Source organism: Psychrobacter muriicola 2pS (assembly GCF_904846535.1).
In the GTDB taxonomy this organism is placed as follows: domain Bacteria; phylum Pseudomonadota; class Gammaproteobacteria; order Pseudomonadales; family Moraxellaceae; genus Psychrobacter; species Psychrobacter aquimaris.
In genome coordinates, this window is the sequence record NZ_CAJHBC010000001.1 from 173,015 (window position 1) to 230,685 (window position 57,671).

The window sequence follows — 57,671 nt, forward strand, 5'->3', positions numbered from 1 at the left end:
TTATGAAAAACATCGTTATCAGTTTAGAATCTGCGGTAGAGCGCAGAAAACATATCACTAATGAATTTCAAAAAAACAACGTCGACTTTGAATTCTTCAATGCCTTAACACCAGACTTGGCTCATACTTATGCTCAAACTTTGCCCATTGATTTAGAAAACATCGATTTGACTGGTGGCGAATTGGCATGTTTTATGAGCCATGCTTCTGTTTGGCAACAAATGATTGATCAAAACATACCTTATTTAGCCATTTTTGAAGACGATGTATACTTAGGTGAAGATGCAGAAGCGCTATTAACCACCACGAGTTGGATACAACCTGAATGGCATATTATTAAAACAGAAGCCTTTTCTGAAAAAGTATTTTTGTCTTCCAATTCCTCTGAGATTGTCTTAAATAGGCGGCGCATTGCCCAATTAAAAGGGAAGAATTTAGGTACCGCAGGTTATATTTTGTCGTTGCGCGGTGCGCAAGTATATTTGGACTATATCTCAAAAAACAAACTGCGACCGCTTGATGAGTTAATGTTTGACGATTTTATCAAACATGGCGCTGAACCCGTCTATCAAATGACCCCTGCCCTATGTATTCAAGAAATGCTTTTAAATAAAGGCAATCCCTCGCTCCCAAGTGCGCTAATCAAAGATCGTCAAGGCCGTATGAAGTCAGAGAAAAAACCTGCTATGTTTAAAGCGAATCGCGAAATTAACAGGATTGGGATGAAGATTAAGAAATCCATATTTGCAGCAGAAGTGGTTTTTAAATAGAATATTTTATCGTCAAATAATTTATTATGATAATAATTTTGGAATGGGAAAGTAATGACGGAAGATAACAAACCATCTGTAGCCATATTATATATTGCCACTGGTCGATATACCGTTTTTTGGGAGTACTTCTATCGCTCTGCTGAAAAACACTTACTTCCCAATAGTAACAAACACTATGTTTTATTTACTGATAACCTAGCATTGATCAGTAAGCAGACTGACTATCCTAATGTCACGATGATAAAGCAGGAAGCTTTAGGATGGCCTTATAGTACATTGATGCGCTTTAAATTCTTTTTAGGGGCAAGGTCTATTATTGAAAAGTATGACTTCATATTCTACTTTAATGCCAATACAGAGTTTCTTTCTGATATCACTGAAGATGAGTTGTTACCTCTCGATCACCATGAGGAGCTGAGTCTCGGCGTTCAGCCTCATATGTTTCATCTTAATAAACGTGCCTACACTTATGATCGTAACCCTCAATCACAAGCATATATTCCCTATCATAAAGGAAAGTATTATTTCACAGGTGCGTTGAATGGTGGTAAATCTCATGCATATTTACAGATGTGCGAAACTCTCAACCAAAACACAGAATTAGATTTAAAAAACAACGTTATTGCACTATGGCATGATGAAAGTCAATTAAACAAATTTGCATTAGACCGTACAGATATTAAGGTTCTACCACCTTATTTCACACGTGGAGAGCACGAATACTGGAAAAAAAGCTCACAAATAATGTTTTCTGATAAGACGCATTACCGATTTGGCGGACATGCTTATCTAAGAGCCGAAACAAATGACAAAATCACAAAATCTGACTGGGAACAGAAGAATGGCAAACGTCGAAGAAAGCTCAATACTCGATTCAAGCAATATATCGCCTCACTTTTTTTCTGACAGTCCTACTTATACTAAGCTAAAAAAGCTAAAAACCAAGCCTAAACGCTTTTTTTATTATTTAAGTACGCCAAGAGATAGACGTAAGAAATTCGAAAAAGAAGCTGATACAGACCAACAATGCCAAGTAGCAAAATGCTGGGAGCAATTTACTCAATTATATTTCGATAATCAATTGACTTCATATTCTTTTAAACCTAAAAAATCATTTAGCGATGAAAAAATAATTTGGCAATATTGGGGGCAAGGTGTAAACAGCTTAGACCTACCTGATATAGTAAGACTTTGCTTTAAATCAGTAGATAATAACAGTGGCGAATACACTGTTATTAGATTAGATGATAGTAATATTCAAGATTATCTAGATCTGCCAGAGTTTGTTTGGGAAAAAAGAGCAAATCCGCAATTTAAGCATGCGTTCTTTGCAGATCTTTTACGTTTGGCATTACTTGATGTCTATGGCGGTGTTTGGCTGGACGCAACCATATATCTGAGCAGCCCTCTTTCTGATTTAAAAAGTCAATCAGATTTTTTTATGTATCAAAGAGACGCCGCCAAAACTGAACGTGAAGCATGGATTTCATTTAATAGATACTACTTTTCTTGGGAAAATGCTCATAAAATAAATGTACTAAATAGTATTATTTATGCCAAAAAACACAGTTATGTTATTCATACTTGTTTAAATCTATTACTCAATTTTTGGCGCACGCAAGAGCACATTCCACATTACTTTTTCTTTCAAATCATGTTTGACAGTTTAATAAATAATCAACTTTCAGACTATCAGTGTGAAATCATCGACGACACTCAGACGCATCTACTGCTTAAAGTCTTGGACGAACGTTTCGACGAAAATTACTTTAAAGAAATAGTTGCTCAAATTAATACCCATAAGCTATCTTATAATAAGCAGCCGAAAGAGCACTCTTTTTATCAGCATTTATTGAACATCACATAACTTAATATTATTAAATACATATGATACCTAAGGATATTATGATATTGGTAAGAAACTTGGAACTATTGGGTCAAGGTACACAGAAACTGGTCTACAAACACCCATCTGATACTCATAAGATTATCAAAATAATGAAGCCTGAGCATGCGACATCTAATGGTGGTAGAAAGAGACAGCATCACTTGCGCGCTCATCATTCTCAGGGAATATACAAACAGTTTCGCAGAGAAATATTGCAGTATTTACAGCTTTGTAAAAACAACTATAGTCTGCAACGATTTACGTTTCCCATGGAGACCGTTTATGGTTTTATCACAACAGATAAAGGGTTGGGACTAGTGACTGAAAAGGTCTTAGACCCTAACGGTTCAACCATGACGCTTTATGAGCTTTCTAATACCAACCTTTTCAACGATACACACGCAAAGGCGTTAGATAAGTTTTTTGATGAGTGTTGTGAATTACATGTGGTATTGGGCGAAGTTAATATTGCTGGCATCATGTACACCGAGCACAGACAAGGTATCCCTGAGTTTGTATTGGTCGATGGCATTGGTGAAAAGCTACTCATTCCTTTTAGAGCAATGAGCAAGACCATTAATAGCCGTAATGTTCGAAAGATTGAAGCAAAAATAAAGTCCAAAATCGGTTATTACTCTACTAAGCATTAGAATTATAACCATGATAGTTATCAATGTGACCTTTATTTATTCGCTACCAGTTTATAAATACAGCAAAAGACCCAAGACAACTTAGTCGTCTTGGGTCTTTTATTAGAACCTATCACTTCATGAATCAGTCTTAATCAATAAAGCTTAACCAATCCATATACTGCTCATTGCGACCATGAACCACATCAAAGTATAGGGTCTGTAGCTGCTCAGTCAAAGGTCCACGTCCACCATTGCCGATAGTACGATCATCATATTCACGAATAGGTGTCACTTCGGCCGCCGTACCTGTCATAAAGATTTCATCTGCCAAGTAAAACTCATCACGAGTGATACGGCGCTCAACGACCTTGATTCCTAGATCATCGGCAAATTGAATGATGGTACGACGCGTGATGCCGTCAAGTGCACCGCCCGCTAAATCTGGCGTATGCAGCACACCGTCTTTGACTAAGAATAAGTTTTCACCTGCGCCTTGGCACACATAACCCTGTGGATCCATCAGAATGGCTTCGTCATAGCCATTACGAGTGACTTCTTGGTTCGCCATGATGGACACAGGATAGTTGCTTGAGGCTTTTGCCTTACACATGGTCACATTGGTCATATGATGAGTAAATGAAGATGTTTTTACACGGATACCGTTTTTGATACCCTCTTCACCAAGATAAGCGCCCCAATGCCAAGCAGCAACCATGGCATTGATACTATTGTCACGTGAAGACAAGCCTAGTTTTTCTGCACCGACCCAAATGAGCGGACGGATATAGGCTTCTGCCAAGTTGTTTTGCTTGACCACATCTTTGTGCGCTTGCTCAAGAGTCGCTGCATCAAATGGCACATTCATTTGGAAGATTTTTGCAGATCCTAGTAAGCGCTCGGTGTGTTCTTTTAGACGAAAAATTGCAGTACGGTTGTCGGCGGTTTGGTAAGCACGCACACCTTCAAACACAGCCATGCCATAATGCAAGCTATGCGTCAGCACATGAACTTTGGCATCTGGCTGTTCAATCATTGTGCCATTCATCCAAAGCTTACCATCTTGTGTTGCCATATTCATTTTATAATCCTTATGTTAGCGCTAACGGCTAATTTTTTTAGATATAGTCGACGCACTTATAAATGCTTCGACTAGAGGTGGTATTTAATCGTATTTATCAACATCATATGATAACACCACAGCGTCAAATTTTATTGCTAAAATACAGTGTCATTCTTACTAAGAAATAACCAACAACTGATAGCTTTATCGTGATGTGTTGCCGATTATATCACTGGCGGTGCTAGCAAATGAAATCTTTTAGTTTGAGTATCACAGGCTATTATTTATAATCAAAAACCTTTTTAAGAGTTATGCGAATCGCCATCTGTTAGATTGACACCCATCAAATGTTGCCATTGCGCTTGCACTAATGCTCGTGTTTCTTTCCACAGTGACTCATCAACTAGTAACGATTGCTCTGATAACGCCAATTGATGAGTAGCAGCACGAATTCTGAGGTAGGCATCTGTCAAATCTTGGCAGACTTGCTCCTCCCAAATACCCAGTAATGCCACCTCTTCGAAAATACGGACGTTATCGCTCCATTTGGTCAGGCTTGGATGCTCATGCGAATAGGCTAATACCGCAAATTGTGCTAAGAACTCAATGTCGATGATCCCGCCGGCATCTTGTTTAAGATGAAACTTACCTGCCTGTTGTTGCCATTGACTGGTACCCAGATGTTTTTGCATCTTAATACGCATACTGGTGACTTCTGTACGTACCTGCTCTATCGTGCGTGGTAAGGACAATACGTCTCGGCGAATATCACAAAAACGTGCCGTCACTCGTTTGTCACCGCAAATCGCTCGTGCCCGTACCAAGGCTTGATGCTCCCACGACCATGCCTTTTCTAGCTGATAGGTTTCAAAAGCATGACAAGACACCACCATCATACCGGCATTACCTGAGGGGCGCAGACGCATATCAATCTCATAAGCGCGGCCATCTCGAGTTTGGGTATTGAGATAGTTCATCAGCTTTTGTACCAAACGGGCAGCAAACTTCATACCGCTGACCGATTTTTCACCCGTGGTCATGCCCTGCTCTTTTATCTTATGCAAAAATACCAGATCCAAATCTGAAGAATACGACAACTCTAGCCCGCCAAGCTTGCCATAACCAATAATGGCAAAGCCGCAGTCCGCCTCGGTCACCGGGTCACCATCTTGACCAATAGGATAGCCGTAGCGTTTGACAATTTCTGCAAAAGCCCGTTCTAATGCGGCTTCTAATACCACCGCTGCGATATAAGTGAGAGAATCTGACACCTTCATAATCGGACGCTCAGCCAATACATCACTGGCGGCGACAGCCAACACTTGATTCTTTTTAAATAGTCTTAATACGCTAAGCAGCTCTTCTTCGTCATTAGGCTCTACGCGCAATAACTGTTGACGCAAAATATCACGCAACTCTGGCTTATCAGGCAAGTGACGATAACGCTGCTGTAAAAAAGTATCTAAGAGCACAGGATAATGTGCCAACTCTTTGGCAATCCAAGGACTGGCCGACAGCATGGGTATCAACTCAATCGTCGCATTGGGGTTTTCTGCAATCATCACCAAATAGATAGAGCGACGACAAATCGCTTCGAGCAATGTAATGAGCCGTGGCAAAGCAGTATTGGCCAGTTGCTGCTGCTCTTGATGAGCGAGTAACGCATGGATAATCACAGGATAAGCGTCATCCAACCGCTCGCGAGCTTCATCGCTCAAGTTAGCGACCATCTTTGACTGCCAAAAATCTTGTAACAGTGCCCGATTTTCTGCCGTTAGTACTTCGTTCAATCGTGCAATCTGTTCATCAAGATGTTCGGGCTCAAGATCTGTATTTTCATGATCAGGTATCTGACGTTCGGTGACCATACGCTCAAAGGGAACATTGACATTGTCTCGGTGGTGATTGAGCGTGTTTAACAGTGCATTCCAATCATCAAACCCAAGGGTAACTGCTAAGTTATGCTGCCATTGCGGATCGTGTGGCAGACGCTGAGTCTGTTGATCATTGATCGCTTGAATGGCGTGTTCAAGGCGACGTAAAAAACGATACGCGGCTTGGAGCTCTTGATAAGTAATGCTCTCTAGATACTCAAGCTTGTGCAATACCTGCATCGCTTGTAAACAAGATTTCACCTGTAGTTGAGGATGCCTGCCACCATAAATCAACTGAAAGGCTTGCACAATAAACTCAATGTCTCTAATACCGCCAGCACCCAGCTTGATATTATCCAAATCCTCCCGCTGTGCCACTTGATTTTGAATAAGGGACTTCATCTCCCTGAGTGCTGAAAAAGCACTGTAATCCACGTAATAACGGAAAACAAAGGGCTTGATGAGCGCTTGTATCTCATCATAAAACGGCTGCTCTATCTGCCCGACTACTCGCGCTTTTAGCCACGCAAAACGCTCCCATGCGCGTCCATGCTGAGAGAAATACTTTTGCAATGCGGACAGATGAATAGCCAAATCACTACCATCACCCCACGGTCGCAGACGCATATCCACTCGAAAGACAAAACCATCAGCCGTCTTCTGATCCAGTAATTTAATAATACCTTGACCGAGCCTTGTCATAAACCGCTTATTGTCTATGCTGCGCGCGCCTTTTGATTTATCGCCATTGGTTGCGCCGCGTGCCTGATGGACAAAGATAAGGTCTATATCGCTCGATAGGTTCAGCTCATGCGCGCCAAGCTTGCCCATTGCCATAATCGCCATGTCATCAATTTGCACGTTACCTTTGGTATTAATAAAAGTCGGTTCGCCGTACTGCTTGATCAAATGCTGATAGGTATAATCTTTGGCAAATGAGATACATCCATCCGCAAACTCCGACAGCTCATCGGTCAATTGCTCAAGCACTATCAGTTGTAAGGCATCTTGCCAAATCCAGCGCATCATCAGCAGCGTACGTAGATGACGCAAGCCTCTCATCACCTTCATTTCGTCAGCAAGTTGGTAGTTTTCATCTAACGTATAATCTTGAATCAAATCATCGATTTGCTGCCGAGTTAAGGTCTGATCTAATGGGTAGCTACGTAAAAATGTTTGGCATGAAACCGTCCGACTCTCCCAAATCTGGTAAGCGAACTCGCTTGCCGTCTGCAATACTTGCAGCTGTTCGGCTGTAGGCTGACAATCTGTACCATGGGTCGCACGTGAAGGCATAGCAGGTGACATAGGGAACTAAACTCCTTACATAGAGTGATAAGACTACGTGAACTTAGCGCATAAGTTTATCGTTTTTTCTTACGAAGCAGTCACAGCATCAACTAACGATACGCAATATGTCAGTATTTAATATAAAACTACGTTTAATGACAGTGACCCTATTTGCTTTTGAGCGCTTTATGGTAGCATAAACAACTTTAGCGCAGATGATTGAAAAGAGCTCTTATGACAACCACGACCCCATTGCTTCTAATTACCGCTGATCCTAGCCACCCGCTTGCCTATTTAGCGCTACGTTATGCACGCGCTTATCTGCAAAACGCCGCCAATAAAAAAGATACCAATGATAATACCACCTTAAACGTATTTTTTTATGGCGATGCGGCTAATACTGCCAATGATCTACGCTGGCAGTCGGCAGACCAAATTAATTTGACCAAAGAGTGGCAAACACTCGCTGAGCAGTTCCAGTTAGCGCTGCCCGTCTGTGTCAGTACCGCGCTCAGTCGCGGCATTAGCGACACAGGTAACAGCAAGCGCCATCAACTTAATGGTGACAACCTTGCTACTGGATTTTCACTGGTCGGACTGAGTGAGCTTGCGATGATGATGCAAGGCGACTGTCGTTTGATGCAGTTTTGATCACTTGCCGTGCAGACAGACTACATTTTATGATAATAACTATCAGCGACCAATTAGAGTAGGAATTAACCATGAGACTATTAATTCAGCTGCACACGCCGACTGAGATGGCGAGTTATGAAGGCTGTGCGCTTGCATTAACGCTAGCGACCTTTGGTCATGAAGTACAGCTGTATTTAGATGCGCCTGTTTTTGGTTTATTGATGCAGCCTGCGTCGCGTTTGCACGGCATGATTCAGTCGCTTGAGCTATATGACATGCCAGCCGCTTGGCTACCTGACGATGTCTTTAGCGGGTGGGTCACTGGTATGCTGCCTATTGATTTGGCTTCACAATTGACATTGATACCTGAAGTGGTAAATTCATCAGATTTTGAGCAAATACTAAGATTTTAGCATCGCAATTTTATTTGTAATACTTTAAATACTAGGGTATGTCCTCATTTTCAAAATAAGATAAGTTTTAGCTCATTTAGATATTAATTGATTGAATTGAGTACATGCCCTATCCTACATCTAGCAAAAAATCGGACACTGTTATGGCAACTTTATATCAAATACACAGCACAATGGATACACTCAGGCGCAGTGTCGATGAGATGTCGCGCACATGGCGCACTGGTGATAGCATACTCTTACTTGGTACCACCGTGGCTTTTATCAGTTGGCTTGATGCGTATTTGAGTGATAGTGAAATACAAGGCATCGCAGATATTTATGCCTTAGCCGATGATGTGGCACAGCTGAGCACCAACACTAGCGCGAAGCTCAATCTAGAGACTAAGTTGAGTGGGCTGTTAACGGATGCAGAATGGGTCAATCTGACTCAGAATACCAATGCTAGTAATACCAACGCTAATAATGCGGAGTTTGATAAAGTAGTGACCATCGCCCTATGAATAACGATAATACGACCAATCACAATATAACGGCAATCAACGTTGAATTAGATCAAGATGGTCATTTATGTGACCATAACATTTGGACCCCTGATGTTGCTCAGCAATTGGCCAACACTCTAGAGGTACAACTAGAGACTGAGCACTTACAAATATTACAACAAGTACGGGCATTTTTTATTCAGTTTAATCACGCACCAGCCACGCGCCCACTGATTAAATGGTTGCAGAAAACCTTACCCGAGCATGATATTAGCAATCAGAAACTACAGCAGTTATTCAAAACTGGCTTGGTCGCGCGTCATGTGAATCGCTTGGCGGGCTTACCCAAGCCACCCAATTGTTTATAAGGCCTATGGCTGATGAATTGTTATGAATGGCGATGAGCACCTGAATTTTGTGTGATCGCCTTTAGGGTCTGTTGAACATACCAATATGGTACTGCCAGCGGCTATTTTGGATCATATACCGTTAAGGTTTCATAGCCGATACTACGACCTTCATCGCCAGTAAAGCCTTGCTGACGCCATACCTCATACAGACATATCGCCACACTATTCGATAGGTTCAAACTGCGTGAATCAGCCAGCATTGGCAACCTTAGCCAATTATCAACGCCAATATCTTCACGAATATCATCTGCCAGACCTGCTGTTTCAGAGCCAAATACTAAGGCGACATTAGGTATCTGATCAGGCAGCAGAGCACTATCTGTTTCTTCAGTCATCGGCTGTCTACCAAAGTCATAGTCATAAAAAGGCTTGCTCAGCTTGGTGGTCAATGCTGTGACAGTATGACAATCGGCTGCCTGTAGCGCCAGTTTTGCTGCCGCCCAATCATCATGTACTTGTAGGCTCGCGTATTCATGATAATCCAAACCTGCACGACGTAGCTTTTTATCATCAAGCTCAAATCCTAACGGCCTAACCAAATGTAGCTGCGCGCCCGTGTTGGCACATAAGCGAATAATATTGCCCGTGTTGCTAGGCATTTTGGGCGCTACCAACACAATATGGGTGGTCATATCGACTCCTTAAGTCATTAAATCTGCGAGTTATCGTTAATCGAAGATAACGTGGACAGACTCTATTAAAATGATGATTAATTGAATTTATGAACAAAGAGTAAGTAAAAGTTACAGTTTACTGCCAATAATTACATTTTGATACTGTGCACGGTTTTTAACTTTCACTATGATGTCTCTAACGGATATCGAGATAGTATTTATCAATTGTTATCTTATCCAAAACCCCTCAGTGAGGCTCAAGCATAGCGCTTAGCATCACTGTTATTATTTATAACGACCTATTTTGAGGATTCTATTATGAAAAAAGTAATCATCGCATCTTTAACTGCTATGTTTGTTCTAACTGGTTGCAACACTTTTAAAGGTTTGGGTCAAGACGTATCAAGCGCTGGCCAAGCTGTTACTGGCGGCGCACAAGACGTACAAAATAAAATCTAAGTATTGATTTTTTTAGCGTATTTAAAAGGCTTATCATCTATGTGATAAGCCTTTTTTTATGACGGTATTTTTTTGATATTAAAGACACGCTGAACATCTCCACTTATAAGAAGGCTCGCAATATCTGATTGAGATAACGTTGACCTAACAATGTTGGCTGTAGGCGCTCCGTATTGTCTACTAGCAGTCCCTGAGCAATCAATTGCGCCACTTGTACAGCAATATCATCATAACTCAGCCCTGTCCTTGCAGTAAACATCGACCAAGCGACGCCGTCATGTAGACGTAGCGCATTAAGCATAAACTCACTGACCAATTCATCACTGTCAATTTCCTGCCAACCCACCATTTTTGGTGCTTTTTGTCTAATAGAAGAGTCAGTGATATGTTGATAATCCACATAATCTTTAGGCAATCGTGATTTACTAAAACGATAAATACCAGAATCTACTAGCAAGTCATGCTTTAACCCATTCTCTGTTAAGGCTGATGCTTCATCAGCAATCGTTACTTTGCCATGTGCACCTGCACCAATCGCTAGGTAATCACCAAATTGCCAGTAATTAACATTATGACGGCATGCTTTATCTGAAGCGCCTGCCCACGCGGACACTTCGTAATTGCGGTAGCCCAATTGCTGTAATAACGCTTGACCTGCCTGCTCAATATCTGCCAAGTTATCTTCATCTGGTAAAATCGGCTGGCTGCGGTAAAACACCGTATTGGGCTCAATCGTTAATTGATACCAAGAGATATGCGTCGCCCCAGCATCATGCGCCATCTGGATATCGTCCAGCGCCTCATTCATCGTTTGCTGCGGCAGCCCATGCATCAAATCGACATTGACTCGCTCAAACCCAGCTGTGCGAGCCGCATGAATCGCCGACAATGCTTGTGCAGGGTCATGTATGCGGCCAAGGGTTTTGAGCTTATCAGCAGCAAAGCTTTGTACACCAATCGACAGACGATTGATACCCACCTCTAAATATTGGGCAAAAGGCGCATGCTCAAGCGTGCCTGGATTGGCCTCCATAGTCACTTCAATGCCATCAGCAAACTTAAAAATGTTACGTAAGCCAGTAAACAATCGCTGGTATTGCGCAATCGGTAGCAGTGAAGGTGTACCACCACCGATAAAAATCGAACTAATTTCTCGCGCTTGGGTTAACGGCTGCTGTATGGCGGCATCTGACAACAGCGCATCCACATATTCGTCATACATAGATAGCTGAGTATCCATCGGCAGCTCATGCGAATTAAAATCACAATAAGGGCATTTTTTGACACACCACGGTATATGAATATAAAGTGCCAGTGGAATGGCGCTTACCTGTATCCCACTCGCAGTATTATTAAAAGCGCTGAGATTATCAGAAAAATGAGCAGGTTTAATATTTGACATAAACGAAGGTATCTATAAAAAGAGTTACATAAAGAGATAACTGCTGTCACTAGCAGAAAGTAGCGCTAGGATAACGGCTAATGTGATTAAAAAAAAGGCTATCTTAAAGAAAAGCAGATCAATAACAAAACCAATCACAAATATTCATGTTAACCGTGTCCTTTTATAGGCAAAATAGTGAAGAATGATGGCATAAAATGACATTGCAAATAATGAATGGCTAATAATGATAAATAGGATAGAGATATGGCTTATTGGTTAATGAAATCCAACCCCAAGTTTTTTGGTATTGATGATTTGCACCGTTTAGAAACAGACAGTTGGGATGGCGTACGCAATTACCGCGCTCGTAACTTTATGCGTGATGAGATGCAGGTCGGCGACAAGGTATTCTTTTATCACTCTAGCGCCAAACCATCTGGCGTCGCTGGTATCATGACGGTAAGCAAAGCAGGCTACCCTGACCCTTGCCAGTTCCATCCTGAGCATCGTCATTACGATCCTATTGCCACCGAAGATGAGCCACGCTGGTATATGGTAGATGTCACTTTTGAGCAAGCCTTTATTGATATTCTACCACTATCAGCACTTAAATTTTTACCCGCACTTGAAGATTCATTATTAATGAGAAAAGGCTGTGAACAACTTACCGTTATTCCACTAGACGCCAAACACTGGTACGCCATTATGGATATGGCAGAAACACTTAATCTGCTATCTGCGCAACCAGTGGTTAAATCGTAACGATTACGTAAGGTTTTTAGTGTTATCAACGAACACTTATTGATGCGCTGCCTGCAAAAAATTTGCTATATTTGCGATTTGTCTTCAAAAATTCATTTATCGATTTTCTTTATCACACCTTCACCCCCATTATCAGGACTCGCTTATGAGCGCACCCAAACTACTATTATCTGTATTAACCGTCAGCATGTTCAGTCTGACTCTTAGCGCCTGTGGCAGTGACGGGGACAAGGTCAAAGAGGAATATGACCGAGTAGAAGATCAGGTAAAAGATGAATATGATCGTGTGGAAGACAAGGTCAAAGAAAAGTATAAAGAAGTCGAAGACAAGCTGAACGATGATGAAAAATCCATGGCTGAGATTTTAGAATCGGTATTTTTACCAGAAGAGTCACTCGATAATTTCTTGGATAAAATAACCCCAGAAGGCGGTCGCGGCGGTTTATATGTCGGACACTTCATTGAGATTGACGATGGTGACAACGACGATATCGATATCGGTGCCGTTTACTTTGACATCAGTAAAGATGGCGCTGGCAGCGTCGATGGGAGCGTTAGTTATCAGCAGCAAGCCTGTCAAGAAAACAATACTCTGGGTATCAACTCAGCCATTAAGGTTGACAACTATATCGCGGGTAAAATAACAGGCAGTCTCGATACGTTAGCGTTCTTAGACATTAAATATGTCAATGATTTGGGCATAGAAACACCAAACTTATTAACCACCTTTGCGGGGAGCTTTGAGGAAAAAGAAGCAGGATCACCTTGGAAAGGTAGCTTTGAATATCAGGATGGCATCGGCGGTAAAAAATTAACAAGTAGCGAAAAAAATTGCAACGTCACTTACACCATCAGCGATCGCTCTAACTTTAAGACTTACCCACTTGATTATAGTCTGGGAAAAATGACTCTTGATGTCATCGGTAATGGCAGTCAAAAGACCGTCACTTGGCAAAATCCTGCCAATACCAAGCATCTACTGGTCAGCCAAATTGATGTCAATAAAGCCGAGTCTGGTGCTAACGGCTATGTGCAGAACGTGATATTGAGTAATCTTGAAACGCAATTTGCCCCTGTCATTCCAGCTAACGCCACCAATTACGCTATTGTCGTACAAGCCTTTGATGCGAATAACACCTTGATTGGCTATCAAGCAGTGGTGCAAGATTTGCCTGAATCGTTATAAATGCGTGCTGGTATACCTATAAGTTAGAATGGTTATCGTCAATTCCATACTCTATTGAATCGATCATCTTTCACAGTCAGTTCTTAAGAGCCATATAACGCTTTTAAAGCGTTGACATCATAGCTTGGCTTCTTTACCATCATATTTATTTATAACCCGTCAATCCAAGCAGTGGATTGACGGGTTATTTTTATTTTTGTGCCTACATTTTTTTTCATACTCTGCCTATATGGGCTTGCTCATATTATTTATCGGAGTATTATCGTCGGCACGAATCCCCTTTTGATATCCAGCCAAAAAACAGAATTAGCTTGGTAAAACTTGCTTAGGGCGTATCCTCATTTTAAAAATAGTGATACCAGTGGAATAAATTGTCATCAAACCCAAAAAATAGCGTAAATAGCATGGGGTTAGTATCCAGCTGTTTGGCAATGTTTGATAAAATTTAGCCATTTTCAGCTCATTTAGATGGCCATCGATTGAATTGATAAGATGCCCTAAGTCTCATGAATGTCTTACTTGCACTCGTTTACCTTTCTGCTCAGATTTTTGGTCATGGTATGACTGTCTCGCTATTTTTTTGTTGATGGCAATATTTGCTCATCTATCATAATTACCGCAAAGAATAAAAAGTTGCTCACTATGGTTTTCCCATTATCTTTTAGAGATTTTAAAAGCTACAGCTTACGCTTAGGCGTGCTCGCGCTTCCTATTTTAATTACTCAGTTTTGCCAAGCCGCACTTGGTGTGGTCGATGCTATCATGGCCGGTCAAGTCTCCGCGCTTGATTTGGCTGCCGTAGCCGTTGGCTCTGGTATTTGGCTGCCTCTGTTTTTATTAGCCACTGGTATTTTAATCGCCACTACCCCTCTTATTGGTGAGGCTATCGGTCAAAATAATCACCATCAAGTACCGCATATCACGCAGCAATCTTTATGGACCGCCGGTGTGATTGGTATTATGGGCTTTATTATTGTTAATTTAGCCCCCAATGTACTTGGGGTCATGGGTGTGCCTGAAAACATTCAACCGATAGCAACGCAGTATTTACATGGCGTGTCGTTTGGTTTTCCTGCATTGGCTGTCTATGCGGTGCTACGCAGTTATTGCGAAGCACTTGGGCGACCTGAGCCGGTGACCGTTATCAGTATTATCGGGCTACTTGCTGATATTCCACTTAACTATATTTTTATCCATGGTCTGTTTGGCATGCCTGAAATGGGCGGTGCAGGCTGCGGGGTCGCAACGGCAATAGTGTTATGGATAAACGTTTTATTGCTGGCGGCTTATACCAGCTTCACTAAGCGACAGCAGTTTGCCAGCACGCGCTTTTTTTATGCATTTGCCAGTCCTAATCGTGCACAGATCAAGAAACTCCTTAAACTTGGTATTCCGATTGGTATCTCTATCTTTTTTGAAGCCAGTTTGTTCAGCTTGGGTGCTCTTGTTATCAGTCCATTAGGTGAGCTAGCAACCGCATCGCATCAAGTAGCATTAGCGGTGACCTCCCAACTGTTTATGATTCCGATATCTGTCGCTATGGCACTGACAATTATGGTATCCAATCGTTTTGGCGAAAAAAACCTGATGGCGTTACGTCAAGTGCAAGCCACTGGTCTTATCTGGACAGTATTGATTGCACTCACGTGTATGCTTGGTATTTGGCTATTTAGGCCGCAGTTGGCAGCCGCATTCTCTGATAACCCAGCCGTTATCACACAATCTATGCATTTACTCATTTTTGCACTTGGTTATCAGCTGTTTGATGGCTGGCAAGTCAACGTCGCTGGTATATTGCGCGGCATGCAAGACACCACGATACCAATGTGGGTCACGTTGTTTTGTTACTGGCTGGTGGCATTGCCACTCGGTGTTTATTTGGTGCGCTTCACCGATGTGGGCGCACAAGGGTTTTGGATGGCATTAATCACGGGTTTATTCTTATCGTCTATTCTACTCACCCTACGCCTGCGCTATCAACAAAAGCGTCTAACGGCGATGTGGGGTTAATGCATCAGATATACTGATGTAAATGCAATATCTACTAACCATGACTAGCACTACATGGTCACATAGACTATGATAAATCATTGAGCATTTCTTACTCGTAAGAAATGCTTACGTCATAATATGTAAAAAAACTCAGTTAACAACTGTACATCGATTGCTCATTGCCATGAATATAGGTATCATTAGCAATTACCTACACAATATTTAGTTACACTATTTCTTGAAATTAGTAGAAGGCAAAATTAAAACTATGGATATTGAAAAAATACGCACCCTAATCGCCCTTATGGAAGAAAGTGAACTGGTTAATTTAGAAATCAGCTCAGATGATGAACATATCAGCTTAACTCGTCACTATGATGCGCCCGTACCGACTATGATGGCTGCACCTGCTGCGGGCGCTGCCCCTATCGCTGCTGAAGCAAAACCAGCGGTAAAAGCGGGTAGCGTTGAGACATCACCGATGGTTGGTGTTTACTACTCAGCCCCTAGCCCTAATGATCCGCCATTCGTCAAGGTCGGACAAAAGGTACAGGCTGGTGACACCTTGGGCATCATTGAAGCCATGAAAATCATGAATCCTCTTGAGGCAACCCAAAGTGGTGTCGTTGACGAAATCTTAGTCGATAATTCCGAAGTGGTACAGTTTGGTCAACCCGTCATACGCTATAAAGCTTAACGACAATATTTACCAACCTTTACCTCATTATGATAGAGATTTCGTTATCATTTGGCATTTTTGCTTGAGTTATTTTATCTTTATTGTAGCTCAATTTAATAGTTCCTAAAATAACGACTCTATCAATGACCGCCGCTTCGACAAGGATGACCCCATGATAAAAAAACTGCTCATCGCCAATAGAGGTGAGATTGCCCTACGTATCGTTCGAGCCTGCAAGGCCCTTGGTATAGAGACCGTCGGTGTCTACTCCACAGCTGATGCAAACTTGATGCACCTGCGCTTTGTTGATGAGGCAATCTGTATTGGCAAACCCAATGCCAATCAAAGTTATCTTGATATCAATACTATTTTAACCGCAGCTGAAATCACTGGTGCCGATGCTATTCATCCGGGTTATGGTTTTTTGGCTGAAAATGCTGAATTCGCTGAACGCGTCGAAGAAGCAGGTCTCACTTTCGTTGGTCCTAATGCTGATCATATTCGTTTAATGGGCAATAAAGTCTCTGCTATTAATGCGATGAAAAAGGCTGGCGTACCCACCGTCCCTGGCTCAGTAGGCGCGGTGACATTGCATAATGCTGAAGAACAAGCACGCAATATCGGCTTTCCTTTATTGATCAAAGCCGCTTCTGGTGGCGGCGGTCGCGGTATGCGTGTGGTTGAACGCTTCGAAGAAGTCATCGGTCAAGTACAAGCTGCTAAGCAAGAAGCTGAGCTGTGGTTTGGCGATGATACCGTGTATATGGAACGTTACCTACAAAATCCGCGCCACGTAGAGATACAAGTGCTTGGCGATGGTAACGGTAATGCCATTCACTTATACGATCGAGACTGTTCATTGCAACGTCGTCACCAAAAAGTATTAGAAGAAGCCCCTGCGCCTGATATTCCTGACGATGTGCGTCAGCCTATCTTAGATGCTTGCGTTAAAGCATGTGAGTTGGTGAAATATCGCGGTGCGGGTACTTTTGAGTTTTTATTTGAAAATAATGAATACTTTTTTATTGAGATGAATACTCGTGTGCAAGTTGAGCATCCAGTGACTGAGATGATTACTGGCATCGACGTGGTCGTCGAGCAGCTAAAAATCGCAGCCGGTTACGGTTTGTCTTATCGTCAAAGTGAGATTGAGATTCAAGGTCATGCGATTGAATGTCGTATCAATGCTGAAGATCCAGCCACCTTTATGCCTTGTCCTGGTACAGTCACTCAGCTGTTTGCACCCAGTGGCGCTGGTGTACGCTTTGACTCGCACCTCTACCCGGGCTACGAGATTCCAAGCTATTATGACTCATTAATTGGCAAGCTGATCTGCCATGGTCAAACGCGGCAGCAAGCCGTATCTAAGACGCTACATGCACTCGATGAATTGGTAATTGAGGGTATTAAAACCAATATCCCACTACATCGTGATGTAATTTTGGCAGATGACAATTTCATCAATGAAGCACAAAATATTCATTACCTTGAAAGAGAGCTTCTGACTGGCAATAAAACGAAGACGGATGTATAACCTATTTTATTGTTGAGCATAAAAAAAACCGCTATCGATCATTGATAGCGGTTTTTTTATGTTTCTATTTTAGAAAAAGACGGTCTTAAGTATTATAATTAACGATAAAGTGCTATGGCAACACTCTATTAAAATTCATAAAGCATTCATTACCATCAGGGTCAGCACACCACTGCATTTGGTTGCCATCGTGGTTTAAAAACGCAATCAACGCTTCATCAGTTTGATCAATCTGGTTGCCTGAACAATCTACTTCATTATTGTCATACACTGTTTTCAGCGCAATAATGGGCAGCCCTTCTTCACGGTGCGTGATTAAATAACGGCCGTATGTCCATTCTTTGCCGCTCACTGCCCACATCTCATTATCAGCTGCAAAATTATATAGCTCGCGGCACTGGTTCGCTTTTTTAGCAGAGGCCGTTAACTGGTTGTTAGTATTTGGCTTAATATTAAGGACGCGCTTTTCACTCTGCTCAAGGATACCGCCTTCTTTGCCAGCAGTCACTTTAGGCTCGTCACTTTTTGTCTGTTGCGAGTCTTTTGATATAGCTTGTCTGGCTTTGGCTTCTTTGGTCATCGTGATACTACTGTCTAAGTCTATCTCCCATTGTCCCGCGATAGCTGGGCTGATATGAGTGGTAATAGTCGGTTTAGTGACCACTTCGCCATTCACTGGCAATGACGCCAGGATAGCGGCCAATGAAAATGAAGCAAGTGAGATAGGTTCCATAATTAACCTTTTGTTTATAATAATATAATAGTATGCGTTATGTACATTAGCGTAAGTCTTAGACATCAAAAACACAAGTAACATTATGCTATTAGTCGCGATGCTTTAACCAACTTTGAAATAGGCGATAGTCATAAAGTCTCAATTTCTGCATTTATGCTGTCTTTTTTCATGCAAAAAATAACGCCATCGCTTTACTTGCTAAAGACAAGAAGCGACAGCGTTATAGGTAAAAATTATGAAAACGACCATAAAAATATTAAGCAGCGGCAGTGCTAACTGCTTGAGCAAACGCTGATAATGCGCCTTTGAGCATCGCTGATACAGTACTGCTACAAGTACCAATACCAGAATAAACCTCCCCATCAACATTCAACTGAATGTAAGCAGCGGCGTTAGCATTGGTTTTGTTGTCATTATTGGTATCATCATCGATGCCATCACCGCTATTGTGCTGCGGATTAATCGCATGCTCCGCGTAGTTGATGACATGTATCGATTTGCCAGTGTGCTGGGCAAGTCCGTCGATAAATGATGATAATGGGCCATTGCCAGTGCCATCAATATTAATAACGTCCCCATTCATTTGTACTTGACCATTAAAGTAGACTTCACCACCTTTGTTGTTTACGCTATAGTCTAATAGCTCAAAACTGCCTTGCTGTAAATACGTGTCTTCAAATGTTTGTAAGATTTCATCATTCTGCAATTCACGAGCAGCTGATTCAGCTTGCTTTTGTACCACGCCGCTAAAGTCAATCTGCATCCAACGTGGCAAATTAAAGCCATAATTACGCTGCAAGATGTAGGCGACACCACCTTTCCCAGACTGGCTATTGATACGTACCACATCTTGATAGCTACGACCAATATGTGCAGGATCAATTGGCAAGTAAGCCACATCCCAAACGTTATCTGTTTCATCCTGATGTTTCTCGTTATAATCGAGAGATTTTTTGATGGCATCTTGGTGTGAGCCGCTAAAGGCCGTAAAGACCAATTCGCCGACGTATGGATGACGCGGATGTAAGGGCAAATTGTTACATTCGCTCACGACCTGTACGATTTCGCTCATATTGCTAAAATCAAGCTCTGGATCGATACCTTGGCTAAACAAGTTCATGGCCATGACCATGATATCCATATTGCCCGTACGCTCACCGTTACCCAATAGCGTACCTTCGATACGATCGGCACCCGCCAATACCCCAAGCTCTGCTGCTGCCACCGCACAGCCACGGTCATTATGAGTGTGCAAGCTGACGATGACATGCTCTCGCTGGGGAAGATGACGGCAGAAATATTCCACTTGATCAGCAAAAACATTGGGCATAGACGCTTCAACGGTTGCTGGCAAGTTTAAAATAACTTCCTGCCCATTTTGTGGCTGCCATACTTCACAGACCGCGTCACAGACTTCTACGGCATATTCGGTTTCTGTTTGACTAAAGCTCTCTGGTGAATATTGGAACACCCATTCCGTCTCAGGATACTGAGCCGCATACTGCTGTAATAGCTTGGCACCAGTGATGGCAATTTCCTTAATCTCGGCTTTGTCTTTACCGTAGACTTTTTCACGTTGTACACGGCTGGTTGAGTTATAAACATGGACGATGGCACGCTTCGCGCCTTTCAATGACTCAAACGTACGAGCTATCAAATGCTCACGAGCCTGCACTAATACCTGCAAAGTTACATCGTCTGGGACATGATTTTCTTCGATAAGCTTGCGAGCAAAATCAAACTCAACCTGCGCCGCTGATGGAAAGCCGATTTCAATCTCTTTAAAACCAACCTCAACCAAGGTCTTAAAAAAACGCATTTTTTGTTCGATAGTCATTGGATCAATCAGTGCTTGGTTGCCATCACGCAGATCCACACTTGCCCAGATTGGTGATTTTTCAATCGTTTTGCTTGGCCAAGTACGATCTGACAGCGATGGCGCAAAAGCAAATGGACGATATTTTTTATAATCAAAAGCGGCATTTTTGGGTGTAATCTTTGCAGCTGTTGAGGCTACAGTGCGTTTGGCTTGGTCAGACATAATCAATCCTTAGATGATATGGGAATTTATGTTTTTAGCTGGACGGCTGGTGATCAGATCAATGTTTATCATACGAGATAACCAATGTTTATACCATAATAATATCAGAGTTTATGCAATAGAAATCAGCTTTCTTCTATAATATATGGCGCTATTTTAGTGAAAAAATACAATTTAGTTAGTATAATTAGATGAATTCACTAATAAAGCAAAAGCTCATGCCAAACAGTCATCTAGATAACCCACTTTTAGCCGATATTGATGCGACCGACCGACAGCTATTACGCGTATTGCAAACTCAAGCACGTATGAGTATCACCGAGCTTGCCGAACACGTCAACCTTTCAGCCACGCCTTGTGCACGCCGTATTAAACGCTTAGAAGATGCTGGTATTATCACGGGTTATCATACCAAAACAGATGCGCAAAAACTCGGCTACCCGCTCGCCGTCTTTATCGCGATTAGCATGGATCGCCATACGGCTGAGCGCTTTGAGCAGTTTGAGCTTAAGATTCAAAGCTTTGATGAAGTCATTAGCTGTAGCATTGTCACTGGTCGTACAGAAGACTACCTTATAAAGGTAAGGGTACGCGATATGGCACATTATGAGGAGTTTTTATTACACAGGCTCAATCGTATCGAAGGTGTCGCCCAAGTGCATACCAGTTTTGAGTTGCGAGAAGTATTTAGCCGTAGTGTGGTTTAAAGGGTAGTCGCTGGCTGTCGACGAAACAATAGTAATAGCACCAGTCCAACAATCAATCCAGCGGCGGCAACGAGTAACCCTGCATTGAAGTTGTCGTCCTGCCCTGCCAATGCTACCGTCACCAATGGTCCCAAGAACTGACCCAATGCGTAAGCCAACGTTGCCAGTCCTATCAACAAATTTGAGTAAGCAGGATTGATGTTTTTAATCAAAGTGAGCGTCATCGACACCATACCTACGAATGTCAGCCCTAAAATAGCAGCATTACCATACAAACCAATAGCGCCGTCGAACCATATGGGCAAGCACATGCCGAATGCTTGTAATATCGTTAAGCCTATTAATGTTTTTATTTCACCAATTCGTTTGGCAAGTGCGCCCCACAGTGGATTTGATAACATCGCAAACACACCAACGAATAGCCAAATGAGCAATCCAGCATACGTCTGCGTCGTGAGCCGCTGTGCGGCCATGACTGGCAAAAAGGTCGCAGAGGTAATATAACCAAATCCTGCCAGTACATAACTCGCTGACAGCAAAGCAATAGCCTTACGATGACCAGCAATGGCCTCATACAAAGCGCGTTTAAAATTAACGTAGGTTTGATGCATAGATAGGTGCTGATGCACAACATGCGATTCAGATGACTTAGGACTTGCTGGCTTTATTGCCCAAAGTAACCACAAGAGTGGCAGACTACTAAGCCCTGCTACCAACCAGATGACATCAAAATGATAGCCTAATATTAACACCCACCACGTCAGTATGGCAGAAGCACTGATGCCAACGCCGATGCCTGCATAGTGCACTGCTGACAGTACAGAACGGCGTTCAGGACTTAAGCTTTGGATAACAAACGATGAACTTAAAATCATCGCTACACCGCTTGCAATACCTGCGATTAAGCGAATGCTATACCATAGAGTTAACGACATATTAGGTATGACAAGTAGCATCGTTGTGACGACACTTATAATTGCCCATAGTGTCAGCGCCTGCCATGTCGAGCGCTGAGGGATAAACATGGCGATAAGGGCACCGATAAAATAACCGATGTAATTAATAGAGGCGAGCCAGCCTGCAATCGTCGTCGAAATCGACAGTTGCACCATAATATCGGGCAAGGTAGCAGTAAACAAAAAACGCCCATAGCCCATGACCACTGCCATGCAGTAGAGACCTATAAAAGCAATGGCCGTTTCATTGGTAATATTAGGAAAAGCACGGCTTTTGAGAGCAGTCATCATGACAGAGCCATTTTGCGGCAATTAGCACACAATCCTTTGTGTTAAAGCATTCAAGAACAGCAGCGGATTAATAATCAAACATATAAGCGAAAGCTACGATACGCTTGCTCTTGGCGGCATGGTCACATCTGTCTCTGTGTGTCCTAGCATTTGTACGCGTTGATCACTAAACATATCCATGTCAGGCGCAAGCGTACGCATAAAGCGGTCAAAATACAGCATCTGTTTGGTCAATAAAGCAAAGTCACGTGGGAAATGAATACCATGACGCTTGCCAACTTCGACAATCTCAAGCATCATTTGATTCAGCTCATCCGCTTGCTCTTTGCTATTAAAGGGGACACCGCTGGTAAAAGCTTTGTCCTCTGCCATGATGGTTTTCATCATACGCTGCAAATCATCACCCAATGCCGCCACATCGACCTTATTACTGCCATGGGTCATTTCCATATCAATCATATGACGCGCCATTGCTTGATAATCACTGTCCTGCATGGCTTGCATCATACCCATGCATGCGCGCCAGCTTTCAGCTTTCAGTTTACCGACAATACCAAAATCTAAAAAGCCGATACGACCATCAGTCAATAGCATCAAATTGCCCGCATGTAAGTCAGCATGGAAACTATTGCATAGCATCAGACTGGCAAACCACGTATTCAAGGTATCCGCCATTACTTGTGCTGGATCATTACAATACTGACGCATAAGCGACTCATCAACCATAGAAACGCCATATAGACGGCTCATCGTCAGTACTCGCTTGGTGGTCAAATCTTCATATACTTTTGGTGCCACTACCCGAGTATTACCTGATACGGCTAAAAACTGCTGAAAATCACGGATATTTTGTGCCTCAGCGATAAAATCAGTCTCGGCCAGCATGCGCAGGCGAATCTCATCAATAATCGGCGCAATACTCGCAAACTTCATCGACGGCATAAGGATCTCAAGTAGCTTGGTTACTCCGTGTAATACGCCCAAATCAGTTTGCATGATGGTTTCGACGCCAGGCTTTTGTACCTTTAATACAACTTCATCACCATTATGCAAACGTGCCGCATGAACTTGAGCAATAGAGGCTGATGCTAGCGGCTTTGAGTCTATATGGGCGAACTTATCATCGAGCGTCATGCCATCAGCAGCCAACTCTTCTTTTAGCACCTGCTCGATATAAGCGTAAGACAATGGCGTGGTCTGATCCAAACAGCTCTGGAAGGCATTGACATAATCACGTGGAAACAGCGACGGCGTACTGGCAATAAACTGACCAATCTTGATATAAGTCGTGCCCAACTGCTCAAACGTTTCTTTTAGTAATGTGGCGTCAGGTTTCTCACCTTTTGCCACTCTCAGCGCAGACAGACCTGCCACACTCGCTGTTTGGCGAACACGGTTAACAACATTAAAAGTATGCTTTAATAAATGCGGACGATGAATTTTCATAAAAAAACAACTATGGTCATAAGAAGGATGTTTGAAAATAGATAATGATGCTTTGGCTATAAGCTAAAGATGCACTGAAGGCACATTATTCAATTGGGACTGCTACAAACAGGACACTCGGCATCTTGGCGATAGCCCATGAGCCTTTGCTGCATTTGGCTACCATCCCATATTAATAGCTTATTTGTCAGTGGATTTTTGGTTAATCCCAGATACTGCAGTGCGGCATTCGCTTGCAAATTTCCCATGACAGCAGTGGTACTGGCAAGCACACCTGAGTTAGCACAGGTACGCTCATCAGCCTCTGCATCAACCGTCACTGAGCCAAATACGCAATGATAACAACCGGTATTCAAATGCGGCTCAAACAATGCTAGCTGCCCTTGCATCGCAATCGCCGAGGCAGATAGTAGTGGAAGCTGATAGCGCACGCTAATACGATTTATAATGTCACGCGTCGCAAAATTATCAGTGCAATCTAAAAGTAAGTCAGGCCTGCCTGTCGCCATATCAAGCAATTCATAAGCATTGTCTTCACTTAATCTTGACACTGTACCGCGAGCAGTAATTAAAGGGTTAATACGCTCTAACATTCGCGCCGCTGTTAACGCCTTAGGCTTACCGATATCTTCAGGTAAAAACAGTGTTTGGCGCTGTAAGTTGCTGGCTTCAATAACATCATCATCTATCAGATGAATTTTCCCAAGTCCTGCACGCACCAGCGTCTCAGAAGCAGGACAACCAAGCCCACCTGCGCCTATCATGACCACACGAGCTGATTTTAAGCGTAGTTGAGCGTCAATATCCCAGCCATCGAGCAATATCTGCCGCGCATAACGTAGCAGCTCATCATCCGATAACTGCACCATCTCTTCTACCATACTCATTCACAACCTATGATTAAAAATCGAACTACTATAGAACTTATGACAACTGAAACCTTATACCATTTCCAAAAATTTGAGTAGCAAGGAAAACGAGTGCAAGTACTACATTAGTAGACTAAACGAGTTTGACTCCGCTAATCATATTTTTTGGGATTGGTACTAAATGCGACCAAGCGTGACACGATCATTACCACCATAATCTTGTACTGTGTGTACTGACTCAAAGTTACTGTCTACAAACAGCTTGCGAACGGCATCACCTTGATCAAAGCCATGTTCAATCGCGAGAAGTCCACCGACCCGCAAATATTTCGGTGCCTGTCCTACGATAGTCTCTATATCGGCAAGCCCATGATTGGGCGCACTTAAGGCACTAATAGGTTCGGCGACAAGGCGTGCCAAATGCTCGTCTGCTTCATCGATATATGGTGGATTAGAGACAATCACATCAAATAATAGCTCATCATGACTAGGCAGCTCGTCATACCAACTGCTTTGTATAAACTCAATATCAGCAACATCATTGATAGCTGCATTGTGCTGAGCAACCTTAAGCGCTTCTGGCGACATATCCACTGCGACGACTTGCCAGCTTTCTATCTTACTGTTTGAACGCTTTGTATTTAACTCATGTGCAAGGCTAATCGCGATACAGCCTGAACCTGTCCCTAAATCCAATAACCGTTTTGGGCGGACGCTGTTTGGCTGAGCATTTATCCAAGTTAACACTTGCTCAATCAGTATCTCAGTATCAGGTCGTGGAATTAAAGTATGCTCATTTACTTTAAAAGTAAGCGACCAAAATTCTTGCTGTCCCGTCAAGTATGCCAAAGGCGTACCCTGCCGTATCTTGGCCACACCTGCATTGAATTGCTCAATTTCGCTGTCCGTTAATTGATAGTCTTCATCCGTCATTAAGGATATCGCAGGCTTATCGATGACATATAATAGCCAATCGGTGAGCCAAAATGGCGGCAAATTGCTGTTTGCAGCCTCATTTGTCAACTGCTGAATGTCCTGCTTCATTTGACGAATGGTCGATGCTGTCATAAGTAACTCTTAAAAATATTATGAATCAATGAAAATAACAATACTGTTTAGCCTACTCTGACGCACGTGGTGGTTCTTTGGTATCAGTCAGGTTTGGATTCGCCTTGGCTAACTTATCACTGCTTCCATTACCGCCGCTTCCATCATTATTGTCATCGTCATAAATATCATCGTTATCGCCGATGACGATATGTTTATCAACAAAGTAAATCAACGCCAAAATTGGAATACCAATGGCAAAGGTAAAGATAAAGAAAAATGGGTAGCCCATATTGTCGACGATAGCACCAGAATATCCACCCATGACTTTAGGAATGAGCGTCATTAGTGAAGAGAAAATAGCGTACTGTACTGCCGTAAAGCGGATAGAAGTCAGCGCTGATAAAAAAGCAATAAAGACAGCACTAGCAAGACCAGCCGCCAAGTTATCAAATATCACTGCCATATACATGATTGGCAGACTGCCTGGATTATACGTCAATACCACAAATAGTAAGTTGGTCGCACAAGCGAGAATAGCGCCAATCATCATGGCATGCATAATGCGGAAACGCTGTGCCAGCAGCCCTCCTAAAAACCCACCCGCAATTGCCATGATCACACCAACCAACTTTACCGCATTGGCAATGTCAGTTTTACTAAAGCCCATGTCCTGATAGAAGACGTTGGAAATAACGCCTGCTACGATATCTGAGATACGGTATAGCCCGATGAGCGCCAATAGTAATAACGCCTTTTTGCCATAGCGTCTAAAAAAGTCCAAGATCGGCTCGACCCAAGTTGCCATGGCTACTTCTTTTTTCACCAACCCAACTTGTACCAATGCATAACCTGCCGCCATCGCTACACCCAAGCTTATCAGCAGATGCAATGTTTCTACAAAGAAGCTAGAAAACGCACCTTCGAACTCTGGCAGTACTTGTCCCATCAATATATAAGCGGCGATAAAAGCGATCACAGAAAATACAAATAGCGACACCAATCTCACATAATCTTCGCGAGTCTCAGCAACCAATGGGGCTTTATTAATAATTTTTGGTTGATTAATGATGAAATACAACAGCAGCAAAGGGGCACAAGCGACCAATGCCAAAAAGTAAAACTTAATCGCTGGCATTACCATTAAAGGTATAAATGCCAAGGTGCTATCAAATACTGTATTAATTAAAATATTGATCAGATAGATAACGCCAAAAAGTAAACCTGGTATGAGTAATAAAGCAGAATAAATAAGAAATACCTTAAGATTGCCTTTCTGCTTTTTACTTTGCAACGTTTCGGCCGTTGGCTCATAGCTAGCAAACGTCGTTAATACGCCTAAAGTCATGACACCTGCCATGATGTAGTAAGTATTTCGCCATGCCTCATAACTATAAAAAGTCTCATTCGAGCCAAAAAAATCTGCCAAATATAAAGCACCTGCCCCCGCGACGATCATGCCGATGCGATAACCTGATACATAAATAGAGGATAAAATAGATTGCATCGATGGCGGTGCAAGCTCGATGCGGTAGGCATCAATAACGATATCTTGGGTAGCAGAAGAAAAGCCAAGCAGCACTGCAGCACCTGCCATGTAGACTAAAACATCTTCACTAACTGGATTAACATTTGCCATCGAAAAAATAGCCAATATGATAAGCAGCTGTGATACCACCATCCAACTGCGTCGACGACCTAGCCATTTGGTCAAAAATGGCACAGGAAGCGCATCAATCAATGGTGCCCAAATAAATTTAAATGAATAGCCCAACGCTGCCCAACTGAACATGGTCACAACGCTACGATCAATGCCTGCCTCTCTGAGCCATAATGACAAGCTTGAAAAGATAAGCAGTATAGGAATACCCGCTGAAAAGCCCAAAAACAACATGATAATGACACGAGGGTCTAAATAGGCCTTTGCAGCCTCTCCCCATGATTTTTTGGCAATTGGTTGATTGGGCGGCACAGATTTGACAGCAGACATAATAACTCACCAACACTTAAGATAAAGAACACAACTGCGCACAATTTTTATCAATCATTAGCATCATCTATCGGTAACTGACACTGATAAATAGCACTGACAAACGGGATCGATAAAAATTGCTTAACGTTGCACAAATACAGCCATTACAACAAAATTGAATTATGGTACTTGAGAACCTCTACGTTGACTAGATGTTTTTGCACTAACTGACTGATTGTGGCGCTTGCACGGTGGCTTATATTTCGAAGTAGTAACACAGGTTATATCAATCTTTCCCTAATGTTAGGTTATCCATAAGTTTTCTTACCAATCTCTCTCATTAAAGATGTCTGACAATGCTTTTATTTATAGGTAATATATAGATAGAGGTAGAATCATCACAAGCTTGATTGGCTTATCACCATCCTACCCAGTAATACGAACAGTGGCGTTAATAGCAAGCTGAATGAGTTACCACACAAAGATTCCATGATTAATAATTTAAAACTTATAATTCTTATATATTAGTTTTATAAATACACAGTGCTTCGTTATGCTCTCTGTATAGCCAATGATTATCTCGATTAACTATTCGTTCTTTTTATTATCATAGCCTAGGAGTTTTACTATGTCTGATTCAACCAACACCCCAACTGACAAAAATACAGCGCAAGATACCGCTGGTTGCCCCGTAAATCACGAAGGTAGCAACAAGGATGTATCAACCAACACAACGTATGATCAAGGTGACGACCAAGGCCCGACGATTCACAGTGAAAACGTCGATCAGACGCACGCACCGCAGCGCCATAGTATGGGCGGATGTCCTGTCATGCACCAAGCACATACTACGAACGCGTCGGCAGCAACCGACTGGTGGCCCAATGCTTTAAATTTAGATATCTTGCATCAGCAAGATAAAAAAACCAATCCAATGGGTGCAGACTTTGACTATGCTGAGGCTTTTAAACAACTTGATCTAGAAGCGGTTAAAACTGATTTAAAAAACCTAATGACTGAGTCACAAGCATGGTGGCCAGCAGATTGGGGTCATTATGGTGGGTTGATGATTCGTATGGCTTGGCACTCTGCCGGTACTTATCGGCGCTCTGACGGCCGCGGTGGTTCTAACACTGGCAATCAACGCTTCGCTCCATTGAACAGCTGGCCGGACAATGTCAACTTGGACAAAGCACGTCGTCTATTATGGCCGATCAAGAAAAAGTATGGTAATAAACTTTCTTGGGCAGATTTGATGATCCTAGCGGGTAATATGGCTTATGAATCTATGGGCTTTAAGACTTTAGGTTTTGCTGGTGGACGCGCTGATATTTGGCATCCAGAAAAAGATATCTATTGGGGTTCTGAGCGTGAATGGCTTGCTGCTACTAAAAATCGTTATGAAGATGATAATAAGCGTGAATCGCTAGAGAATCCTTTAGCCGCTGTGCAAATGGGCTTGATCTACGTCAACCCAGAAGGTGTCGATGGTAATCCTGACCCAATCAAAACAGCACAAGATATCCGTACGACCTTTGCTCGTATGTCAATGAATGATGAAGAAACGGTTGCCTTGACTGCTGGTGGTCACACAGTTGGTAAATGTCATGGTAATGGTGATGCCAGTCTATTAGAAGATGAGCCAGAAGCTGCTGATATCAAAGAGCAAGGTCTAGGTTGGCGCAATCCTAAAGGTACGGGCAATGCTGGCGACACCGTCTCAAGTGGTATCGAGGGTGCATGGACCACGCATCCAACCCAATGGGATCATGAGTATTTTGAATTACTGTTAAATCATGAGTGGGCACTGACTAAGAGTCCTGCTGGTGCTTGGCAGTGGGAGCCTATCGATATCAAGGAAGAAGATCGTCCTTTGGATGCACATGATCCAAGTGTACGCCGCAACCCAATCATGACCGACGCTGATATGGCAATGATTAAAGACCCTGCTTACCGTAAAATTTCAGAGCACTTTCATCAAAATCCAGAATATTTCGATGAAGTATTTGCAAAAGCTTGGTTTAAGCTTACCCATCGTGATTTGGGGCCAAAATCTCGCTATTTAGGTGCGGATGTGCCAAGTGAAGATTTCATATGGCAGGATCCAATTCCACAGGGCAATGTTAATCTGAGCGCTGATGATATTGCGATCTTAAAAGCACAGATACTAGACAGTGGTATCGATCATCGCGAATTTATTATTACTGCTTGGGACAGCGCTCGTACGTTCCGTGCTTCAGACTATCGCGGCGGTGCCAATGGTGCACGCATTCGTTTAGCCCCGCAAAAAGACTGGCTAGGTAATGAGCCTGAGCAATTGGCTCACGTACTTGAGGTACTCACTGCTATCCAGACGAACTTTAATAAAGACGTCAGCATAGCAGATTTAATTGTGTTGGCTGGTAATGCGGCTATTGAACAGGCAGCAAACGATGCGGGTGTAAAGGTTACTGTACCGTTTACCGCAGGTCGCGGTGATGCTGAAGCGGCAATGACCGATGCGGAATCTTTTGCCGATTTAGAGCCTTTACACGATGGTTATCGCAATTGGGTCAAAGAAGACTACGCTGTTTCTCCTGAAGAGCTGTTATTAGATCGTACTCAGCTGATGGGCTTGACTGCACCCGAAATGGTCGTTTTAATCGGTGGTATGCGTGTCCTTGATACCAACTATGCTCAGAGCCAACAAGGTGTCTTTACTGAACGTGCTGGCACGCTTAGCAATGACTTCTTTGTGAATTTGACAGACATGAGCTATTCTTGGCATCCCGTTAAGACAGATAACAATGATGCCCCTGCCCTCTATGAAGTACGTGAGCGTGCTACTGGCAATGTAAAATGGCAAGCCAGCCGCGTAGACCTAGTATTTGGCTCAAACTCTATCTTGCGTGCTTATTCTGAGCTCTACGCACAAGACGATAATCTAGAAAAATTCGTTCATGACTTTGTAAATGCGTGGAATAAAGTGATGAATGCCGATCGTTTTAGCTAAAAATCCACTGAAATCGATATGCCTTTATCTTAAAAAACCCTCTTTAATGGAGGGTTTTTTATTGTAATGGTTTACTTCTAGCAACGGACAAACCACTCATTCTATATTCCAAATAAATATAAATAGATAACCATTAAGTATATACAAGAATAATAGCTTTGTTTTACACTACCAGCTTACTGCATATTTGTACATTTTCACTTTTGTATACAGACAGGGTTTGTATATTTATTCAATAGGATTTAGTTATGGCAATCGACGTAGTGGTCAATCAGCGGCATTTACAGATTCAGCTCAAACAGTTGGAAACAGTATGGCATACGGTGATTAATGGCTATAACTTAAGTCAAGCGGCGACCGTACTACACACCAGTCAATCTAGCCTATCAAAACATATTGCGGCACTTGAAAATCAGCTCAAAACTGAAGTATTCGTTCGTCAAGGCAAACGCCTAACGGGTCTTACGACCATGGGCACAGCACTGATGCCGCATATCGAATCTATCTTCGCCGAGATCCGTACCATTGAAAACCTGAGTCTTGATTTTAATAACCCAAATATGGGCACATTAACGATTGCTACGACTCACACGCAAGCACGTTATGTATTGCCGCAAGTGGTTAAAGAGTTTAAGGATCGCTTTCCTAAAGTAAATCTAATCTTACAACAGGCAGATCCGGAGACCATCGCGCAGATGGTCATTCGCGGGCAGGCAGACATTGGCATTGCAACCGAGTCGTTACTGCATAATAACTATCTCAGATGCTACCGTTATTATGACTGGACACATCGCGTCATCGTACCCAGCGATCATGAACTTGCCAATCAAGAATCTATCGATTTACCTACCCTTGCTAGCTATCCAATTGTGACCTATCACGGCGGCTTCACAGGACGCGGCGCGATTGACAAAACTTTCGAAGAGGCAGGTTTAGAGCCAGATATCGTCCTAGCGGCGCTCGATGCTGATGTGATTAGTACTTATGTGGGTCTTGGCCTAGGCATTGGTATTATCGCAGAAATGGCGTTTGAGCCAAGCCATTATCAAAACCTAACTGCCATACCAGTGGATCATTTTGGACGCTTTACCAGTTGGATGGCAGTACGCGACGATGCGGAAATTCGCCAATACGGTCGTGCCTTTATGGAGCTGTGTCAGAAACAGTTTAGTAAATAAGATAAGCTTCATACAAATAGTATAGGGATGATACATTCGCCCCTATACTATTTAGTTAGTGTAGTCTGCTCTATCATGACTTTATATATTCATAAATCTTGTAGCTATCTTAATTAGGTTGTAGCTATTAAGGAACTCTATATGATTCACTTATACATGAGTTTTCCAATAAATTTTTAAATGTATTCATAAGCCCTAATACTTGATCAGCCATATCTATGAAATCGTCATTTCCAACCTCAATGGCCTCACCATGAGCAACATGATTTCTGCGACCCACAAGCATTAAATCAATTAATTTCTCTTTTGACTCATACAAACCATAATCAAGTCCTAAGCACCACATTATTTCCTTCAAAGCTTTAGTAGACAAATTTGATTGAGTTTGTATAACATTTTTTGTTGGTATTTTCGCTCGAGTTGTTTGATTATCGATTATGTATCTTGTCACTTCATCAAAAGCCGAATACTTGTTTGACTCGCTAGCTTTATCAATTTTTCCTCTTACAAGCAAAGTGATGAAATTGCTTTTAAGCTCTGATATGTTATGCCTTTGAGCTGCTACATATTCCAAAAAATATGTACCTGTTTTTTTTATGAACCCCTCCCAATGCGCATATAACAATGCTATTCCTGAACGACATAATACTCTCTTCCTAATTTCAGAAGTAGAAGGCTCCTGAATAAGACTTTTCATTTCAGAAATCTCTCTGAGTCTCCAAATGTAATCTTGACCAATCTTATCAATTAATTCCTCTTTAGTTCTAATCGTTGCCATTAAAAACCTCTCGACCAAACGGCAATATTCTTGGAAGTCTACGTGTAGCAGTTATTCCAGATCCAGACCAATCTGTGTAACGCTTATCACTCCATATACTAGCGGCCTTCTCTCTTATATCTATTACAGAATTATTATTTTTCAAATTATTACCGACACCATATGCGACTACTTCATATTGAGATAACAAGAAACCTCCAGTAAACTTATGTTTGCTTATATCATATCTTTTAAATGATTCATCAGAGAGGTTTTTGCTAAGCAAATCGAAAGTACCCCTGAATAAAGCCTCCCAAGAAGATTTATCAAAATTATCATCACCTGCTAGGCATCTCATTTTTTCAGTAATAAATATGCCAACATCTCCTAGCTGGTTAAGCTCTTGCGTATCAATATCTGAAAATATTAAAAATCGAAGTGCGAGCTCTAAATCATAAGACTCTTTGAGTGGACGATCACTTAAAGCTATACATTCTTGGAAAGGTTCATATGATGCAAGTGACTGAAGCCAGTTATAGAAATCTTTATTTATCATGACCAAAATACAGTTTCTAACCTCTTGCGGACTCAAGTCCGACCCACCGGTATTTAACCGTTGAAATAAGTCATATTTTGCAGTTTCGTCACTTTCTTTAAGAACTATGCTTACATTAATTTTTGAACGTTTAATAATCAATCTTAGTTCTTGGCTAAAAGAATTATTCTCGTCACTTATGTCATTCCATTTTTTGCCTTCAAGGCTTGGTAAGTACTTAGTTCCACAAAGAGTCAATGGAGCTATATTATTAGAATTTTCGTCTTTCAATATTCCCATAAATTGATAGATAGTCGATAACCTTTGCAAACCATCAACCACATCCCATATTCCATCTTTACGTTGGCTCACAAATACTGGAGGAATAGGAATACCCAATAATATAGACTCTATTAAATTAGTCTTTTGCGTATCACTCCAACGATAAAAGCGTTGAAACTCAGGGTGAATATCAATCTCTTTATTTTCATAAATTGAACCCCATTCACTAATAGACATTGCATACCCGTCAGTTCTAATCTCTTTTCTTTTCTCATTTACTTCATCAATAAGTGCCATATATTTTCCATTTACATTATATTTATCTAATTAAGTTAACTTTTACAAGAATGTGACTAATTTTTCTAACATAAGTTAATATCTCTTTCCTAACGTTACCACAATATGTTGCCTAGAACACAAAGCAATTAGACCAGCATATGAGAAATTAATACTTAATTGACTCATGTTGCAATACTAAAATTTAGTCTTTGATAATAGTTCAAAACGATGCGGAAATTCGCCAATACGGTCGTGCCTTTATGGAGCTATGTCAGAAACAATTCAACAACTAAAACAATCCTGCTAAACAGACACTCTTACCTTGCTCCACCTTTACCGATCTTATGCATAAGTGATAAAATACAGTCTAGAACGTTATTCAACGTTCTATTTTTTATTTATGCATGTATTGCTGGACGCCTAGACATCTCATTATTAATGACTGTTACTGGGTGTCGATCACTGCATGTCCATTTGATCTTATGTAAACAGGTTATACCGCTCATGGAAAAATTCGTAGCGATCATTATGGCAGTTTTTGCCGTCCCTTTGCTTGTCGGCGGTGCTTACTTGCTCTCTCTAGGCGGTAGTCCGTACTATCTTTTTGCTGGCATTGCCATGCTAACGACAGCATTTTTATTGTTCAAAAAACATTGGAGCGCTTATGGGGTTTACGCGATATTTATCGTAGCAACCATTGTTTGGGCACTTTGGGAATCTGGTTTTTATTGGTGGGCGCTAGCGCCTCGTGTTGGCTTCCCGCTCATATTTGGTTTGCTCATGCTATTGCCGTGGGTCTCTGATAAGATGCGTGGGGATAAGGCTCAGGTATCGACGAGCTCTGCTAATCCTACATCAACCACACATGCAGTTAAGAAAAGCCCTCTTTATTATTGGGGGTTGCTCGCTAGTGTGGTTGTAGGTGCATTGCTCTCTTTTGGGAGCTTAGCAAACAATGCTACTGACAAGTTAGGTGAACTTGATTTAACTGCCTCTAATAAAGACGACACTTCTGCCAATCTTGGTGACCCATTATCAAATGGCGAGCAAACACCCGAAGGTGAGTGGAGCGCGTATGGTGGTACTAACTATGGGCAACGCTACTCTCCTTTGACTCAAATCAACACTGATAATGTCAAAGATTTAGAGTTGGCTTGGCAAATCCAAACAGGTGATGTTAAAGGTCCTGACGATGTCGGCGAGACCACTTATCAAGCAACGCCGCTAAAAATTGGCAATGCGCTGTACCTATGTACGCCTCATAACTGGGTAATGGCACTAGATGCTGACTCTGGTGAGACACTATGGAAGTTTGATCCAAAAGTAGCAAAAAACCTACAACGTCAACATCAAACCTGTCGAGGTGTGTCTTACTATGCTGGTCAAGCAGGCACGGATAGTACTCCTCTAGCAGTGAATGTTCAGGCAAGCAGTAATAGTGCCAATGATGTAGCTGTTGCCAATAAAGCGACTACGACCAGTAATGCAATGGTTCAGAAAATTGCTGGTAATACCTTTGAAAATGCATCTAAGCAATGCGATGCCAAGATATTTATCCCAACTTCTGATGCCAAACTATATGCACTCGATCCAAATACTGGGCAACGCTGTCAAGATTTTGGTGAAGATGGTGCGTTAGATTTGATGCACAACATGCCATTTAATCAAGCAGGTTACTACTACTCGACGTCGCCACCAGTTGTAGCTGGCGGTGTGATTATTGTGGCTGGTGCTGTTAATGACAACTATGATGTCAATTCGCCATCAGGTGTCATTCGCGCTTATGACGTCAATACTGGTGAGCTGATGTGGAACTGGGATTCAGGTGATCCTGACAACACAGCACCTTTTGATGTCAATGATCCAACCCAAACTTACAAAACCAGCTCGCCAAATTCATGGTCAGTTGCCACTGCCGATGAAGAGCTTGGATTGGCATACTTCCCAATGGGCAATCGTACGCCTGATCAGCTAGGTAGCTATCGAAATGCCGCTGAAGAAAAATATGCAACTTCTGTGGTCGCGCTAGACCTTAAAACTGGTGAAGCACGTTGGGTCCAGCAGTTTGTCCATCATGATCTTTGGGATATGGATACGCCTGCTCAGCCAACCTTACTTGACTTAGACACAGCTGATGGTGTCCAGCCTGCTTTGGTTGTACCGACCAAACAAGGTGATGTATACGTCTTGAACCGTGCAACAGGTGAGCCTATTGTGCCTATCAAAGAGCGCGATGCACCGCAGGGTTACCTGATCGCAGGCGAACATGCAGCACCCACTCAACCTTACTCTGGTTTGAGCTTTGAGCCTGAAAAATTGACTGAGAAAGACATGTGGGGTGCCAGCCTCATCGATCAAATGATGTGCCGTATTGAGTTCAATCAACTCAATTACGACGGTCGCTATACACCGCCATCAACCAATGGTACTTTGGTATATCCTGGTAACTTTGGTACCTTCAACTGGGGCGGACTTGCTGTTGATCCGGAAAATGGCGTGATGTTTGGTATGCCAACGTACCTTGCCTTTACCTCAAAACTCATTCCTAAAGACACACTTGGGGATGTTGAAACCAATAAAGGTGAACAAGGTGTGAATGCCAATGAAGGTGCAGATTATGCGGTAGAAATGGGACCATTTTTATCACCGCTCGGCGTACCTTGTCAGCAGCCACCATGGGGTACAATAGCAGGTGCTGATCTGGCTACAGGCGAGATTGCTTATCAACGCAAAAATGGTACCGTACAGGACTTGTCTCCTATCCCAATTAAATTGGAGCTAGGTGTACCTGGTATCGGTGGACCTATCATCACTAAAGGCGGCGTCGCCTTCTTGTCAGCAGCAACGGAAAACAACTTCCGAGCTTATGACCTTAAGAATGGTGATGTACTCTGGAATGTTCGTATTCCAGCAGGTGGTCAAGCCACGCCAATGACTTACTTGAACTCTAAAGGTGAGCAGATGGTAGTACTGGTTGCTGGTGGACATGGTTCAGTTGGCACAAAAATTGGCGATTACGTCATGGCCTATAAGCTTAGTGACCAATCTAAATAGCCACTCAGCCAAATAACGTCATGTTGGCAAAGCATTAATGATCCGATTCATTACCGTTTCATTAATAGCCAATCAAAAAAAGCAGGTAACTCAGGTTACCTGCTTTTTTAGTATCATAATGTTATGCCGCAATAAGGGTTGTGGCATCTTCATAATGTATTACAACCAATATAAACGCACCTTTATATCTATAGACACACATTGATAATTGTTAAGTGGACTTAAATACAGAGTTAGCCTACTTTGTTATCATTCATTAACACTGACTAGAGCTACTTGAAACTGGCACTGACCATAAGCATATCAGTAGAAAATAATTAACACATTACTGGATAATTTATGAGCAACAAAATTCCTTTATCTTTTTTAGATCTAGCACCCGTACCTGAAGGTAAAACCATCGCTGAAGGCATTGCCCAAACGGTTGAAACCGCGCAGCAAGCAGAAAAATCTGGATTAAATCGTTATTGGATGGCAGAGCACCATAATATGCCAGGCATCGCCAGTGCAGCAACCTCCGTACTACTATCGCATATAGGTAGTCAAACCAAGCGCATACGTATCGGCGCTGGTGGTGTGATGCTACCGAATCATGCGCCTCTCGTAATCGCTGAGCAATTCGGCACCTTACAAGCATTGTATGGCGACCGCGTTGACTTAGGTTTAGGACGCGCACCTGGCACTGATGGCGCTACTTTTCAGGCATTGCGCCGTCAGATGAAAGATGCAGAACGCTTTCCACAAGACGTACAAGAGCTGATGTACTTTTTAGGCAATGATACAGATGGCAGTCCTGTACAAGCATTCCCTGGAGCAAAATCAGGCATTCCTATTTGGATATTAGGCTCTTCTCTTTTTGGCGCGACTTTAGCCGCGCATTTAGGACTTCCATACGTGTTTGCCTCACACTTTGCACCGCAAATGATGGGGCAAGCAATCAACGCCTATCGTGAACAGTTCAAACCTTCTGCCTATTTAGATAAGCCTTATGTGATGCTGGCGGCGAATTTACTACTCGCTGATGATGATGCGACTGCAAACTATCACTTTACCTCAGCACAGCAAAGCTTTGTGCGTTTGCGCCGCGGTGAAACGGGTCAAATGCCCAAGCCCACTCACGATATGGACAGCATCTGGAGTCAAGCAGAAAAAATGATGGTAGATAGCGCATTGTCGGTGTCATTCATCGGTTCTGTCGAAACTGTTAAACCGAAGCTTGCTGCATTTTTGGCAACATATCAGCCAGACGAGCTGATTGTGACTGCTAATATCTATGATCAAGCAGCACGCTTGCGTTCACTTGAACTTACACCAGAGCTAAACTTATTTACTTTACAATGAAATAAGACACTTGCATAATTATTGATGAACCTTAGCTGGATGTTTGACATGGACGCAACTCCTATTATCGGTGCCTCATTGCTTATTGGCTCGTCAATATTTATGTACATTCTGGCTTTTCTTGCGGTGATGGCTATCGGTGGTTATTTAACATACCGTACCAGTTCAGAGCGTAAGCAACGACGCGAAGACAAGCAAAATAAAGAAAACCCAAATTCATAATGGTCATCAACATAGGATTAGGGTGTATTAACTTACTTTTTAAAAATATCAAAGCCCTCTTTCCTTATTCGGAAAGAGGGCTTTTTGGTTTATTAGCTTATAAAAACACCAGCATTTTTAAGCATTAACATTGTAAATGTTATTACCATGCCACTGACGCGCCAAGATTTTTTTGTTCGGCTTGTTGTGCGACATATAGAGCGACTGCTGCATCAAAGCTGGCAGCTCCAACTGATTTAAATAACGTAACACCGTAATCAGACTTAGCGGCTTTTTCTTGTAGCGCCCCTGTGACCAGCACCTGTAGGTCACCGCTGAGATCATCCCATGTCCACGTACAATCGGCGCTATTATGCGCTTGAATTAAATCACCTGCTTCGTGGCGACTGCCAGCCCAATCATCGACAATAACCATACGACTGCTGGCGATAACATCATTACTTATCTCTTTCATCGAGGGCTGATAAGCGCCGACTGCGTTGATATGCACATCAGATTTAATATGACTGAGATCAAATAAACCTGCAGTCGCGCGGGTCGCGACGTTGATAACATCCGCATCACGGACAGCATCATTAATATCTTCGAAAACAGTTAGAGTAACATCCCATTGCGGATAATCACGAGTGAATTTCGCTTTAAAAGTCTCAGAACCTTCCCTACTTCTATTCCATAAGTACACTGTTTTAATCTCAGGACGTACTGTCAAGACCGCATGTAATTGCTCATAAGCCATACCGCCACAACCTACAACTGCCACACTTTGGCAATCAGGGCTTGCCATATATTTGGTCGCAATACCCGACAATGCTGCCGTACGCACTTGGGTAATATAAACCCCATCCATAATTGCCAATATCTCACCAGTATCATTATTTGATACGGTAATAATCGCCGTTGTAGTTGGTAGATTACGGCTCGGATTGTCAGGACAAATAGTGACCAGCTTGACGGCTGTATACTCGTTTTTACCATCATAAATCGTTGCAGGCATTGATAAATGCGAACCTGAACTGTGTGCGTCATCTTCACTAAAAGTTTCAATGACCAAACGTTCAGGTGCTTTGATCCAATCGGGATGTGCTGCCTGCTGATGTAACAGTGCTTCTATCGCACCAATGGCGGCTTGCATACTGAGATGTTCGGTCACGACTGCTTGGTTTAGTAGTTGCAATTTGAGTACTCCTATTTATGGGTGTATTATTAGGGCGTGTTTTATCATGCTAAAACGGCTACTACATTAATCCTAACCCGCGTAGTATTGCCGCACCAATTGCCATTCCAAACATGCCTACAACGGTGGTAAAAGCTAAGATATTGGCTGCTAATATATCATTGCCACCCATGGCTTTTGCCATCACGTAGCTGGCGGCAGCTGTTGGTGAGGCTACCATCAAAAACAATACACCCATATGCACACCTGATAACCCAAAACCAAATCCAATCGCAATAGCGATCAATGGAGCAACGATAATACGACCAATACTGGCCTGCATAGACAAGCCTGAAGGGTGCAACATCGACTTTAAATTAATACTGGCACCGGCGCAAATCAGCGCTAATGGCAATGCCACTGCGGCCAGTAAGTCACCCGTAGTATGAATCACACCAGTAATAGGCGGCAGCGGTAACGCTTTATAAGCAAATGCCGCTACCAATGCGATGATCAATGGATTCGTGAATAGTTTTTTGACAATCATAGTACTACGACTGAGCCATGTATCATCCGCACTTTTAGACACACGGCTGAGGGTAATAACCGCTAAGATATTAAATAATATCGTCACCACACCCATATAGACAGCGCCGATGCTTAAGCCCCGTTCTCCGTAGGCATTAGCAACCGTTGCCAGTCCAATAATGGCCATGTTACTCCGAAATATCCCTTGTACAAACACCCCTTGATCAGCAGGCTTACTCACAAAATATTTGGCGTAAATCTCTGCACCTATAAACAAGATGAATGTCACTAAAATACCAGCCACTATCAGCGTGATTTGTTTGCTGTAATCAACATCACTGTCGACGACGCTAAAGAAAAGTAAACATGGCAAACAGTAATTAAAGACAAAGCTCGATGCCTGATCAATAAAAGTCTGGCTCGCCTCACCGCGTCTCTGCATAAAAAAACCCAGCCACATTAAGGCAAGGTTGGGCAAGACAATGGTAATAGCAAAGACAATAGCATCAATCATAAATAGGCTCAGTTCGGTGACAAGCCCATCATGATATGGACATCAGCGAGATAAATTAATAATGAATAAGGAGGGTAATATAGTCGCAACAGTGTAGTTATAAATACGTTAACTACGACAATCTATGACCTAGTATAGAGACAAAGCAGTAAGCAAAACAAGGTTGTAAACTGCTTTCTTTTATGATTGTTTTATTTATATTATTTTATTTATGATAAAAAAGCCCGTAACGAGATGTCGTTACGGGCTTTTTGCATACTACTTATATTTTTTGTGCTGCTATTATGAATCTAAGGCTGCCTTTGCTTTTTTCTGTTTTTTCACCGTCATAGCTAATAATTGAATGGCCGCAGGCGTCACACCGCTCACACGCCCCGCTTGAGCAAGTGTCGCAGGACGTACTTGCGTCAATTTCTGTACAATCTCATTTGATAAGCCTGATACCACGCTATAATCAAAGTCCATTGGCAGCGCCGTATTTTCTAGACGCTTCATCTGATCAATATCTTCTTGCTGACGATCAATATAGCCCGCGTATTTGACAGAAATCTCTATCTGCTCACCCACTTGGGCATCGACTTGCGAATCAGTGATAGCAGCGATATCAGCAAAATGAATTTGCGGACGTTTCAGCAAATCAAAAGCAGTTGCCTCTTTCGACAGCACCTCGCCCGTTTGCTCTGTCACTTTTTCGCCTAATGCATTGGCAGGGGTTGCCCACATATCTTTTAAACGTGAGGTTTCCGTGGTGATGGCTTCCATTTTTTCTTGATACGCTTGCCAGCGTACATCGTCAACCAAACCAAGCTTGCGACCCGTTTCAGTCAAGCGTTGATCCGCATTGTCTTCGCGCAAGAGCAAGCGATATTCTGCACGACTGGTAAACATACGATATGGCTCGGTCGTACCATGCGTAATCAAATCATCAACCAATACACCAAGATATGCTTCATCACGGCGCGGTGTCCACGTCTCAAACTCACTATTATTAGTAGTAACAAGTGCCGCATTAGTACCTGCTAGTAGACCCTGCACACCCGCTTCTTCATAGCCAGTCGTCCCATTGATTTGTCCAGCGAAGTATAAACGATCAATAGATTTGGTTTCGAGCGTTGGCTTTAGGTTTTGCGGATCAAAGTAATCATACTCAATGGCATAACCTGGACGGGTAATATGCGCGTTTTCTAAGCCTTTCATACTATGAATAAAGTCTAACTGCACATCAAATGGCAAACTGGTTGAGATACCATTCGGATATAACTCATGCGTGGTCAAACCTTCTGGTTCGATAAAGATCTGATGGCTGTCTTTATCCGCGAAACGATGAATTTTATCTTCGATAGACGGACAATAACGTGGGCCTACACCTTCGATTTTGCCAGAGAACATCGGTGAGCGATCGAGGTTTTCACGGATAATATCGTGGGTACGCGCATTGGTATGAGTGATATAGCAGTTGACCTGCTCGGGATGCATAGAGACGTCACCCATATAGCTCATCACTGGTAGCGGTGTGTCACCTGGCTGTACGGTCATCACGCTGAAGTCGACAGTACGCGCATCAATACGTGCTGGCGTGCCTGTTTTTAAACGACCCACTGGTAGCTTAAGCTCACGCAAACGGTCAGCAAGCTTGATAGAAGGCTGATCCCCTGCACGTCCACCATTTGAGTTTTCTAGACCGATATGAATCACACCGCCCAAGAATGTTCCTGAGGTCAATACAACCGTTTCAGTCTTAAAAACAATACCTGTAGAAGTCACAACAGCCGTTGCACGACCATTTTCCACCAAGATATCATCAGCGGCTTGCTGAAATAAGTCAAGGTTTGGCTGATTTTCTAGCGTATGACGAATGGCTGCTTTATACAGGATACGATCTGCTTGTGCACGCGTGGCACGCACTGCAGCACCTTTACGGCTATTCAATACGCGAAACTGAATACCAGCTTTATCGGTTGCTAGAGCCATCGCTCCACCCAACGCATCAATCTCACGCACCAGATGCGATTTACCGATGCCACCAATCGCTGGATTACAACTCATCTGCCCGAGCGTCTCAATATTATGTGTCAACAGCAAGGTCTGCGCGCCCATACGTGCGGCTGCCAAAGCAGCTTCTGTGCCAGCATGACCACCACCGATCACTACCACGTCGTAATTTTTTGGGTATTGCATATACGCCTCACTTGACTCATAACGCTACCGTTAGCCAAAACCTATTGTCAAATAGCATGGTGATTGGTAAATAAACGTCAGTCGGATTTAAAAAATTAACGACTTAGAAAAGCCGTTAGATATTGGATTGCTAACCCATCATTATAACAATTTTTTGATGCTTAAAAAACGACAGAGTAAAAACTATTCATATTAAATGTTAAACATCATCATTAAATTTAGTAACTAGAAACCTAGTAACTTAATAACTAGCATCTAGTTACCAGGGCTCAGCGGAACAATTTGATCTGATTGACCACTGCTCAGCATATGCTGACTGCCATAGCCTTCTGGATTAATCTGTAAATAAGCATTCATCAAGCCAATGGCATCACCATCATTACTGGCCAAAATTTGCTCTTTAATCATGTCCACTGGTGGTAACAGCAAGTTTTTAAGCAATGCCAGACGCTGCTGGTTGTCGCCTTTATTAACGACCAACTCAATAAGTTGACGCGCATCGATAGGTAAATCTGGCGTATTCTGTGCCAATAATGCTAAATGGTAAGCACCCGCAGAATCTTGATCCGCGACGATACGCTGCTCAATAGCGATATAGGTCGCTTCTGTCGCACCGCCTGCCACACTAAGCTGATGAATACACTTCAGTGCTGAATTGGCTTCGTTGCTTGCAATCTCAATAATACGCGTGGATTCGTTTTTTAATCGCTCACGGCGCTTTTCAATGGCTGCTTGCTCAGCATCTTCTTTTTGCGCGTCTGACTGGTCAACTTCTTGATGATTCATAAGCTTCTCTTATTATATGTATGATAATTACCTTGGACACTATATGGGGGTAAATCCTACAAAAACAATGAAGCCTAAAGACCCTGACGCGTAGAGACAATAATAAACACTATAATATAGACAATAAAAAACCCAAATAGCCATTAAATGACTACTTGGGTTTACTGTGCTTGTACCTTATAAAGCTCAATTGGATATCAAAAGTATTCAAATAACATTCTTAAGTATTAAGCAGCAGGACTGTTTGCTTCAACCAATGGCTTTAGCTCGCCTGATTGATACATTTGCAAGATGATGTCTGATCCACCCATCAACTCGCCATCGATCCATAATTGTGGAAACGTTGGCCAGTTAGCAACTTTTGGTAACGTTGCACGGATTTCTGGATTTTCTAAAATATTCACAAAGGCAAATGGACGACCGATCTGAGTCAACACTTCAATAGAGCGTGCTGAAAACCCACACTGCGGAAATTGCGGCGTACCTTTCATGTAAATAATAACTTTATTATCGCGGATTTGATCACGGATCAATTGTTCAACGTCGTTTGCAGCAGTATTTGGGGTTTGCTCACTCATAAAAGCTCCTATTGATAAAGCGGTTCATTAAAATGATTATTTGTATTACAAAATAATTATGTGAATATATAGCTGATACATGGGGTGATTGCCCCTGTATTACAAGCATTATTTTATACTGTTTTAGCCAGTCGCTACCTTGCTAGGTTCGCCATCATTAGGGACGAACAGCATTAGGCACTAATAATACCACGGCATTGGCCATGATGCCCTCTTGTCGACCAGTAAATCCCAATTTTTCAGTGGTGGTGGCTTTTACACTGATATTACTGATAGCCGTTTGTAAGTCACTAGCAATATTATCGCGCATCGCTTGATTGTGCGGTGCTAGCTTTGGACGCTCACACATCACAGTGATATCGGCATTGCCTAGGCTGTAACCGGCCTCTTGCACTTTACTATAGACATAACGTAGCAAGACTCGAGAATCCAAGCCTGCATGGGCAGCATCCGTATCAGGAAAATGCTGACCGATATCTCCAAGCGCCAATGCACCAAGCAGTGCATCAGCAAGTGCATGCAGCACCACATCTCCATCAGAGTGTGCGAGCAAACTGTGAGTGTGCTCAATCGGCACCCCTGCTAGCATCACATATTGCTGCTGTTGACCATTATTATGAAAAGCGTGAACGTCGATACCTTGACCAATTTTTATCATTATTATTCCAAGATAAGTTAAAGGTGATTAAAATAATTCAAAACCACTATCTGTATTTTCAAAGCTATTTTACTAGCAGCCAGACACCATCGGTCGCCACCAGTTTCAATTAACTGGTATAATATGACGTTTATTTTATCATAATACCCAATCCAAAAGAAAAACTGTCCCTATCAACTTGCTAAGGCTATAAATCGTAGTCGGTGCACGGATTTTTATCGACGTTTTAAATTTTTGAAAAGGTATAAATAGTTGAGCCGTTTTATGTCAGCCATGCCAAACACCTCAAGCATCACCACTTCTGAGTCTTTCAATGCTCATCGCCCTCTAACCCTTGCGGATATTGACAATCCTAGCACTAAGCATGTGATCGTTGGTATGTCAGGTGGGGTCGATTCTTCTGTATCAGCCGTTTTACTTCAGCAGGCAGGCTTTAAAGTCGAAGGTCTGTTTATGAAAAACTGGGAAGAAGATGACGGCACCGAATACTGTACAGCTATGGATGACCTAGCAGACGCGCAAGCGGTGTGTGACAAAATCGGTATCAAGTTGCACACGGCTAACTTCGCAATGGAATATTGGGATCGCGTTTTTGAGCATTTTTTGGCGGAATATAAAGCGGGTCGTACGCCAAATCCTGATATCTTGTGCAACAAAGAAATCAAGTTTAAAGCATTTTTAGACTATGCTTTGACGCTAGGTGCAGATTACATCGCCACTGGTCACTATACGCGCCGCAGCGTAAATTACAAAAATAACAACGGCGCTGAAGTTGCGCAGCTATTACGCGGGCTTGATAACAATAAAGACCAAAGTTACTTTTTGCATGCGGTTGGCGGCGATAAAATCGCTAAGACGCTGTTCCCCGTTGGTGAGCTTGAAAAGCCGGTCGTACGTCAAATTGCTGAAGAACATGACTTGATTACCGCCAATAAAAAGGATTCAACCGGTATCTGCTTTATTGGTGAGCGCCGTTTTAAAGACTTTTTGCAACAGTACTTGCCCGCTCAAAAAGGCGATATCGTCACTGACGATGGTCATATCATCGGTCAACATGATGGCTTGATGTATTACACGTTAGGTCAGCGTGGCGGTATTGGTATTGGTGGTGTCAAAGACCGTCCTGAAGAGCCTTGGTTTGTATTGGCAAAAGACTTGGACAACAACCGTTTGATCGTTGGACAAGGTCACGAGCATCCCATGATGCTTAGTAATGAGTTGCAAGCTTATAAGCTCGATTGGATCGACGGTCTGCCCCCTGCCGATATATTTAGCGAAGACGGCTTACGTTGTATGGCAAAATCGCGCTATCGTCAGCCAGACCAAGCCTGTCGTGTGTTTGCTGTTGATGATAAAGGTTTAGAAGTAAGAGTGATATTTGATACGCCGCAACGTGCAGTAACGCCAGGTCAGTCAGCGGTCTTCTATATTGATGAGGTTTGTTTGGGCGGCGGCGTCATCGCCTCTATTGATGCGCCATCTGGATTTTAAGCGCTTCCTAAAATTGCAATCTAAAACACAGATGTTGATGCAGTGAACAGCATAATTTTAACGAGCTTCAACAGCTCTTTATTTGAATAGACCGCTTTTTTAATATCATATTTCTGCTATATTACGCGCAACGATTTCGACGTCGTTTTTTATATGGTAATTTTTTATCTAGACTCTTGCAGTTTTTTATTTCATAACTACTGAGGCATAACCATGACTCCACTTACCGCTCTCTCTCCAATTGATGGTCGTTACGCATCAAAGGCTGATAGCTTGCGTCCTTATTTATCTGAATTTGGTCTAATTAAAGCCCGCGTTACCGTCGAGATTCGCTGGTTACAATCATTGGCGGATAACAGTGCTATTGGTGAATTAGCAGCATTTGATGCCGACACCAATGCCTTTTTAAATAGCATCGTTGATGATTTCAGCGAAGCGGACGCACAAGCCATTAAAGATATTGAAGCGACAACCAACCACGATGTGAAAGCCGTTGAGTACTTTATCAAAGACAAATTCCGCGGTCAGGATGCTTTGATTGACTCGCTAGAATTTATTCATTTTGCCTGTACTAGTGAAGACATCAATAACTTGTCTTATGCGTTAATGCTAAAAGATAGCCGTGAGATTGTGGTTGCTAAAATGCAGCAAGTGACCGATAGCATCATTGATTTGGCAATTGCTCATGCTGACCAGCCAATGCTATCACGCACCCATGGTCAGACGGCAAGCCCAACGACGCTTGGTAAAGAAATGGCAAACGTCGCCTATCGCTTAGCTCGCCAAATTAAGCAAGTAAATCAAGTAGAGCTATTGGGTAAAATCAATGGCGCAGTTGGCAACTATAATGCCCATTTTTCAGCGTATCCTGATGTTGATTGGCAGACTCATGCTGAGCAGTTTATTGACCAGCGTTTAGCACTAACATTCAACCCTTATACGACTCAGATTGAGCCGCATGACTATATCGCTGAACTATTTGATGCAGTTAAACGATTTAATACCATCCTAATCGATTTTAACCGTGACATTTGGCAATATATTAGCTTAGGCTATTTTAAACAGCGCCTAAAAGATGGTGAAGTGGGCTCTTCTACTATGCCGCATAAAGTCAACCCGATTGATTTTGAAAACTCTGAAGGTAACTTGGGCGTTGCCAATGCCATGCTGGCTCATTTGGGCGAAAAACTACCGATTTCACGTATGCAGCGTGATTTGTCAGACTCTACCGTATTACGTAATATCGGTGTTGGTCTGGCACAAAGCATGATTGCTTTTGATGCTTGCCTAAAAGGTGTCAGCAAACTTGAGTTAAATGCGCAGCGCTTAAATGACGATTTGGACAATGCACAAGAAGTATTGGCAGAGCCGATTCAAACCGTCATGCGTCGCTACCGTGTTGAAAACCCATACGAGAAGCTAAAAGCCTTAACCCGTGGTAATGCCATGACTCGTGAAGCCATGCTAACTTTTGTGGAAAGCGATGAGCTATCAGCTGTTAGCGATGCTGATAAAGCACGTCTACGCGCATTGACGCCTGCTACTTACATTGGTAATGCGGCGGAGCAAGCACGTACCATTAAAGAGTGGATTGCTAAGCTTTAATCATTAGCTATTAATAATAACTAATAATTAAACAAGCGTACAGATGCCTCGAAACGTCAACTCTGTGATTGTCAGTACTATGGCGGTATTTATCGTCATGGTGCTGGCAAGCATTGCGCCTCTAGATTGGTCAAGTTACCTGCTGCATCAATTGGGTACACTGCTTTTTTTAGCATTAATACTCGTTGCCTATCGCTACTGGTATATCAGCTCGCGCTCTTATGTGCTTGCTGTCATATTTCTATTCATTCATATTATCGGCGCACGCTATTTATATTCGTATGTACCTTACGATGATTGGACACAACAGCTATTCGGCGTACAACTGGGCGAATTTTTTGGTTGGCAGCGTAATATGTATGACAGGCTGGTACATTTTAGCTATGGACTGTTGCTATTCAATGCGATGGTTGAAAGCGCAAAATTTATCTTTAAGATTCGATCAGTCAAACTTTTAATAGCCATTGTGCTCATGATGAATATGTCATCAAGTCTGCTTTACGAGCTCATTGAATGGGGAATTGCGACAACGTTGTCACCGGAAGCCGCTGAAGCTTATAATGGTCAACAAGGTGATATTTGGGATGCCCACAAAGACATGGCTTTAGCATTACTCGGTGGGCTAATTGCAGCAGCGATGGTTCTTTTTCATACCCGTAAACGATCTATGATCAAATTATAAATCAATCTTCTTTTTTGTCATCATCACTATCGCCCGGTATGATTGCTTTACCGACAGCGACGGTGCCTTTGACCACACCCTTGGTCGTTTTATAAGCAATTTTAGCTGGTACGGTTACTATCTTGTGCACACAGGCTTGTAGTAAAAACACACTAGCGATGATGACGATAAAATGCAGTTTTTTCATAAATTTCCTACGATTAATTGAATGCGCTGACGATAATCATCATTTAAGTGATGGCCAGCTGTTAGGTGATAATCATAAACTATTAAAACCGTCCTATAAAGCAATCCTTACTTTTAATCTCATACCCCATTAATCTCACACCTATTTACAGACACGGATTTACCCATGACCTCTACACCTCTTTGTTTACCCGACTCTATCACTCCTGAGCAATTTTTAAGCGAATACTGGCAAAAAAAGCCACTCTTGATTAAACAAGGTTTACCACAGCTAATTGGCATGTTTGAACCCGACGACATGCTTGGTCTAGCCTTAGAAGAAGACGCCTCGGCGCGTTTACTAACTCAAGCAGCAAGTAAAAAAGAAGGTCAGGCGCATTGGCAACTCAAGAAAAGTCCGCTGAGTGAAAATGATTTTGAGAACCTGCCAGAACAGTGGACTGTACTGGTACAAAACCTTGAACAGTGGTCGCCAGAGCTTGGTCAGTTGTGGCAAGCGTTTGACTTTGTCCCGCAATGGCAACGTGATGACATCATGGTTTCCTATGCGCCAAAAGGTGGTTCAGTCGGCAAACACTATGACGATTATGATGTGTTTTTAGCGCAAGGGTTTGGGGCTAGACGTTGGCAACTGGGCAAATTCTGTGATAAAAATACCGAGTTTGTCGCCGATGAGCCAATTCGATTGTTTGATGATATGGGCGAGATTATCTTTGACGAAATACTAGAAGCGGGTGACGTACTCTATGTACCGCCAAAGCTGTCGCATTTTGGTGTCGCAGAAGATGACTGTTTGACTTTCTCTTTTGGCTGTCGTCGTCCAAACTTGATGCAAATCATCGACAGCTTAGCTGATATCGCCACCAACGACAGCGATTTATTTATCCCAATGCTGCTGCCACAAGCGCTGCAAGCATCAGGTAATTTGCAAACGAGCAGCATCAATGCAATCAAAGATCAGCTATTACAAATGCTACAGTCTGAGCGTGGTGATGACATCATTCGTCAAGCAGTTTCTGAAGTCGTCAGCAAGCGCCAGTATGATGCGCTGATGCCAGAGGATACACTGGATACGGATGAGCTAATGCAAGCTCTAGCAGAAGGTGCCACATTGCAAGCGGACTATAGCAATCGTTTGCTCTATAGCCAGACTAATGATGGCATCGTGCTATATGCCAATGGTCAGCGTATCGACGGGCTTGACGAGGCAGCAATAGCGGTATTGGTGCGTCTGGCTAATGGCGAACACCTAAATAATCAAGATATCACCGATGTTGATACAGATGATTTGAGCGAATGGCTAGAGAACGGCTGGGTATGGATTGATATTGCTGAATAACATCTCTTAATCAAACATTAATCAAATAACGCAAATAAAAAAACCGCTATCTGACAATTGCTCAGATAGCGGTTTTTTCTTATACATCTTATTTGCTATTAATAGCGACACCAAACACTGCTTAGCACTTATCAAAACGGATATAAGAGCTAAGCGGGTTTGTAATTAATACGGTTATTCTGTACCAAGCTCAAGCAAGCTAGCATTACCACCGATCGCTGTGGTATTGATTGTTTTGACGCGCTCAGTGACAAAACGATGCAGATAATCAGGCGGTAACATCTCTGATAGGCCTTCCATATCGGTAACGCTAATCACTTGAGTTAAGATGCCATCGGTATTGGCAAGCTCTTGACTAATAGCCTGCACTTCACTTCCGCTACCAGAGACTGCAACCTGTGCCAGACGATCGATATATAAAAGCGTGATGGTTTGCGAGTCATTGGCAACACTCAAGACATCATCGCTGATACCTGCATCATAGAGTATCTTGGCAGCTTCATTGCACATCTCATCTTGGCTTGGGCAATGCAGTATGACTTCATTGCCTGTCAATAGTGCCGCTATGAGCTGTCCTAATACTGCCATGGCTCTAGCAGATTCACCGCCAATAACCATGGTCTTACCACGACCAGTAACATATAGATCGTTGGACTCACCAGTTGCACCAGTCATGCGATGCACTTCATCCAAGCTAGGCGCGGCGCTCAATAGATGATTGAACAAACGCTTTGCTTTATTGGCATCACCAGTCAGCAGCGCCAACTTCGGAATAGCCGCTTGCAGATATGTTGCGCGATTCACTGCGCCAAGTAATCGCCAAGATTCACAAACCTGGGCATGATTTTTTTTGAATTCAGTCGCCATGTTGCTACTCCTTATGCGAGTTCTGTTTGAGGGGTGGTTTGGGTAGTGGTATTAGCATTTGTCTGGTTGCTACTATTTGACTCTGAGCTAAGCTGCATTAGACGTGCGACATAATGCGGGCCACCAGCTTTAGGACCCGTACCAGACAGACCACAACCACCGAATGGTTGTACGTTTACGACTGCACCGATTTGGTTACGGTTGATATAGGTATTGCCTACAAAAGCACGGCGCTCGATGTGCTCAGCAGTATTTTCGATACGGCTATGAATACCCAAGGTCAAGCCAAAGCCTGTCGCGTTGATGGCATCAATCAACTTATTCAGATCACGTGCTTGATAGCGCAATACATGCAAAATTGGGCCAAAATGCTCACCACCGATCACATCGATACTTTTCACTTCGATCGCTGTTGGCAATACAAAGGTAGAATTTTCTTGGCTGACAACTGAGCTTGAGCTCATTGGTGTCTGTGCCAAGATAGTCGCCGTTGGCTCAGCATCCATACGCTCAATATGCGCTTCCAGACCGTGCTTGGCATCCGCATCAATCACTGGGCCCACATCTGTGGCAGCGTATAATGGATTGCCTACTGATAGCTCAGCCATATTACCTTGTAATAGCTCAATTAAATTATCAGCCATTTCTTCTTGCACGCACAATATTCGGCAAGCTGAGCAACGCTGACCTGCTGAACCAAATGCAGATAAGACAGCATCTCTAACCACTTGTTCTGGCAATGCTGTTGAATCGACAATCATAGCATTCTGACCGCCTGTTTCGGCGATGAAGACGGGCAGTTCACCACTGGCTTGCGCATGATCATTTAGGCTTTTGTTAATACGTTGAGCGGTTTGGGTTGACCCCGTAAATATCACACCTGCGATATTATCATCGGCTGTTAGTGCTCCACCAACATCGCCAGCACCGATCACTAACTGTAAGGCTTCTGTTGGTACGCCTGCTTGATACATTAGCTGGGCACCAAAATGAGCAATCAAGCTGGTTTGTTCGGCAGGTTTCGCCACAACCGTATTGCCTGCTGCTAGTGCCGCTACGATTTGACCAGTATAGATAGCCAATGGAAAGTTCCATGGGCTAATACAGACAAAGGTGCCCCGTGGTTTATAAACTTGACGAGATTGCTTGCCAGCCAAATCGGTGAATTCATGCACGACATCGTCTAGACGCTCTGCTTCATCGGCATAAAAACGGCAGAAATCAACGGCTTCTTTGATCTCATCGATACCATCTTGCATGGTCTTACCAGCTTCGACTTGGCATAGCGCCATTAGCTCAGCGTAGTTTTCTTCATAGAGATCAGCTATCTTACGCAATATTTCAGCACGCTTAGCAGCTGATACTGCTTGCCAGACAATTTGACCTGCTACAGCAACATCAATTGCTTGGCGCGCCACTTCAGCGTTGGCATAGGTCACTTCGCCAGCACTAACTTCGTGGTTCCAAGGTGCACGTACGGTTTGAGTCTCAAGCTTATGCGTTACGCCATCTACTTCATATTCATCAATTGCTTTGCCATTGACGATGGACGTCGCCGACCAAGTTTTATCCAAATGGCTATCGATAGCAGATTTAAAGGGCAGCCATTGTGACTCTACAAAGATATTAGGGCCAAAACTAGCACGGCGCGCACCATAAATCTCTAACGGTAACGGAATCTCTGGATTGTGCAATGTCGCATTAGACAGTAGCTTGTCATAGGGATGTACTGTCAGCTTCTCAATCGGATAAGACTTGTCTAGTAGCTGATGGACAAACGAGCTGTTTGCACCATTTTCGAGCAAGCGGCGAACCAAGTACGGCAGCAAATCTTTATGCGCGCCAACTGGGGCATAGATACGTACCGGAATTTGATAGGCTTGTAAGATATGATCATAAAGAGCATCACCCATGCCATGCAGACGCTGAAACTCAAAGTCTCTATGCTTACTCATGGTCATAATTGACGCTAGGGTATGGGCATTGTGTGTCGCAAACTGTGGCCAAATCAATCCGCGCAGATGATCTGATAATAAGAAACGCGCACAGGCAAGATAGGCGGTATCTGTGCCTTCTTTACGTGTCCAAACAGGATAGCCTGACAGACCTTTTTGCTGGGCAAGTTTGATCTCAGTATCCCAATAGGCGCCTTTTACCAGACGTACTGGAATACGGTCTCCCACTTCAGTAGACAAACGAGCAAGCCAAGCTAATACAGCGATAGCACGTTTAGAGTAACCTTGCACGACGATACCTAAACCATCCCAGCCAGCCGTCAAGTTATCACGGTACAAAGACTCAAATAGTTTTAAAGAAATTTCAAGGCGATCGGCTTCTTCGGCATCGATACTAAGATCAACGTTGACTTCACGTGCCGCTTCAATAAGCAGCAAGCAACGTTGACGCAATAGACCCATGACTTGAGCTTCTTGTGTGGCTTCATAGCGAGGATGCAATGCTGACAGTTTGATAGACACTGACGGCTTAGGCATGCCTTCTTTGACTTTGATACTGGCAGTGGCTCTGATCGCATGCAAGTAGTCATTGAAGTATTTTTCAGCGTCTTTATGAGCAATAGCCGCTTCGCCGAGCATATCAAACGAATAGGTATAGCCTTTATTACGATAAGGCTGGCTATTCTTATTGGCGTCTTCGATGGTCTCGCCCAATACAAACTGATGACCCATGATACGCATGGCTTTTTGCATGGCACTACGAATAACAGGCTCACCCATTTTTTTGGTCATACGATCCAAGAAGCCTGACGCTGTGGTGCTACTGTCAATACTGACGACACGGCCTGTCATCATCATGCCCCATGTTGAGGCATTGACCATAAAACCGTTGTCATTTTTGATGTGCTTTTTCCAATCAGCCACACTCATTTTGTCATGAATCAATGCATCAGCAGTATAATTGTCTGGCACTCGAATCAAGGCTTCTGCCAAGCTCATCAGCAAGATACCTTCTTGGGTATCAAGGCTATACTCAAGCAATAACGAGTCAACCATCTTGACCGCTTTGCCATCATTACGTACATGTTCGACCAGCTGGCGCGTTTGCTCAGCAGCGGCGTCACGTTCTTCCGTGCTGGGTTTAGCAAGTGGCAATAACGTGGACAACCAGCGCTCTTCATCAACGCTATACAACGGCGAAATACGGGCGTGCAGCGTTTCTGACGACTGGGCAATGTAGTCTGGCGATAGCAAATCGACAGGATTAAACAAAATCGGCTCTTGCGGGGTAAACTGGTCTACTGGGTTCATAACAACTCCATAACTATCGTTTAAAAACCATCATAAATAGTGCTTTAGGAAGTCTGATCGTCTTGTATAACTACCTATCACCATCATTCATTTAGATGATGGCTATCGACGGATACTTACAGCAATAATCAAAAGACCAAACGGCGCCATCACAAAACGAGAAAATCCAGCACGGGCTGGAAACGGTTAAGTAGGTCGTTCGACTGTTAAACGGGCTACGTTAACAATACAAAGGCAACAACGAACAGCTAAGCGGCATTAGTGCCTTCTTCTTGTTTGTAGTGAAAGGAGTGTGATGATCAGATATCGCTGCTTTAGCAATAAAAAACCTGCCATCTTGGGTGGTGCTAATTCACTGTAAGAAAAACCTCTACGGCGTTGATTGAGGTGATGCGCTTAGCTTGGCTATAATATCATGAAAAAAAATTTCAAACTAACGATATTGCTTATTTTCACAAATTAAGATATTTCTAAAAAACAATCAGTTAACAGCACTTTATTCATCATGACGCGTTGGTTATACTTTCCTATTTACTATTACATATTAATTATTTTATTAAATCAAACACTTGAATAAATTAAGAAAAATTTGGGCACTTTCAAACCAAAAAAAACTCCCCTTTATCGCTTGAGAATAAAGAGGAGTTGAGAGTAACAGCAATCAAAAGTGGCAAAGTAATATCAGACGCTCACAGCATCCTATTAACACTTATAACACCACCAACTTGGTCAGCAAAATAATCGTCAACACCCAAACTGGAATCGTGATTTCAGAGAACTTACCCGTCATCAGTTTTACCGCGGTAAAGGTGATAAAACCAAGCGCAATACCATCAGCGATAGAGTACGTCAGCGGGGTCAATAGCAGAACGACCGCTACTGGAGCCGCTTCTGTCAAATCTTCCCAGTTGATTTCTTTCAGGGTAAATAACATCAGTACCGACACATAGAAAATCGCGCCAGCTGTGGCGTAAGCGGGAATCATACCAGCCAATGGTGCAAAGAAAATACTCAGTACAAACAATACGCCAACCGTCACTGCCATCAGACCTGTACGGCCACCTGATGCCACTCCAGAAGCACTCTCAATATAACTGGTGGTCGATGACGTACCCAACATTGCACCAGCGACCGTAGCGGTAGAATCGGCCAATAGCGCTTTGTCCATATTAGGAATATTGCCGTCTTTATCGATTAAACCCGCTTTATTGGCGATGCCAACTAAGCTACCTGTCGTATCAAATAAATCGACGAATAAAAAAGCAAAAATAACACTGATCATACCAACGTCGAACGCACCCGCAATATCAAGCTCCATCAATGTTGGTGTGATGGATGGCGGCGTAGACATGACACCAGTAAACTGCGTATTACCCGTCAACAAGCTAATCACGGTGATAATTAAAATACCAATTGTCACGGCGCCTGGGACTTTTTTATAGACCAAACCAATAATAATAAAGAAACCTAATGCAGCCATCATAGGCGCAAATGAGGTCATGTCACCAAGCATCAACAATGTCGAATCACGACCGACAATAATACCTGAGCTCTGTAGCGCAATAAATGCTAAGAAAGCACCAATACCTGCCACAATACCTTGCTTAAGGCTGGTTGGAATGGCATTGATAATCCATTCGCGAATCTTAAACAAACTCAAAATAATAAACAAACAACCCGATAAGAAAACAGCACCTAGCGCAGTTTGCCAAGCGTAGCCCATACCCAGTACGACGCCATAAGTAAAAAAGGCGTTCAAACCCATACCTGGGGCAAGTGCCACCGGCAGTCTGGCATAGATACCCATAATAAAGCAGCCTATTGCCGCTGCTAAACAAGTGGCAACAAATACCGCCCCTTTGTCCATACCAGCTTCCGCCAATACGTTGGGGTTTACAAAGATGATGTAAGCCATGGTCAAAAAGGTAGTTATACCGGCAAGGATTTCCGTTTTGACTGTGGTGTTTTCACCATTAATCCCAAAATAGCGTTCAATTGCATTCATAAGTGTCGCGCCCAGCTTGCTAGTGAAAGAACAAATTTATTGATGCCTAAAATAAATAAGACGTCATCCAATAAATGGCGACGTCATCATCAAAAGACAGCGGTAACAAGGTGCAACATTTTAGAGAAATTGCGGTACAAATTCAATCATTACCAGTGCCTTACGGGTACAAACCCACCTTTTCAGTTGATTGAGTCATAATAGCCAGACAATATTTCAGACATACGCATACAAATTAACCTTATACTATGAACCATATAGACAGCTGTTAATTATTTGGCATTTAACATTTTAACAAATGACCTTTTTGACATTTAACAGTACACTAGGCGGCTGATAGCAATATGCCACATTACTGTACTTTCATATCTTAGTTATTAAAGATCCTATCTGGTCTGCGTGTCGCGCCATACCAGCTATTATTAATTACCCATGAGTCCCATACATGCCTGAATCATTAAATATTATCGACCTTATTACCCAAGCCAGTCTCTTGGTGCAGATTGTGATGGCATTATTGTTAATGGCGTCTTTGCTCAGCTGGGTAATTATCTTTCGTATGAGCGCGCGGCTTGGTACGGCCAAAAACTTCGATCAACAGTTCGAAACTTGGTTTTGGTCAGGTGAGGATCTAGCCAAGCTGTATCAAGGCGTACAAGGTTCTCCTGAACGCCAAGGACTTGAGCAAATATTTTATGTGGGATTTTCTGAATACTTAAGAATGCATAAAAAGCGCCAACCCAAAGATGACATCATCGATGGTGTAGAGCGCAAGCTACGAGTTGGTTTAGGGCGTCAGCAGCAACTATTAGAATCAGGGCTTACCACGCTAGCGAGTATTGGCTCAGTCGCGCCTTATATTGGATTGTTCGGTACGGTTTGGGGCATCATGAATGCCTTTTTAGGATTGTCACAAACGGAACAAGCGACCCTAGCGTCTGTCGCACCTGGGATTGCTGAAGCATTAATCGCAACCGCTATGGGCTTGTTTGCAGCGATTCCTGCCGTACTGGCGTATAACCACTTTACGGCCAAATCAAGCCGCCTTTATGATTCACGTGC

Annotated in this window: 48 protein-coding genes (1 of these 48 cut by a window edge); 25 read left to right on the forward strand and 23 right to left on the reverse strand. The window is 42.8% G+C overall.

Annotated features, from left to right (window positions below; all coding sequences use genetic code 11):
* Nucleotides 1-2: 2 nt before the first annotated feature.
* Genes JMX93_RS00730 through JMX93_RS00745 form a run of 4 tightly spaced genes read left to right on the forward strand, consistent with a single transcriptional unit; the run spans nt 3 to nt 3,311 of the window.
* The gene (locus JMX93_RS00730) at nt 3-770 is read left to right on the forward strand and encodes a glycosyltransferase family 25 protein (protein WP_499203564.1); all 768 of its coding nucleotides are present in this window, start codon (nt 3-5) and stop codon (nt 768-770) included.
* A gap of 54 nt (nt 771-824) precedes the next feature.
* Nucleotides 825-1,679, forward strand: a complete 855-nt coding sequence (locus JMX93_RS00735) for a glycosyltransferase (protein ID WP_499203565.1) — start codon at nt 825-827, stop codon at nt 1,677-1,679.
* Nucleotides 1,615-2,640 (forward strand): capsular polysaccharide synthesis protein, encoded by a 1,026-nt coding sequence (locus JMX93_RS00740; protein ID WP_499203566.1) that lies wholly within the window; start codon nt 1,615-1,617, stop codon nt 2,638-2,640. Before JMX93_RS00735 ends, JMX93_RS00740 begins: the two co-directional genes overlap by 65 nt.
* Nucleotides 2,641-2,678: 38 nt before the next feature.
* On the forward strand, nt 2,679-3,311 hold the full coding sequence (locus JMX93_RS00745) for a YrbL family protein (protein ID WP_499203567.1): 633 nt from the start codon (nt 2,679-2,681) through the stop codon (nt 3,309-3,311).
* 130 nt (nt 3,312-3,441) lie between these two features.
* Here the strand turns inward: JMX93_RS00745 and JMX93_RS00750 are convergent, their stop codons facing one another.
* Together JMX93_RS00750 and glnE are read right to left on the reverse strand one after the other, a co-directional pair.
* Nucleotides 3,442-4,371, reverse strand: coding sequence for a branched-chain amino acid transaminase (locus JMX93_RS00750; RefSeq protein ID WP_055124135.1), 930 nt, complete (start codon nt 4,369-4,371; stop codon nt 3,442-3,444).
* Between the two features lie 284 nt (nt 4,372-4,655).
* Entirely contained in the window at nt 4,656-7,535 is a 2,880-nt protein-coding gene (glnE, locus tag JMX93_RS00755) for a bifunctional [glutamate--ammonia ligase]-adenylyl-L-tyrosine phosphorylase/[glutamate--ammonia-ligase] adenylyltransferase (RefSeq protein WP_496190564.1), read from the reverse strand.
* Nucleotides 7,536-7,751: 216 nt separating this feature from the next.
* Here glnE and tusD point away from each other — a divergent pair, with 216 nt between their 5' ends.
* The 4 genes from tusD (at nt 7,752) to JMX93_RS00775 (ending at nt 9,416) form a co-directional block, all read left to right on the forward strand.
* Nucleotides 7,752-8,168: a sulfurtransferase complex subunit TusD gene (tusD, locus tag JMX93_RS00760; protein WP_499203568.1), complete on the forward strand. Its 417-nt coding sequence runs from the start codon at nt 7,752-7,754 to the stop codon at nt 8,166-8,168.
* A 71-nt stretch (nt 8,169-8,239) separates the two neighbouring features.
* Nucleotides 8,240-8,563, forward strand: a complete 324-nt coding sequence (locus tag JMX93_RS00765; RefSeq protein ID WP_193012234.1) for a hypothetical protein — start codon at nt 8,240-8,242, stop codon at nt 8,561-8,563.
* A 143-nt stretch (nt 8,564-8,706) separates the two neighbouring features.
* Complete coding sequence (locus JMX93_RS00770) at nt 8,707-9,066, forward strand: hypothetical protein (RefSeq protein ID WP_443509850.1); 360 nt, start codon at nt 8,707-8,709, stop codon at nt 9,064-9,066.
* Entirely contained in the window at nt 9,063-9,416 is a 354-nt protein-coding gene (locus JMX93_RS00775) for a TusE/DsrC/DsvC family sulfur relay protein (RefSeq protein ID WP_193012236.1), read from the forward strand. The genes JMX93_RS00770 and JMX93_RS00775 overlap by 4 nt, the downstream gene beginning before the upstream one ends.
* A 101-nt stretch (nt 9,417-9,517) precedes the next feature.
* Here JMX93_RS00775 and JMX93_RS00780 read toward each other — a convergent pair whose 3' ends face one another.
* Entirely contained in the window at nt 9,518-10,090 is a 573-nt protein-coding gene (locus JMX93_RS00780; protein WP_499203569.1) for a tRNA (cytidine(34)-2'-O)-methyltransferase, read from the reverse strand.
* Nucleotides 10,091-10,390: 300 nt separating this feature from the next.
* Between JMX93_RS00780 and JMX93_RS00785 the strand changes: the two genes are divergently transcribed.
* The gene (locus tag JMX93_RS00785; RefSeq protein ID WP_193012238.1) at nt 10,391-10,531 is read left to right on the forward strand and encodes an entericidin A/B family lipoprotein; all 141 of its coding nucleotides are present in this window, start codon (nt 10,391-10,393) and stop codon (nt 10,529-10,531) included.
* A 103-nt stretch (nt 10,532-10,634) separates the two neighbouring features.
* On the opposite strand, the gene hemW is transcribed toward JMX93_RS00785, so the two are convergent.
* Nucleotides 10,635-11,933, reverse strand: coding sequence for a radical SAM family heme chaperone HemW (hemW, locus tag JMX93_RS00790; protein WP_193012239.1), 1,299 nt, complete (start codon nt 11,931-11,933; stop codon nt 10,635-10,637).
* 246 nt (nt 11,934-12,179) lie between these two features.
* Between hemW and JMX93_RS00795 the strand changes: the two genes are divergently transcribed.
* From JMX93_RS00795 to accC, 5 genes are all read left to right on the forward strand, one after another.
* A complete protein-coding gene (locus tag JMX93_RS00795) occupies nt 12,180-12,677 on the forward strand; it encodes an EVE domain-containing protein (RefSeq protein ID WP_193012240.1) in 498 nt (165 codons plus the stop codon).
* Between the two features lie 145 nt (nt 12,678-12,822).
* The gene (locus JMX93_RS00800; RefSeq protein ID WP_193012241.1) at nt 12,823-13,863 is read left to right on the forward strand and encodes a hypothetical protein; all 1,041 of its coding nucleotides are present in this window, start codon (nt 12,823-12,825) and stop codon (nt 13,861-13,863) included.
* Between the two features lie 642 nt (nt 13,864-14,505).
* Nucleotides 14,506-15,873, forward strand: coding sequence for an MATE family efflux transporter (locus JMX93_RS00805; RefSeq protein ID WP_193012242.1), 1,368 nt, complete (start codon nt 14,506-14,508; stop codon nt 15,871-15,873).
* A 250-nt stretch (nt 15,874-16,123) separates the two neighbouring features.
* Nucleotides 16,124-16,552, forward strand: coding sequence for an acetyl-CoA carboxylase biotin carboxyl carrier protein (gene accB, locus JMX93_RS00810; protein WP_198331938.1), 429 nt, complete (start codon nt 16,124-16,126; stop codon nt 16,550-16,552).
* A 154-nt stretch (nt 16,553-16,706) separates the two neighbouring features.
* Complete coding sequence (gene accC, locus JMX93_RS00815; protein WP_193009167.1) at nt 16,707-18,068, forward strand: acetyl-CoA carboxylase biotin carboxylase subunit; 1,362 nt, start codon at nt 16,707-16,709, stop codon at nt 18,066-18,068.
* Nucleotides 18,069-18,180: 112 nt separating this feature from the next.
* Here the strand turns inward: accC and JMX93_RS00820 are convergent, their stop codons facing one another.
* Together JMX93_RS00820 and leuA are read right to left on the reverse strand one after the other, a co-directional pair.
* Nucleotides 18,181-18,801 (reverse strand): hypothetical protein, encoded by a 621-nt coding sequence (locus JMX93_RS00820; RefSeq protein WP_193012244.1) that lies wholly within the window; start codon nt 18,799-18,801, stop codon nt 18,181-18,183.
* Between the two features lie 259 nt (nt 18,802-19,060).
* Complete coding sequence (gene leuA, locus JMX93_RS00825; protein ID WP_198331941.1) at nt 19,061-20,845, reverse strand: 2-isopropylmalate synthase; 1,785 nt, start codon at nt 20,843-20,845, stop codon at nt 19,061-19,063.
* A gap of 218 nt (nt 20,846-21,063) precedes the next feature.
* Between leuA and JMX93_RS00830 the strand changes: the two genes are divergently transcribed.
* Complete coding sequence (locus tag JMX93_RS00830) at nt 21,064-21,552, forward strand: Lrp/AsnC family transcriptional regulator (protein WP_193012246.1); 489 nt, start codon at nt 21,064-21,066, stop codon at nt 21,550-21,552.
* Here JMX93_RS00830 and JMX93_RS00835 read toward each other — a convergent pair.
* The 5 genes from JMX93_RS00835 to JMX93_RS00855 all read right to left on the reverse strand — a co-directional run bounded on the left by JMX93_RS00835 (nt 21,549) and on the right by JMX93_RS00855 (nt 28,151).
* Entirely contained in the window at nt 21,549-22,799 is a 1,251-nt protein-coding gene (locus tag JMX93_RS00835; RefSeq protein WP_499203570.1) for a YbfB/YjiJ family MFS transporter, read from the reverse strand. The genes JMX93_RS00830 and JMX93_RS00835 overlap by 4 nt on opposite strands.
* Nucleotides 22,800-22,892: 93 nt before the next feature.
* Nucleotides 22,893-24,245: an AarF/UbiB family protein gene (locus JMX93_RS00840; RefSeq protein WP_496190558.1), complete on the reverse strand. Its 1,353-nt coding sequence runs from the start codon at nt 24,243-24,245 to the stop codon at nt 22,893-22,895.
* An 89-nt stretch (nt 24,246-24,334) separates the two neighbouring features.
* A complete protein-coding gene (locus tag JMX93_RS00845; RefSeq protein WP_193012249.1) occupies nt 24,335-25,132 on the reverse strand; it encodes a HesA/MoeB/ThiF family protein in 798 nt (265 codons plus the stop codon).
* A gap of 159 nt (nt 25,133-25,291) precedes the next feature.
* Entirely contained in the window at nt 25,292-26,182 is an 891-nt protein-coding gene (gene prmC, locus JMX93_RS00850) for a peptide chain release factor N(5)-glutamine methyltransferase (protein WP_499203571.1), read from the reverse strand.
* Nucleotides 26,183-26,234: 52 nt separating this feature from the next.
* The gene (locus tag JMX93_RS00855; protein WP_443215765.1) at nt 26,235-28,151 is read right to left on the reverse strand and encodes an AmpG family muropeptide MFS transporter; all 1,917 of its coding nucleotides are present in this window, start codon (nt 28,149-28,151) and stop codon (nt 26,235-26,237) included.
* A gap of 796 nt (nt 28,152-28,947) precedes the next feature.
* On the opposite strand from JMX93_RS00855, the gene katG reads away from it, so the two are divergent.
* Entirely contained in the window at nt 28,948-31,125 is a 2,178-nt protein-coding gene (katG, locus tag JMX93_RS00860; RefSeq protein ID WP_499203738.1) for a catalase/peroxidase HPI, read from the forward strand.
* A gap of 248 nt (nt 31,126-31,373) precedes the next feature.
* Entirely contained in the window at nt 31,374-32,303 is a 930-nt protein-coding gene (locus tag JMX93_RS00865; protein ID WP_499203572.1) for a LysR substrate-binding domain-containing protein, read from the forward strand.
* A gap of 127 nt (nt 32,304-32,430) precedes the next feature.
* Here JMX93_RS00865 and JMX93_RS00870 read toward each other — a convergent pair whose 3' ends face one another.
* Both JMX93_RS00870 and JMX93_RS00875 read right to left on the reverse strand, forming a co-directional pair.
* Entirely contained in the window at nt 32,431-33,081 is a 651-nt protein-coding gene (locus JMX93_RS00870) for an MAE_28990/MAE_18760 family HEPN-like nuclease (RefSeq protein WP_499203573.1), read from the reverse strand.
* Complete coding sequence (locus JMX93_RS00875) at nt 33,068-34,174, reverse strand: GmrSD restriction endonuclease domain-containing protein (protein ID WP_499203574.1); 1,107 nt, start codon at nt 34,172-34,174, stop codon at nt 33,068-33,070. The genes JMX93_RS00870 and JMX93_RS00875 overlap by 14 nt, the downstream gene beginning before the upstream one ends.
* Before the next feature lie 486 nt (nt 34,175-34,660).
* On the opposite strand from JMX93_RS00875, the gene JMX93_RS00880 reads away from it, so the two are divergent.
* The 3 genes from JMX93_RS00880 to JMX93_RS00890 all read left to right on the forward strand — a co-directional run bounded on the left by JMX93_RS00880 (nt 34,661) and on the right by JMX93_RS00890 (nt 38,773).
* Nucleotides 34,661-37,210: a membrane-bound PQQ-dependent dehydrogenase, glucose/quinate/shikimate family gene (locus JMX93_RS00880; protein WP_499203575.1), complete on the forward strand. Its 2,550-nt coding sequence runs from the start codon at nt 34,661-34,663 to the stop codon at nt 37,208-37,210.
* A 339-nt stretch (nt 37,211-37,549) separates the two neighbouring features.
* Complete coding sequence (locus tag JMX93_RS00885; protein WP_499203576.1) at nt 37,550-38,551, forward strand: LLM class flavin-dependent oxidoreductase; 1,002 nt, start codon at nt 37,550-37,552, stop codon at nt 38,549-38,551.
* Between the two features lie 48 nt (nt 38,552-38,599).
* Nucleotides 38,600-38,773 carry a hypothetical protein gene (locus tag JMX93_RS00890; RefSeq protein WP_499203577.1) on the forward strand — a complete coding sequence of 58 codons (174 nt, stop codon included), beginning with the start codon at nt 38,600-38,602 and terminating at the stop codon, nt 38,771-38,773.
* A 142-nt stretch (nt 38,774-38,915) separates the two neighbouring features.
* Here JMX93_RS00890 and JMX93_RS00895 read toward each other — a convergent pair whose 3' ends face one another.
* The 6 genes from JMX93_RS00895 to ispF all read right to left on the reverse strand — a co-directional run bounded on the left by JMX93_RS00895 (nt 38,916) and on the right by ispF (nt 45,168).
* Entirely contained in the window at nt 38,916-39,947 is a 1,032-nt protein-coding gene (locus JMX93_RS00895) for an ornithine cyclodeaminase family protein (RefSeq protein WP_499203578.1), read from the reverse strand.
* A 61-nt stretch (nt 39,948-40,008) separates the two neighbouring features.
* Nucleotides 40,009-40,968, reverse strand: a complete 960-nt coding sequence (locus tag JMX93_RS00900) for an AEC family transporter (RefSeq protein ID WP_499203579.1) — start codon at nt 40,966-40,968, stop codon at nt 40,009-40,011.
* A 282-nt stretch (nt 40,969-41,250) separates the two neighbouring features.
* Nucleotides 41,251-43,146 (reverse strand): tRNA uridine-5-carboxymethylaminomethyl(34) synthesis enzyme MnmG, encoded by a 1,896-nt coding sequence (gene mnmG / locus JMX93_RS00905; RefSeq protein WP_499203580.1) that lies wholly within the window; start codon nt 43,144-43,146, stop codon nt 41,251-41,253.
* 255 nt (nt 43,147-43,401) lie between these two features.
* Nucleotides 43,402-43,932 carry a hypothetical protein gene (locus JMX93_RS00910; RefSeq protein WP_499203581.1) on the reverse strand — a complete coding sequence of 177 codons (531 nt, stop codon included), beginning with the start codon at nt 43,930-43,932 and terminating at the stop codon, nt 43,402-43,404.
* 227 nt (nt 43,933-44,159) lie between these two features.
* Nucleotides 44,160-44,510 (reverse strand): Grx4 family monothiol glutaredoxin, encoded by a 351-nt coding sequence (grxD, locus tag JMX93_RS00915; protein ID WP_193012410.1) that lies wholly within the window; start codon nt 44,508-44,510, stop codon nt 44,160-44,162.
* 157 nt (nt 44,511-44,667) lie between these two features.
* Complete coding sequence (gene ispF, locus JMX93_RS00920) at nt 44,668-45,168, reverse strand: 2-C-methyl-D-erythritol 2,4-cyclodiphosphate synthase (RefSeq protein ID WP_193012411.1); 501 nt, start codon at nt 45,166-45,168, stop codon at nt 44,668-44,670.
* A 264-nt stretch (nt 45,169-45,432) separates the two neighbouring features.
* Here ispF and mnmA point away from each other — a divergent pair, with 264 nt between their 5' ends.
* The 3 genes from mnmA (at nt 45,433) to JMX93_RS00935 (ending at nt 48,946) form a co-directional block, all read left to right on the forward strand.
* Complete coding sequence (gene mnmA, locus JMX93_RS00925; protein ID WP_499203739.1) at nt 45,433-46,659, forward strand: tRNA 2-thiouridine(34) synthase MnmA; 1,227 nt, start codon at nt 45,433-45,435, stop codon at nt 46,657-46,659.
* 213 nt (nt 46,660-46,872) lie between these two features.
* Complete coding sequence (purB, locus tag JMX93_RS00930; protein WP_499203582.1) at nt 46,873-48,264, forward strand: adenylosuccinate lyase; 1,392 nt, start codon at nt 46,873-46,875, stop codon at nt 48,262-48,264.
* 43 nt (nt 48,265-48,307) lie between these two features.
* Nucleotides 48,308-48,946, forward strand: coding sequence for a DUF2238 domain-containing protein (locus tag JMX93_RS00935; RefSeq protein ID WP_499203583.1), 639 nt, complete (start codon nt 48,308-48,310; stop codon nt 48,944-48,946).
* A gap of 1 nt (nt 48,947) precedes the next feature.
* Here the strand turns inward: JMX93_RS00935 and JMX93_RS00940 are convergent, their stop codons facing one another.
* On the reverse strand, nt 48,948-49,133 hold the full coding sequence (locus tag JMX93_RS00940) for an NF038104 family lipoprotein (protein ID WP_193012413.1): 186 nt from the start codon (nt 49,131-49,133) through the stop codon (nt 48,948-48,950).
* A gap of 165 nt (nt 49,134-49,298) precedes the next feature.
* Here JMX93_RS00940 and JMX93_RS00945 point away from each other — a divergent pair, with 165 nt between their 5' ends.
* Nucleotides 49,299-50,471 carry a JmjC domain-containing protein gene (locus JMX93_RS00945; protein WP_499203584.1) on the forward strand — a complete coding sequence of 391 codons (1,173 nt, stop codon included), beginning with the start codon at nt 49,299-49,301 and terminating at the stop codon, nt 50,469-50,471.
* A gap of 174 nt (nt 50,472-50,645) precedes the next feature.
* Here the strand turns inward: JMX93_RS00945 and JMX93_RS00950 are convergent, their stop codons facing one another.
* The 3 genes from JMX93_RS00950 to JMX93_RS00960 form a co-directional block, all read right to left on the reverse strand.
* Nucleotides 50,646-51,338, reverse strand: a complete 693-nt coding sequence (locus JMX93_RS00950; protein ID WP_193012415.1) for a 1-pyrroline-5-carboxylate dehydrogenase — start codon at nt 51,336-51,338, stop codon at nt 50,646-50,648.
* Nucleotides 51,339-51,349: 11 nt separating this feature from the next.
* A complete protein-coding gene (gene putA / locus JMX93_RS00955) occupies nt 51,350-54,604 on the reverse strand; it encodes a bifunctional proline dehydrogenase/L-glutamate gamma-semialdehyde dehydrogenase PutA (RefSeq protein WP_193012416.1) in 3,255 nt (1,084 codons plus the stop codon).
* Nucleotides 54,605-55,313: 709 nt separating this feature from the next.
* Complete coding sequence (locus JMX93_RS00960) at nt 55,314-56,609, reverse strand: NCS2 family permease (RefSeq protein ID WP_087815206.1); 1,296 nt, start codon at nt 56,607-56,609, stop codon at nt 55,314-55,316.
* Nucleotides 56,610-57,054: 445 nt separating this feature from the next.
* Here JMX93_RS00960 and tolQ point away from each other — a divergent pair, with 445 nt between their 5' ends.
* On the forward strand, nt 57,055-57,671 hold the 5' portion of the coding sequence (gene tolQ / locus JMX93_RS00965; protein ID WP_193012418.1) for a protein TolQ. 124 nt of this gene lie beyond the right edge of the window; only the first 617 of its 741 coding nucleotides appear in the window; it begins with the start codon at nt 57,055-57,057; the stop codon falls past the right edge of the window.

What these genes read in the sequence shown, in the direction of transcription:
- accB (WP_198331938.1), top strand. Translation starts at nt 16,124, where the DNA reads ATGGATATTGAAAAAATACGCACCCTAATCGCCCTTATGGAAGAAAGT.
- JMX93_RS00950 (WP_193012415.1), bottom strand. Translation starts at nt 51,338, where the DNA reads ATGGCGACTGAATTCAAAAAAAATCATGCCCAGGTTTGTGAATCTTGG.
- JMX93_RS00740 (WP_499203566.1), top strand. Translation starts at nt 1,615, where the DNA reads ATGGCAAACGTCGAAGAAAGCTCAATACTCGATTCAAGCAATATATCG.
- JMX93_RS00765 (WP_193012234.1), top strand. Translation starts at nt 8,240, where the DNA reads ATGAGACTATTAATTCAGCTGCACACGCCGACTGAGATGGCGAGTTAT.
- JMX93_RS00870 (WP_499203573.1), bottom strand. Translation starts at nt 33,081, where the DNA reads ATGGCAACGATTAGAACTAAAGAGGAATTAATTGATAAGATTGGTCAA.
- leuA (WP_198331941.1), bottom strand. Translation starts at nt 20,845, where the DNA reads ATGTCTGACCAAGCCAAACGCACTGTAGCCTCAACAGCTGCAAAGATT.
- tusD (WP_499203568.1), top strand. Translation starts at nt 7,752, where the DNA reads ATGACAACCACGACCCCATTGCTTCTAATTACCGCTGATCCTAGCCAC.
- JMX93_RS00940 (WP_193012413.1), bottom strand. Translation starts at nt 49,133, where the DNA reads ATGAAAAAACTGCATTTTATCGTCATCATCGCTAGTGTGTTTTTACTA.
- JMX93_RS00960 (WP_087815206.1), bottom strand. Translation starts at nt 56,609, where the DNA reads ATGAATGCAATTGAACGCTATTTTGGGATTAATGGTGAAAACACCACA.
- putA (WP_193012416.1), bottom strand. Translation starts at nt 54,604, where the DNA reads ATGAACCCAGTAGACCAGTTTACCCCGCAAGAGCCGATTTTGTTTAAT.
- glnE (WP_496190564.1), bottom strand. Translation starts at nt 7,535, where the DNA reads ATGTCACCTGCTATGCCTTCACGTGCGACCCATGGTACAGATTGTCAG.
- JMX93_RS00845 (WP_193012249.1), bottom strand. Translation starts at nt 25,132, where the DNA reads ATGAGTATGGTAGAAGAGATGGTGCAGTTATCGGATGATGAGCTGCTA.
- JMX93_RS00840 (WP_496190558.1), bottom strand. Translation starts at nt 24,245, where the DNA reads ATGAAAATTCATCGTCCGCATTTATTAAAGCATACTTTTAATGTTGTT.
- JMX93_RS00865 (WP_499203572.1), top strand. Translation starts at nt 31,374, where the DNA reads ATGGCAATCGACGTAGTGGTCAATCAGCGGCATTTACAGATTCAGCTC.
- JMX93_RS00730 (WP_499203564.1), top strand. Translation starts at nt 3, where the DNA reads ATGAAAAACATCGTTATCAGTTTAGAATCTGCGGTAGAGCGCAGAAAA.
- JMX93_RS00735 (WP_499203565.1), top strand. Translation starts at nt 825, where the DNA reads ATGACGGAAGATAACAAACCATCTGTAGCCATATTATATATTGCCACT.
- ispF (WP_193012411.1), bottom strand. Translation starts at nt 45,168, where the DNA reads ATGATAAAAATTGGTCAAGGTATCGACGTTCACGCTTTTCATAATAAT.
- JMX93_RS00835 (WP_499203570.1), bottom strand. Translation starts at nt 22,799, where the DNA reads ATGATGACTGCTCTCAAAAGCCGTGCTTTTCCTAATATTACCAATGAA.
- JMX93_RS00775 (WP_193012236.1), top strand. Translation starts at nt 9,063, where the DNA reads ATGAATAACGATAATACGACCAATCACAATATAACGGCAATCAACGTT.
- JMX93_RS00820 (WP_193012244.1), bottom strand. Translation starts at nt 18,801, where the DNA reads ATGGAACCTATCTCACTTGCTTCATTTTCATTGGCCGCTATCCTGGCG.
- purB (WP_499203582.1), top strand. Translation starts at nt 46,873, where the DNA reads ATGACTCCACTTACCGCTCTCTCTCCAATTGATGGTCGTTACGCATCA.
- katG (WP_499203738.1), top strand. Translation starts at nt 28,948, where the DNA reads ATGGGCGGATGTCCTGTCATGCACCAAGCACATACTACGAACGCGTCG.
- mnmG (WP_499203580.1), bottom strand. Translation starts at nt 43,146, where the DNA reads ATGCAATACCCAAAAAATTACGACGTGGTAGTGATCGGTGGTGGTCAT.
- JMX93_RS00830 (WP_193012246.1), top strand. Translation starts at nt 21,064, where the DNA reads ATGCCAAACAGTCATCTAGATAACCCACTTTTAGCCGATATTGATGCG.
- JMX93_RS00935 (WP_499203583.1), top strand. Translation starts at nt 48,308, where the DNA reads ATGCCTCGAAACGTCAACTCTGTGATTGTCAGTACTATGGCGGTATTT.
- JMX93_RS00890 (WP_499203577.1), top strand. Translation starts at nt 38,600, where the DNA reads ATGGACGCAACTCCTATTATCGGTGCCTCATTGCTTATTGGCTCGTCA.
- JMX93_RS00855 (WP_443215765.1), bottom strand. Translation starts at nt 28,151, where the DNA reads ATGTCTGCTGTCAAATCTGTGCCGCCCAATCAACCAATTGCCAAAAAA.
- prmC (WP_499203571.1), bottom strand. Translation starts at nt 26,182, where the DNA reads ATGACAGCATCGACCATTCGTCAAATGAAGCAGGACATTCAGCAGTTG.
- mnmA (WP_499203739.1), top strand. Translation starts at nt 45,433, where the DNA reads ATGTCAGCCATGCCAAACACCTCAAGCATCACCACTTCTGAGTCTTTC.
- JMX93_RS00885 (WP_499203576.1), top strand. Translation starts at nt 37,550, where the DNA reads ATGAGCAACAAAATTCCTTTATCTTTTTTAGATCTAGCACCCGTACCT.
- JMX93_RS00805 (WP_193012242.1), top strand. Translation starts at nt 14,506, where the DNA reads ATGGTTTTCCCATTATCTTTTAGAGATTTTAAAAGCTACAGCTTACGC.
- hemW (WP_193012239.1), bottom strand. Translation starts at nt 11,933, where the DNA reads ATGTCAAATATTAAACCTGCTCATTTTTCTGATAATCTCAGCGCTTTT.
- JMX93_RS00770 (WP_443509850.1), top strand. Translation starts at nt 8,707, where the DNA reads ATGGCAACTTTATATCAAATACACAGCACAATGGATACACTCAGGCGC.
- JMX93_RS00910 (WP_499203581.1), bottom strand. Translation starts at nt 43,932, where the DNA reads ATGAATCATCAAGAAGTTGACCAGTCAGACGCGCAAAAAGAAGATGCT.
- JMX93_RS00875 (WP_499203574.1), bottom strand. Translation starts at nt 34,174, where the DNA reads ATGGCACTTATTGATGAAGTAAATGAGAAAAGAAAAGAGATTAGAACT.
- JMX93_RS00795 (WP_193012240.1), top strand. Translation starts at nt 12,180, where the DNA reads ATGGCTTATTGGTTAATGAAATCCAACCCCAAGTTTTTTGGTATTGAT.
- JMX93_RS00900 (WP_499203579.1), bottom strand. Translation starts at nt 40,968, where the DNA reads ATGATTGATGCTATTGTCTTTGCTATTACCATTGTCTTGCCCAACCTT.
- JMX93_RS00880 (WP_499203575.1), top strand. Translation starts at nt 34,661, where the DNA reads ATGGAAAAATTCGTAGCGATCATTATGGCAGTTTTTGCCGTCCCTTTG.
- JMX93_RS00945 (WP_499203584.1), top strand. Translation starts at nt 49,299, where the DNA reads ATGACCTCTACACCTCTTTGTTTACCCGACTCTATCACTCCTGAGCAA.
- JMX93_RS00785 (WP_193012238.1), top strand. Translation starts at nt 10,391, where the DNA reads ATGAAAAAAGTAATCATCGCATCTTTAACTGCTATGTTTGTTCTAACT.
- accC (WP_193009167.1), top strand. Translation starts at nt 16,707, where the DNA reads ATGATAAAAAAACTGCTCATCGCCAATAGAGGTGAGATTGCCCTACGT.
- JMX93_RS00745 (WP_499203567.1), top strand. Translation starts at nt 2,679, where the DNA reads ATGATATTGGTAAGAAACTTGGAACTATTGGGTCAAGGTACACAGAAA.
- grxD (WP_193012410.1), bottom strand. Translation starts at nt 44,510, where the DNA reads ATGAGTGAGCAAACCCCAAATACTGCTGCAAACGACGTTGAACAATTG.
- JMX93_RS00780 (WP_499203569.1), bottom strand. Translation starts at nt 10,090, where the DNA reads ATGACCACCCATATTGTGTTGGTAGCGCCCAAAATGCCTAGCAACACG.
- JMX93_RS00800 (WP_193012241.1), top strand. Translation starts at nt 12,823, where the DNA reads ATGAGCGCACCCAAACTACTATTATCTGTATTAACCGTCAGCATGTTC.
- JMX93_RS00750 (WP_055124135.1), bottom strand. Translation starts at nt 4,371, where the DNA reads ATGAATATGGCAACACAAGATGGTAAGCTTTGGATGAATGGCACAATG.